The organism is Methylosinus sp. PW1, assembly GCF_000745215.1.
GTDB lineage: Bacteria > Pseudomonadota > Alphaproteobacteria > Rhizobiales > Beijerinckiaceae > Methylosinus.
Genome location: NZ_JQNK01000009.1, coordinates 1,345,739 through 1,400,818, shown reverse-complemented (window position 1 = coordinate 1,400,818; position 55,080 = coordinate 1,345,739). Strand labels below are relative to the sequence as shown.

Here is a 55,080-nt window from a genome sequence, read left to right as displayed (position 1 = left end):
GCCGCGGCGTCCCGAACGACCTTGCATCACCCGCGACGCGGCGGGGCGCTTTCGCGCGCCCTGGATTCGCCCTGCGGCCGTCATGGCCGGGCTTGTCCCGGCCATCCACGCCGAGCAGCCGAGAAACCGAAGGAAAGCGCCCGCTATCGTCGGGGGGCGCGATGAGGATGCGCGCATTCGATAGCCCGCTTTGCGGGGCCGACTGCGGCGTCGCGCCACATCAATGCGCCTCGTCCCAATTCTGCGCGGCGCGGGCTTCCACTTCCAGCGGCACGGAGAGCGCCACCGCCGGATGCGGCGCCTCTTCCATCACGCGCTTGACGATGCGGATCGTCGCCTCGGCCTCGTCCTTCGGCGCCTCGAACACCAGCTCGTCATGCACTTGCAGAAGCATGCGCGCGTTCAGCCGCTCATGCGCGAGCGCTTCATCCATGCGCGCCATGGCGCGGCGGATGATGTCGGCGGCCGCGCCTTGGATCGGCGCATTGATCGCCGCGCGCTCGAAGAAAGCGCGCTCCGAGGCGTTGGAGGAGCCGATGCGCGGGAAATGGCATTTGCGGCCGAAAATAGTGGTGACGAGGCCGTTTTCCCGCACGGCCTTGCGCGTCTTGTCCATATAGGCGCGAATGCCGGGGAAGCGCTCGAAATAGCGCTTGATATAGGCGGCCGCCTCCTCGCGCGGAATGGAGAGCTGATTGGCGAGGCCGAAGGCGGAAATGCCATAGATGATGCCGAAATTGATCGCCTTGGCGCGGCGTCGCACCTCGGACGGCATTCCCTGCACCGGCACGCCGAACATCTCGCTCGCGGTCATCGCGTGAATGTCGATTCCATCCGCGAAAGCCTGCCGCAATTGCGGAATATCGGCGATATGCGCGAGTAGGCGCAATTCGATCTGCGAATAATCCGCCGAGATGAGCACATTGCCGGGCTCGGCGACGAAGGCCGTGCGAATCTTGCGCCCCGCCTCGTTGCGCACGGGGATGTTCTGCAGATTGGGGTCGGACGAGGAGAGCCGTCCCGTCGTCGTCGCGGCGAGCGCGTAAGATGTGTGGACGCGATGCGTCGTCTTGTTCACGAAGCCGGGCAGCGCATCCGTGTATGTGGATTTGAGCTTGGAGAGCTGCCGCCAATCCAATATGCGCGCGGCGAAAATATTGCCGCTCTCGGCCAATTCGTCGAGCACGCTGGCCGAGGTGGACCAGGCGCCGGTGGCGGTCTTCTTGGCGCCGGGCAGGCCCATCTTGCCGAAGAGAATATCGCCCAATTGCTTGGGCGAGCCGAGGTTGAAGCTCTCGCCGGCGAGCTCGTGAATCTCGGCCTCGAGCCGCGCCATATCCTGTGCGAATTCGCCGGAGAGGCGCGAGAGAATATTGCGGTCGATGGCGATTCCGCGTCGCTCCATCTTGGCGAGCACGCTCACCATGGGGCGCTCCAGCGTCTCATAGACGCTGGTCATATGCTCGGCGGAAAGGCGCGGCCTCAGCGCGCGCCACAGACGCAGAGCGACATCGGAATCTTCCGCCGCATATTCGGTCGCTTTGTCGAGCGGCACGCGCGCAAAGCCGATGAAGCTGCGGCCGGAGCCGGCGACGGCGGAGAAGGGAATGCATTCGTGGCCGAGATGCTTCTTCGAAAGCTCGTCGAGGCCGTGATTATTGCGGCCGGCGTCGAGCACGTAAGAGATCAGCATCGTGTCCTCGATCGGCGCGACATCGATGCCGCAGCAGGCCAGAACGAGGAGATCGTATTTCATATTATGCGCGATCTTCAGCACGCCGCGCGCTTCCAGCAGCGGCTTCAGATGCGCGAGCGCTTCCGCAAAGGGAATTTGCGCGGGCGGCGGATCGCCGCCGAGCAGATCGGCGCCGGTGGGCGCGACATGCTGCAGCGGAATATAGCAGGCGCGTCCGGGCGCCGTCGCCAGCGAGACGCCCACGAGATCGCAGGACATGGGATCGAGCGAGGTCGTCTCCGTATCCATCGCGACGATTCCGATGGCGAAGGCTTCCGCGATCCAGGCGTCGAGCCGCTCGAGCGTCGTCACCGTCTCATAGAGCGAGCGATCGATCTTGGTCGCGACGCCTTGCTCGCGCCGCGCCTCGGCGAGCGCGACCGGGCCGAGCGCGCCCTTCTCCGCCGCGGGAGCGGCGGGCGCAACCGCTTCCGGCGCGGGGAGGGCGGGCGCTTCGGCGACCTCGCCATTGCGGGCGCGCCATCCCGCCGGGCCGACGAAGGCGGGGTCCGGCTCTATCTCATTCGCCTCGACGCCATAGGTCTCCGCGGCGCGGCGCGTGAGCTGCGTGAACTCCATCGCTTGCAGAAAGCCGACCAGCGTCTTGCCGTCCGGCTGATGCAGGCCGAGATCGTCCAGCGGAATCTCCAGCGGCGCGTCGTCGACGAGCTTCACCAGTCTCTCCGACGTGCGGATCAGCGCGACGCTCGCAGGATCGGTCAGCGTCTCGCGGCGCTTTGGCTGCTTGATCTCGCCGGCGCGCGCCAGCAGCGTGTCGAGATCGCCGTACTCATTGATGAGCTGCGCCGCCGTCTTGACGCCAATGCCCTTGGCGCCCGGCACATTGTCGGTGGAATCGCCGGCGAGCGCCTGCACATCGACGACCTTCGCAGGCGGCACGCCGAAATAATCGACCACTTCGGCGACGCCGATGCGCCGCTCCTCGCGCGCGCCGGAAGCGGGATCATACATCGACACTTTATCGTCGATGAGCTGCATGAGGTCTTTGTCGGCGGAGACGATCAGCACATCGGCGCCGCGCGCGCGCGCTTGCTTAGCGTAAGTGGCGATGAGATCGTCCGCCTCATAGACGTCCTGCTCGATCGGCAGCAGGCCGAAGGCGCGCACAGCGGCGCGCATCAGCGGAAATTGCGGAATGAGATCGTCGGGCGGGTCCTGACGATGCGCCTTGTAGTCTGGGTAGATCTCCTTGCGGAAGGAGTTCTCCGATTTGTCGAAGATGATGGCGAGATGCGTCGGCGTGAGATCGGCCGCGCCCTCGCGGATGAATTGAAACAGCTTGGCGCAGAACAGCCGCACCGCGCCGGTCGGCAGGCGGTCCGTGCGGTAATTATATTTCGCGTCCTGCCGTATCGACTGGAAATAGGCGCGAAAGACGAAGGACGAGCCGTCGACGAGGAAGACGCGGCTGTCGGGACCGACGGGCTTATGTGTGAGAGTCATCGCGCGAGGAGCATGAACGCTAGGCCCTCGTAGAGAGGGCGGAAAGGGCGCGCGCAAGATAGCCCCGATCCCTCGGCATGGATACCCCCGGCTCGTCTCCCGGCGCGGCGCCGCGCAGGCAAAAAGGCCTCGCGCGGCCGAAGCCGGCGAGGCAGTGGGGATCGTCACACTTACGGCGCCGACGGTAACGTCTGCGCCGCGCCGTTGAACCGCCAATCGGCGAGCGGCGACGGGTCCAGCGCCGCGCGCAAAAAAAATCGCCCCGCTCGGGCGCGCGGGGCGAAGCGAAACGAGACGAATTCGGATGAATTGCGGCTCGCCGCGCGTTCCTCAATTGATCATGCGCGTGGTGGCGCCGGTGTCGCCCGTCACGCTCGCGCTTTTGGGCGAAATCCATTCTGGAACCTTCGTCAGCGCGACGGCGACGAAGGCGACGAGGCCGACCGCCCATATGACGATCTTGCCGTAATTCGTGCCGCCATGAACGTTCAACGCCATTGTTCCCTCCGTTGGTTTTTTTTCATTGGTCTCACGGCCGGATGGCTCGGCCATGCTGACGATGGCGAGACGACCGTGGCTTTGACACCGCCAATTTACGAAAGCGGAGGGGTCCAGCGCGCGTCAGAGCAGGGATTCGGTCCAGCGAATGCGGCCGTGGACGCAGAGGCGCTCGGCGTCGCCGCGCTCCAGCCGCTCGGGCTCGTAGCAGGCGCGATTGTCGGAGATCAGCGTGATCGCGCCATCCACATTGCGGCGCACGCGACGGATCAGCGGGCCATCGTCGAGCGAGACGAGATAGACGGCGTCGCCGATAATGTCGCGCTGCGAGCGGTCGATCAGCACGATCGCGCCATCCTCTATCGTCGGCCGCATGGAATCGCCGCGCGCGCGCAAAAATTCGAGCGCGTCGATCTCGGTTCCGAGGCGTCGCAGCAGAGCGCGCGGAAAGGCGATCCGCTCGCCGGCGATTTCGCGCTCCGCCGCCTCGCCGATCCGCAGCGGCGGGATTTGCGCCATATCCGGGCCGAGCGGAATCGCCGGCGGCGCGCCGGCCTCGAATATGGGAGCGCCGCGATCGAGCACCAGCCAGTCGAGCGAGACGCCCGTCACCTCGGCGATGCGGCCGAGCTTCTCGGCCGAAGCCTCGGTCTCGCCATTGAGATAGCGGCTATAAGTGGAGGAAGTGACGCCCGCGTCCCGCAAGATTCTGGCTGGACCGCCCGCCGCATCGACCGCCTGGCCCAATCTCTGCGCGAGGCCTGTTCTATCGAATACGGGATTTTCCTTCGTTTCCGGCACGCACTCTCTCATATTTGCTTGACAGAGACGCGCGAATGCGGGACCTTCGGCGCGGAGTTGGTTTCCATTTACGGTTAACACGCCGGATGTGGCGTGTCACCGTGCGGCTTGTTGCGCCCATGATTTGTAGTTGGAGCGATTTCGTTCGACGCGACGGCCTGCGTGACGCGGATTGGTTGGGGCGTGGGGACCGTCGCCGTCCCACGGAAACGGGCCTCGCGCCGCTGTGCAATGACAATCAGGCGGGGGAGCTCCCGGGCGCGGCGCGGATGGGCGACGCCGGCGATCGCCAATTCGCCCTGGTTCTTTCGCTCGCGCGCATGTTGTTGGCGACGCGCGGGCAATTCGCGCTCGCTCTGCGTGATCTCTCCTTGGCGCGATCTGGATGCGAGTCGCCGAGTGGTTTCACGCTGCGGATAATCGAGCAAAAGACGGATGAGGCGATCCACGCCTTGGGGCGGGGCGGATCGGCGATGCTCGAGGAGACGCTACGGCGCGCGATCGACGAAATTGCGAAGGAGATCACAATGGAAAGGAATGGCGCGCCTCGCCTCGCCGATTAGGCGGCTGTCTCTGCGAGGGCCGCGCCGCCATCCTTCTCGGGACGACGGCAGGACTCTGGATGAGGCTCAGCCGAGCCGCTTGGCCGCGGCTGTCAGCTTTTCGATGCGCTCGCGCGTCTCCTCGAGGCGCTCGCGGTTTTCCTCCACCACCTCTTCCGGCGCGCGGGCGACGAAATCGGCGTTGCCGAGCTTGGCCTCGATCTTCTTCGCCTCGCCTTCCAGCTTGGCGGTCTCCTTGGCGAGACGCACCTTCTCCGCCGCGAAATCGATGACGCCTTCCAGCGGAATGGCGGCGAGCACGCCGCGCACGATCAATTGCGCGCTGCTCTTGGGCGCGGCGTCGACGAAGCCGATCTGCGAGAGGCGCGCGAGCTTGCGCAGCGTCTCGTCCCAGCGCGTCACGCGCGACTGCACATCCGCGTCCGCGCCGACGAGGACGAGAGGAACTTCCGCGCCGGCGGGGAGATTCATCTCCGAGCGCACCGAGCGCACTTCGGAGACGAGATCGACGATCCAGCCGATCTCCGCCTCCGCGGCGGCGTCCTCGAGGCCGGAAAGATCGGGCCATTGCGCCAGCGCCAGCGGCGTCTCCCGCGCCGGACCTTCAAAACCTTTGACGCCCCACAGCTCCTCGGTGATGAAGGGCATGAAGGGATGCAGCAGCGCGTAGGTCTGATCGAGCAGGAACGCCGTGGTGGCGCGCGTCTCGTCCTTGGCGGCGCCGTCCTCGCCTTGCAGCAGGGGCTTGGCGAGCTCCAGATACCAATCGCAGAACTGGTTCCAGACGAAGCGATAGGCCGCATTGGCGGCGTCGTTGAAGCGATAGGCCTCGATCGCCGCGGCGATCTCGGCGGAGGCGCGCGCCGCTTCGCTGACGATCCAGCGATTGAGCGTGATCCGGTTGTTCTTCGGATCGAAGCCGGCGACGCGCGCGCAGCCGTTGATCTCGGCGAAGCGCGAGGCGTTCCAAAGCTTGGTCGCGAAATTGCGATAGCCGACAACGCGCTGCGTCGAGAGCTTTATGTCGCGCCCCTGCGCCGCCATGGCCGCGAGGGTGAAGCGCAGCGCATCGGCGCCATATTCATTGATGAGATGAAGCGGGTCGATGACATTGCCCTTCGACTTCGACATTTTCGCGCCCTTCTCGTCGCGGACGAGGGCGTGAATATAGACGTCGTGGAAGGGGACCTCCTTTTTGAAATAGAGGCCCATCATCATCATGCGGGCGACCCAGAAGAAGATGATGTCGAAGCCCGTCACCAGAACATTGGTGGGGTAATAGCGATCGAGCTCCTTCGTCTCGTCGGGCCAGCCGAGCGTCGAGAAGGGCCAGAGCGCCGAAGAGAACCAAGTGTCGAGCACATCCTCGTCGCGCGTCAGCGCAACGTCGCGTCCGTGCTTCGCGCGCGCGGCGGCGAGGGCGGCCTCCTCGCTGTCCTCGACGAAGACATTGCCGTCCTCGTCATACCAGGCTGGTATGCGATGGCCCCACCACAGCTGGCGCGACACGCACCAGGGCTGGATGTTCTCGAGCCAATCGAAATAGGTCTTCTCCCAATTCTTCGGCACGAAATTGGTGCGGCCCTCGCGCACGGCGGCGAGCGCCGGCTGCGCCAGAGTCTTGGCGTCGACATACCATTGGTCGGTGAGGCGCGGCTCCAGCACGGCGCCGGAGCGGTCGCCATGCGGCACCATATGCTTATGGTCCGACACTTCGGCGAGCAGCTCATGCTCCTCCATCATCGCGACGACGCGCGCGCGGGCGGCGTTGCGGTCGAGGCCGTGCAGAGCGGCGACCGTCATGTCCAGCTCGGGAGAGGGCGCGACATGCTCGAAGAAATCCGCATTGTCCTTCAGTGTCACCGCGCCTTCGGCGTCGAGCACATTGATGAGGCGCAGACCGTGGCGGCGGCCGACCTCGAAATCGTTGAAGTCATGCGCGGGGGTGATCTTCACCGCGCCCGTGCCCTTCTCGGGATCGGAATATTCATCCGCCACTATGGGGATGAGGCGCCCGACCAGAGGCAGGCGCACATTCTTGCCGACGAGCTTCTTATAGCGCTCATCCTCGGGATGCACGGCCACCGCCGTGTCGCCGAGCATGGTCTCGGGGCGCGTCGTCGCCACGGTGATGAATTCGCCGGTCGGCTGGCCGTCGTGATAGACCACAGGATATTTGAAGTGCCACAAATGGCCCTTCACCTCGATCTGCTGCACCTCGAGATCGGAGATGGCGGTCAGCAGCTTCGGGTCCCAATTGACGAGGCGTTTGTCCTTATAGATGAGCCCGTCGCGATAGAGCTGCACGAAGACTTTCACCACGGCGCGGGAGAGCCCTTCGTCCAGCGTGAAGCGCTCGCGCGACCAGTCGCAGGAGGCGCCGAGCCGCTTCAGCTGCTCGACGATGACGCCGCCCGACTCCGCCTTCCAGGCCCACACCTCTTCCAGGAACTTCGCACGGCCCAATTCGCGGCGATGCTGCTGGCGCTCCATGAGCTTGCGCTCGACCACCATTTGCGTCGCTATGCCGGCGTGATCCGTGCCCGGCTGCCACAGCACATCGTCGCCGCGCATGCGATGATAGCGCGCGAGAATATCCTGCAGCGTATTGTTGAGCGCATGGCCCATATGCAGCGAGCCGGTGACGTTCGGCGGCGGAATGACGATGGAAAAGGGCTTCGCGCCGGCGCGCTCCGGCCGGCCGGCGCGAAAGGCGCCCGCCTCCTCCCAGAGCTCGCGCATCCGCGCTTCGATGGTCGAGGGGTCGAAGGTCTTTTCCATGGGCATGGGGGAGAGCCGAATATCCGTGTCGAAGGCCCCCTCCCCAACCCTCCCCCGCTTTGCGGGAGAGGGAGCAGATTCGGGCCTTCATCCAAAGTTCGCGCAACGTCGCCGAATTCCCTCTCCCGCGTGAGCGGGGGAGGGTGCGGGAGGGGCCTTACACCAGCGCCTTCAGCGCGCTGCGGCCGGCGTAGATGGCCGCCGGTCCCAGCTCCTCCTCGATGCGTATGAGCTGATTGTATTTCGCGACTCTGTCCGAGCGCGCCAGCGAGCCGGTCTTGATCTGCCCGCTATTGGTGGCCACGGCGATGTCGGCGATGGTCGAATCTTCGGTCTCGCCAGAGCGATGCGAGATCACCGTCGTATAGGCGGCGCGATGCGCCATCTCCACGGCGGCGAGCGTCTCGGTCAGCGTGCCGATCTGATTGACCTTCACCAGCAGCGAATTGGCGACGTCCTCGTCGATGCCGCGCGCCAGACGCTCGACATTGGTGACGAACACATCGTCGCCGACGAGCTGGATCTTGTCGCCGAGCGTGTCGGTGAGGAGGCGCCAGCCCTCCCAATCATCCTCGGCCATGCCGTCCTCTATGGTGACGATCGGATAGGCCTCGGCGAGCTTGGCGAGATAGGCGACCTGCTCCTCTATGGAGCGCGTGACCTTCTCGCCCTCATAGACATATTTGCCGTTCTTGAAGAACTCGGTCGAGGCGACGTCGGCGCCGAGATAAATGTCCTCGCCCGGCACGAAGCCGGCGGTCACGATCGCCTCGACGATCACGTCCAGAGCCGCCTCTGCGGAGGGGAGGTTGGGGGCGAAGCCCCCTTCGTCGCCGACGGAGGTGGAGAGGCCGGCCTTCTTCAGCGCCGCCTTCAGCGTGTGGAACACTTCCGCGCCCCAGCGGATCGCCTCGCGCACGGTGGGCGCGCCCACCGGCAGGATCATGAATTCCTGAAAGTCGATCGGATTGTCGGCGTGGACGCCGCCATTGATGATGTTCATCATCGGCACCGGCAGCACGCGCGCCTGCACGCCGCCGATATAGCGGTAAAGCGGCAGCGAGGAGGCGTCGGCGGCGGCCTTGGCGACGGCCAGCGACACGCCCAGAATGGCGTTGGCGCCGAGGCGCGACTTGTTCGGCGTATCGTCGAGCTCGATCAGCGCCTCGTCGACCGCCACTTGATCCTCGGCCTCGAAGCCGACGAGCTCGCCCGCTATGTCCTCATTGACGCTCTGCACGGCGTCCAGCACGCCCTTGCCGAGATAGCGGGTCTTGTCGCCGTCGCGCTTCTCCACCGCCTCATGGGCGCCGGTGGAGGCGCCGGACGGCACGGCGGCGCGGCCGAAGGAGCCGTCCTCCAGCACGACCTCGACCTCGACCGTGGGATTGCCGCGTGAATCGAGTATCTCGCGAGCGTGAATATCGATGATTTCGGTCATATCGGGGCCTCTTTGGAGCGTCTGGCTGCGCGGTTGCGCGCGTTGTAGACCGAACCGCGCCGGGACGAAAGCCTCCAAAACCGGCGAAAGGCCGGTTCCCTGTGGCGTTTCCGGCGCTATTTCGGCGGCGCGCCGGCCAAGCGCGCGAGATCGAAGGCCTCGACGTCGCGCAGCAGCTCGACGAAGGCGGTCGCCCAATAATCGGCCGCGGCCTCGCCCTTGGCGGCGCTGGCCGCCGCGGCGTCGCCGATCGCCCCTTCCTTGGAGAGGTCCTGCGTCTTCCAGCCGAAGCCGATCGGCCGGTCGGCGCGCAGCCAGGTGAAATCGCGCTCGAAATCGGCGTTGGCCGAGCGAAAATGCCGCGCCCGCGCCACATCGACGAAATCCGGCGCGAGCGCGAGCATCAGCGAGGTCTCGATCTCCCCGCCGTGTATGCCGAGGCGGATTTCCTCCTCGCCGAACAGCCCGTCGGGATAGCCGAAGCGATGCCAGGAGCAGGAAACGGCGAGCAGCTCGCGCCGAATGCGCAGCTCCAGCGCCGCCTGGGAGATGAGCGCCGAGTTGCCCCCATGCGAATTGAGGAGTACGAGCTTGCGGCAGCCGGCGCGGGCGACGCCTTCGCCGATCTCGCAGAGAAGGCGCAGCGCCGTCTCGTGCGAGAGGCTGAGCGTGCCGGGAAAATCGCCATGCTCGATGGAGACACCGATCGCCTGCAGAGGCAGGAACAGCGCGTCGAGATCGTCCGGCAGGCGGTCGACGACGCGCTCGATCATGCCGCGCATGATCTGCGAGTCGACGCCGACCGGCAGATGCGGCCCATGCTGCTCGACGGCGGCGATGGGCAGCACGGCGATGACGCGCTCCATCTCGAGGTCGCGGAATTCAGTGGTGGCGAGGTCGATCCAATAGCGGGATGGAAGCATGGCGGAGAGGGTAGACCTTTCGGACGGGGATCGCCATAGGGCGCACCCTTCTCCCGCGCGCGGGAGAAGGTGGCCTCGCGAAGCGAGGTCGGATGAGGGTCCCTCGGCGTTGGCGAGAAAAATTCGAAGATCATTGCGGTGGGTCGAGCCCTCATCCGACCCTGCTTTGCAAGGCCACCTTCTCCCACAGAGTGCACGGCTGTCCGGGGAAAATTTTGGCGCAACGCAAGCGAGTCTTTGGAGCCTGTTTCTCAACCAAAGATGGGTTCTCAGCGCTCGCTTTGCGGTGGCTGTCTCATGGAAAAACGGACCAAAGAGGCCGGAAGAGCGCTTCGAAGACAGATTTCGCAATCTGCGCGAGTCCTCAAACGCCCTGCTTACAACCGAAAAACTTTCCCCGGACAGCCGTGCACAGAGTGGGAGAAGGGAGAACCCGAAGATCGTTGAAAAAATCGAGGTGAGGCAATCGATGACGAAACGCTTCGCAGCACAGATCGCGGCTTTGGCATTCTTCTTCGCCGCCCTTCCGGCGCTGGCGCTGGACAAGGTCTCCTTCGCCACCAATTGGCGGGCGCAGGCCGAGCATGGCGGCTTTTATCAGGCCCTCGTCGACGGCACTTACGCCAAATACGGCCTGGACGTCACAATATTGCAGGGCGGCCCGCAGTCCAACGCGCGGCTGCTGCTCGCCGCCGGCCGCGTCGATTTCTGCATGGGCGCCAATCTCATCCAGACCTTCTCCGCCGTGCAGCAGAAGGCGCCCATCGTCGCCGTCGCCAGCATGTTCCAGAAGGATCCGATCATCTTCATGTCGCATCCGGGCGAGGGTTTCGATCGTTTCGAGGATCTGCCCAAGGCGACGGCTTTCGTCGGCAATGACAATCTCGTCTCGGTCTATCAATGGCTTCGCCAAGCCTATGGCTTCAAGGAAGAGAAGATCAAGCCCTACACCTTCAACTCGGCGCCCTTCCTCGCCGACAGGAAATCGATCCAGCAGGGCTATCTGACCTCCGAGCCTTTCGAGATCGCGCGTCAGGGCGGCTTCACGCCCAATGTGTTTCTGCTCGCCGATTACGGCTATGACAGCTATTCGACGACGATCGAAACGCGCAAGGAGACGATCGAGGCCAAGGCCGATCTCGTGCAGCGTTTCGTCGACGCGTCGATCATCGGCTGGTATCATTACATCTACGGCGACAATAGCGCCGCCAACGCCGCCATCCGCAAGGACAATCCCGAAATGTCCGAGGGCCAGCTCGCCTATTCCGTCGAGAAGCTGAAGGAGCGGGGCATTGTCGATTCCGGCGATTCGCTCGGCCTCGGCATTGGCGCGATGACCGACGCCCGCGTGCGCAGCTTCTTCGACAAAATGGCCAAGGCCGGCGTCTTCCCCGCCGATCTTCCCATCGCCCAGGGCTACACCACGCGCTTCGTGAACAAGAAGGTCGGGCTGGAGCTGCGGCCTTCGCATGCCGCGGGGGCGCAGTGACAATGGGCGCCGCGGAGCCTCTGGTCTCGCTGCGCGGGATCGGCAAGAGCTTCGCCAATGGCGTCGCGGCGCTGGAGAATTTCCATCTCGATCTTCGCGACGGCGAGTTTCTGACCTTGCTCGGCCCGTCGGGCTGCGGCAAATCCACGGCGCTGCGGCTCATCGCCGGCCTCGCGACGCCGAGCGCCGGCGCCGTCGATTGGCGTGACTCGGCCGCGGCGCACAACATCGGCTTCGTGTTTCAGGAGGCGACGCTGCTGCCCTGGGCCGATGTCTTCGCCAATGTCTATCTGCCGCTGCGCCTCGCCAGCAAGACGCGCGAGGCGGCCGCGCCGCTGGTGCGCGAGACGCTGGCGCTCGTCGGCCTCGCCGATTTCGAGACGGCGTTGCCGCGCCAGCTCTCCGGCGGCATGAAGATGCGCGTCGCCATAGCGCGCGGCCTGGTGACGCGGCCGAAATTGCTGCTGATGGACGAGCCCTTCGCCGCGCTCGACGAGGTGACGCGCTTTCGTCTCGGCGACGATCTCCTGGCGATGAAGCGAAGGCTCGACACCACGATCGTCTTCGTCACCCATTCCATCTATGAGAGCGTCTATCTCTCGACGCGCATTCTCGCGCTCTCTGCGCGCGGCGGCGCGATCGTCGATGCGATCGACATAGATGCGAATATCGCGCGCGACGATGAATTCCGCGCCAGCCCCGCATTCGCGCAATATTGCCGGCGCGCTTCCGCCGCTCTGCGCAGCGCCTATGGGGAGGAGCTGCGATGACGCAGCCGAGCCCGTTTCGCGAGACATTGGCGCCGCTGGCCGTGCTGGCCGCTGCGCTCGCCGCTTGGGAGGCGGCGGTGCGCTTCTGGGCCATTCCACCCTATGTGCTGCCCGCGCCGAGCCTCATCGCCGAGACTTTGGTGAAGGACAGGGATCTTCTCTTCGCCGCCCTCCTCGTCACGCTGACGACGGCGCTGGAGGCGCTGGCGCTGGCGACGATCGGCGGCGTCGCTCTGGCTCTGCTCATCTCGCGCTCGCGCTGGATGGAGCGCGCGCTGATGCCCTTCGCCATTGTGCTGCAGGTGACGCCCATCATCGCTATAGCGCCGCTGCTGCTGGTCTATCTCGCCCCCGCCGAGGCGGTGCTGGTCTGCGCCTTTCTCGTCGCCTTCTTCCCCATTCTCGCCAATACCTCGCTCGGCCTCGCCTCGGTCGATCGCTCATTGGTCGAGCTTTTCGATCTCTATCGCGCCTCGCCCTGGCGCAAGCTCGTTTATCTGCGCGCGCCGGCGGCGCTGCCGCAATTTTTCGCCGGGCTGCGCATCGGCGGCGGGCTCGCGCTCATCGGCGCGATAGCGGCGGAGCTCGCGGCCGGCGCGGCGGGGCAGGGGGCGGGCCTCGCCTTCCGCATTTCGGAGGCGGGCTACAGGCTCGACATTCCGCGCATGTTCGCGGCGCTGGCGTTGGTCTCGCTGGCGGGAATCGTCATTTATGCGGGGCTGACGGCGCTGTCGCGTCTCGCCCTCTCACGCTGGCACGAGAGCGCGCGGGGATTGGACGATTAGAGCATCCTTCTCCCGCTTGCGGGAGAAGGAGTCGCGCCTCACCGTCCGACGCCCACTTGCGCGCAGCGCGAATCGGCGGTCTTGAAATAGATCGGATCGCAGGGCGCGAAGTCCTCGGGGCACATCTTCTCGCAGAATTGCACCGGGACGACGACATAGGTCTGAGCCGGGTGCGGCTGGCGGGAAGGGCGCTCGCCGGCCTGCGCCGCACTGAGCGCGCCGAGCAGAGCCGCGACGAAAGCAATCGAAGCGCGCATCGCGATTCCTCCGAAGTCTGGAGCGAATTCAGCGATCTCCGCGCGCTTCGCCCACTGCGTCGACCCCATATATATCGTTGCGGAAATGGACCGTGCCATTCGCGGAAGCCCATCCGGTCATATACACCCATACGACCGGCACGGGCTTGGGCAGGTTCACGTCCTGGCGCTCGCCGCCGATCTTCGACATGATCGCGGCCTTGTCCCATTGTCCCGGCGCTCCCTCCAGCAGCCAGGCGGCGAGATCGTAGACGCCCTCGACGCGCACGCAGCCATGCGAGAGAAAGCGGTAGTCGCTGGCGAAGAGCCGCTTGCTCGGCGTGTCGTGCATATAGACGGCGTGCTTGTTGGGCATTGCGATGCGGATCGAGCCGAGCGAGTTCTGCGCGCCGCTGTCCTGGCGCAGCGTGTAATTGACGGCGCGCTCGCTGGCCCAATTGATGGATTTCGGCTCCACCTCGGTCCCGTGATTGTCGAAGACGCGAATGCGCGCCTTGGCGAGATAGGACGGGTCCTTCTGCATCTTGGGCATGATCTCGTTCTTGATGATCGAGACCGGGACTGTCCATGTGGGATTGAGATTGACCGCGCCGATCTTCGCCTCGACCTCGGGCGAGGGATGCTCGACATCGCCGACGATCGCCGTATAGCGCCGTGCGACATGGCCGTTCTCCACGGCGTCGACGGCGGCGGAGGGGATGTTGACGACAATATAGCGTGGGCCGAAGGGGAAATCATTGCCGGCGAGCCGCTGCGCCGAGGAGGCCAGCTGGCGGAAACGCACCGAGGCCGGAATGTCCAATTCGCGCAGCGTCGCGCCGGCGACGACGCCGGTCTGCCTCAGCCCCATGCGGAATTGAAAATGTCTCACCGCCTGGGTGAGCGCCGCGTCCCAGGCCTCGCCGCCGGCGGCTTCCGTCGGCAGATCGCCCTCGGCGGCAAGGCGCTTGCGCAGCGCCGCCACCGCCTTGCCGCGCGCTCCGGGCTGCAATGGCGCGCCCACCTTGGGCCAGCCGCCGGCGTCGGCGATGGCAGCATAGCGCTCGGAGGCGAGCGAGGTGGCGAAGAAGGTCTCAGGCTGCAGCGCAGGGGTCGGATCGTCGGAGAGCGCCATCTCGCGCGGCGGCGCGGGCTTGGGCTTCGGCTTTGGTTTCGGCTTGGGCGCGGCGGCCGTCTGCGGGGCCGCCGTCGGCGCTGCTCCGGGCTCGGCCGGGCCGGCGGGCGCAGAGGCAGGAGCAGGAGCCGGGGCTTGAGCCGCCGGGACCGGCGCCGGCGCGGCAGGAGCGGCCGGAGGAGCCGAAGGCTCTGCGGCCGTCTGCGCCAGCGCGGGAAAGAGCGGCGCGGCGAGCAATCCCGCCGCCGCGAATGTCGCTATCGCGCGACGAGCCTGTCCGATCCGTAACTTGTTTCGCATATCGTTCCGCGCCAGAATCGCGCCCGAAAAGTCGCCGACGCTGCTCTCGTCGGAGCTTTTCCGCCTTGCGGGGCTCGCGGTCAACCCGCGCGCCGGCGATGCGCCTTTCCGAGAAGGGAATTTTCGAAATGCGGTGTTTTCGTCTCGCACGTATCGCGCGATTTTTTTCGTTCGCCATCGCCTTTTTCTTCGTGGCCTGTCTCGGCGGCGCGGCCGAGCCGGCCGCCCTCTCGGAGAGCGATATCGCCGGGGTCGTCGATCCGCTCATGACGGAATGGGTCGACCATGGCGGCGCCGGCGCCGTTGTTGTTGTGGTCGGTCGCGACGGCCCGATCTTCGCCAAAGGCTATGGTCTCGCAGACAAGGAGGCGGGCCGTCCCTTCTCCGCGGATCGCACGCTGGCGCGTCCGGGCTCCATCTCCAAGCTTTTCACCGGCATAGCGGCGATGCAGCTCGTCGATCAGGGAAAGCTCGATCTCGATCGCGACGTCTCCGACTATGTCGGCTTCGCGATACCGACTCCGCCGGGCGGAAAGCCGGTGACGATGCGTCTTTTGCTCACCCATCGCGCCGGCTTCGAGGAGCATGGGAAGGATTTGTTCTTTGCCGGCGGAGAGCCCATGCCGCTCGCCGCCTGGGTCGAAAAATCGCTGCCGCCGCGGCTTTTTCCGCAGGGCGATGTTCCGGCCTATTCCAATTACGGATTCGCGCTCGCCGGCCTGGTCGTCGAGCGCGTCTCCGGCGAGAGCTATGCGGAATATGTCGAGCGCCACATTCTCGCGCCGCTGCGCATGGTGCGCAGCAGCTTCCGCCAGCCTCTGCCGGAAACGCTCGCGCCCCTGGCGGCGAAGGGCTACCGCGAACGCGGCAAGCCGCTCGGCTTTTTCGAGACCATCCACGCCGCTCCCGCCGGGGCGCTCTCCGCGACCGGCGAGGATATGGGCCGTTTCATGCGAGCGCTGCTGAATGACGGCGAGCTCGACGGCGCGCGCATCCTGCCGGCGGCGCGGCTGCGGGAGATGCTTACGCCGCATGAGCCGACGGCGGCGGGCTGGCTCGGCCTCGTCTTCTTCGGCCGTCGCCTCGGCGGCGCGGAGGCCGTGGGCCACGGCGGCGGCACCTTGGCCTTCATCAGCGATCTGGAGCTGTTCCGCGACCAGGGGCTCGGCGTGTTCGTCTCGCGCGACGGCTTCAGCGATCAGAAGGAGGCGCCGGACATTGCGCGGGCCATCGCCGAGCGCTTGCTGCCGCAGGCGAAGGCGCCGCAGCTCGCCGCCGGCCCGGCCGACCGGCGTCTCGAGGGCGTCTATCAGTCCACCCGACGCGCCGATTCGAGCTTCTTGCGGGCTTCGGCTCTGCTGTCGCAAATCGTCGTTCGCGTCGAGCCGGATGGCGGGCTCCGCATGTCCTCGGCCGCATGGCCGTTCGGCGAGAGCCGCGCGATGAAGCCGGCCGGCGACAATGTGTTCGAGGGGCCGGGCGGCATGCGGCTCGCGGCGGTCCTCGGCGAGCCGCCTTACTTCGACATGATCGCTATGCGCTGGCAGCGCGTTCCCTGGCGCCTCGACGCGCGCTGGATCGCGCCCGCTCTCCTGGCCAGCCTCGCCTTCGCCCTTCTCTCGCTCGCGGCCTGGCCCGCCGCCGCGCTGTGGCGGCGCTGGCGGAGGCGGCCCGCCCCATTGGCGGCGGGCGATCGCCGGCTCCTCGCCGCCGCGAGGCTCGCGCTTCTCGCCGATCTTCTGGTCGTCGCGGCTTTGATCGCGCTCTTTGCGAGAACAGAACCGAGCGTGATGAACGACGCGCTCGATCCGGCGCTGATCGCCATTTACGCTCTGGCTTGGCTCGGCGTGGCGGGGGCGGCGATCGCCCTCTACGCGGCCTCGGTCTCCTGGCGCCGGCGCGTCGGCGGGGCCTGGACGCGCCTCCATCAGAGCGCGCTGGCGGCGAGCGCCTTGATGATCGCCTATGTCTTCGTGACCTTCCACATCGCCGGAACGACGCTGAACTACTGAAGGAGGCGGGGGCGCGCTCGCGCGCCCCTGTTTTCGCGCGCCCCTTGCCTTTTGCGCCGGTCCCGCCCATACCGCGCCGCAGCGAGATTGCGCGAGGAAACGGGACGCCATGGGCTTCAAATGTGGAATCGTCGGCCTGCCGAATGTCGGCAAGTCGACCCTCTTCAACGCGCTGACGCAGACGGCGGCGGCGCAGGCGGCCAATTACCCCTTCTGCACGATCGAGCCCAATGTCGGCGACGTCGCCGTGCCCGATCCGCGGCTCGAAAAGCTCTGCGAGATCGCCGGCTCCAAGCAGATCATCCCGACGCGCCTCACCTTCGTGGACATAGCCGGGCTCGTGCGCGGCGCCTCCAAGGGCGAGGGGCTCGGCAATCAGTTCTTGGCCAATATTCGCGAATGCGACGCCATCGCCCATGTGGTGCGCTGCTTCGAGGACGGCGACATCACCCATGTCGAGGGCGACGTCGATCCGATCCGCGACATAGAGACGATCGAGACCGAGCTGATGCTCGCCGATCTCGAGAGCCTGGAAAAGCGCGTCCTCCCGCTCGAGAAGAAGGCCAAGGGCGGCGACAAGGACGCCAAGGAGCTGCTCGATCTGATGCGCCGCTGCCTCGATCTGGTGCGCGACGGCCGTCCCGCTCGCCTCGTTGTTATCGCGCCGGAGGAGCGCGGCGCGCTCGCGGGTCTCGGCCTCTTGTCGTCCAAGCCCGTTCTCTATGTCTGCAATGTCGAGGAAGGCGCCGCGGCGGAGGGCAATTCCTTCTCGCAGAAAGTCGCCGCGCGGGCGCGCGAGGAGGGCGCGGCGAGCGTCGTCGTCTCGGCCAAGATCGAGAGCGAGATCGCCGTGCTGCCGGCCGAGGAGCAGAAGGACTATCTCGAGGCGGTCGGGCTGGAGGAGCCGGGCCTCAACCGCGTCATCCGCGCCGGCTATACGCTGCTGCGGCTCGTGACCTATTTCACCGTTGGGCCCAAGGAGGCGCGCGCCTGGACGATCGAGCAGGGCACGCGCGCGCCGCAGGCGGCGGCGGTGATCCATACCGATTTCGAGAAGGGCTTCATCCGCGCCGAGACGATCGCCTATGAGGATTATGTCGCGCTGCGCGGCGAGGCGGGCGCGCGCGAGGCGGGCAAGTTCCGGCTCGAGGGCAAGGACTATGTCGTCGCCGACGGCGACGTGCTGCATTTCCGCTTCAACAACTGATTGGACGAAAGCGAGCCTTCGCGCTCGCTGTCTCCTATTCGGGGTCTCGCTATTTCGCCGGCGGCGTGCAGACCACCGAGCTCTCGTTCAAGACGAAGCAGATCGACATCTGTCCCGAGCGCAGATCGACGCGGAACACGCCGCCCTCGCCCGTATGGCGGGAGGCGATCAGCGCATATTCGCTGAACTGCCCGGCCTTGGCGCCCTCGCCCGGCGGATAGCAGAGCGTCACGCCGACGGCCGCGCCCTCCTTCAGCCCATATTGGCAGGCCCCCACCTCGCCGCTGGCGCGGTCCAGGCGAAAGACGCGGTTGAGATCGGTCTGCGGGGCGGCGAGAAACTCGTAATTGCCGGCGAGCGCCGCCGGCGCCGCCAGGGCGGCCCCGAGAGAGAGGAGACGAATGGCTGCGCGCAAGGTTACACTCCTTCGACGAATCACAGGGCGCAGTCTACACGCCGATGCGGCAATCGCGAGACGGCGCCGAATAGGGTAGGGGCAGCGAATGGTCGGCGCGCCGACTCTGGTCTTCGATCTCGACGGCACGCTGGCCGACACCGCCGGCGATCTCATCGCCACCTTGGGCGTGCTGCTGGAGCGCGACGGCCGCGCGCCCGTGCCGCTCTCCGCCGTGCGCACGCTGGCCGGGGCGGGCGCGCGGGCGATGATCGAGCGCGGCTTCGCGGCCACGGGCGCGCCGCTCCCGCCGGAGCGGGTCGAGGCGCTGTTTCCCGATTTCATCGCCCATTATCGTGAGCGAATCGCCGTCGAGACGCGGCTCTTCCCCGGCGCGGAGGCGGCGCTGGAGCGATTCGCCGAGGCCGGCTTCGCGCTCGCCGTCTGCACCAATAAATCCGAGGAGCTGGCCGTTCTGCTGCTCGAGCGCCTGGGCGTGGCGGGGCGATTCGCCGCCATTTGCGGCCGCGACACTTTTCCTGCGCACAAGCCCGACGCGCGCGCGCTGACGCTGACGATCGAGAGAGCCGGCGGCCATGCGGCGCGGGCGGTGATGGTGGGCGATTCGCAGACCGACATAGCGACGGCCAAAAACGCCGGCGTGCCCGTGGTCGCGGTGGATTTCGGCTATACCGAAACCCCGGTCTCGTCCTTCGGCCCCGACCGTGTGATCTCGCATTTCGACGAATTATGGGAGGCCGTGGCCTCGCTCGGCGCGCTGGAAGCCTCCGCATGCACTTGACGGGAGACGCCGTCGTCTCTTACAGAACAGTTCGGCCTCGGTGAGGCCCTCGGGCGGCTAGCTCAGCGGGAGAGCACTCCCTTCACACGGGAGGGGTCACAGGTTCAATCCCTGTGCCGCCCACCATTCGCTCCACTTCTCCCCTTTGGACGATTTTCCTCCTTCCGCTCGGCGGATAGGCGCGGCGAATGTCTTGCGCAGTCGCCATCACTGTGGCACAAGGCCGCCCGACGCTGCAGTAGCTCAGTGGTAGAGCACTCCCTTGGTAAGGGAGAGGTCGAGAGTTCAATCCTCTCTTGCAGCACCAGCCTAACGGCTTGATCCTCCTTAACTTGCTGGTATCGTGACGGGTTCCGGCGGCGCTGTGCTACACACGGTTGCCCCACAATGGTTCTCGCAATGGCCCGTCCGACTGCCCGCAAAGGCTCCCGCCACTATCAGTTCCGAAAACGCATCCCCGAGGATGTCCTGGACGCCTTGAGATCGACGCCGGGGTGGAAACGCCGCGGGTGGGGCCTCACGTCCGGCGAGATTACCGTTAGCCTTGAACGCGAACGTCAGCCCGGCGAAACCGACAAGGCTGCCCACGCGCGGCTCTCTGCGGAGGCGGAGGGGGTGTTCGCCGAGGTCCGAAGGGGCGTCCGTGCGCTGTCCGACACGGAGATTGCCGCCTTGGCGGGGGAAGCCTATGCGCTCGCCTCCGCGCCCGATGGCGTGAAGCAACTCGGCACCAGCGCCCGCCGCAAGACCTTCGACCTCCACGACTTCGCCCTGGAGCTGGTCGCGGGGAAGGGCATTCGCGCCGATGGAGCCTCCGTGTCCCGTCTCTTGGCGGCCTTGGCGGGAGAGCGTGGCGCGTTGGTCGCGGCCGTTGAGGTCGGGGAGGCGAGAGCGTGTAGATTTCCGTCGAGATTTGACCCGGGATTTCCATTGAGAAGTGACCCGGGTTGAAGATGGCTTGCGGCTCAGTCGGTCGTCAAGTTTTGGTCTTTTCCTTTGCAGGTTTGTCCGCCTTCGCCGAGCTGTCCTTGAACCGGAAGCTGTCGTTTCCAGTTTCGAGGATATGGCAGCGGTGAGTGAGGCGATCGAGCAGAGCCGTCGTCATCTTGGCGTCCCCGAAGACGGCGGCCCATTCGCCGAAGCTCAGATTCGTCGTGATGATGACGCTGGTTCGCTCGTAGAGCTTGCTCAGCAGATGGAACAGCAACGCCCCGCCGGAGCCGCTGAACGGCAGGTAGCCGAGCTCATCGAGGATGACGAGATCGGAATGAACGAGCCGCGCCGCGACTTGGCCCGACTTGCCTTGGTGCTTTTCGGCTTCGAGCGCGTTTACGAGCTCGACGGTGGAGAAGAACCGCACACGCTTTCTGTGATGCTCGATCGCCTGGACGCCGATCGCTGTCGCCAGATGCGTCTTGCCCGTGCCAGGTCCCCCGACCAGGACGGCGTTATGCGCATCCTCGAGGAACTCGCAGCGATGAAGCTGGCGCGCGAGCGCCTCGTTGACCTCACTGCTGGCGAAGTCGAAGCCGGCGAGATCGCGATAGTTCGGGAACCGCGCGGACTTGAGCTGGTAGGCGATCGATCTCACCTCCCGGTCGGCGGTTTCCGCCTTCAAGAGTTGCGACAGGATCGGCAGCGCGGCCTCGAAGGCCGGGGAGCCTTGCTCGGTCAGCTCGCTGACGGCTTGCGCCATGCCGTGCATTTTGAGACTGCGCAGCATGATGACGATGGCGCCGGCGGCGGGATTATGACGCATGGCGCGCCTCCCGACCCTTGCGCAGCGCGTCGTAACGCTCGACATTGGCCTGCGGCTCGGTGGTGAGCGTCAGCGCGTTGGGCGGTTTCACGGGCGGCGCGTCGACCGGCTTGCCGTCCACCAAGCGATGCAACAGGTTCAAGATGTGCGTCTTGGTCGGCGCGCCGGCCTCCAGCGCCAATTGGACGGCGGTCAGCACGGCCTGCTCGTCGTGCTGTAGGACCAGAGCCAAAATCTCGACCATCTCACGGTCGCCTCCCGGCTTCTCGAGCATGCGCTGTTGCAGCGTCCGTAAGGCGACCGGCAGTTCCGCGAAGGGCGCGCCATTGCGCAGCGCGCCCGGCTTGCGCTGGATGACGGAGAGATAATGCCGCCAGTCGTAGACCGTCACGCTCTTGTCGTCATGCGACCGGGCGAAGACGCGGGCGTGCTCGCACACGATCTGCCCCTCGGCGGCGACGACGACGCGCTCAGGGTAGACCCGCACGCTGACGGGGCGATTGGCGAATGAAGCCGGCACGCTGTAGCGATTGCGGTCCAGATGGATCAGGCACGTCGGCGTGACCCGCTTGGTGTGTTCGACGAAGCCGTCGAATGGCCGCGGAGGCTGCATCAGTTGCGGAACCTCCTCGCGCCAAGCCTCCGCGATCGTCCCCGGCTGCGCGCTGTGCGGAATCTCGGCCCACAGCTCGCGGCATCGCGCCTCCAGCCAGTCGTTGAGCGCCGCCAGCGACGGAAAGCTCGGGATTGGCTGCCAGAGGCGATGACGAGCATCCTGAACGTTCTTCTCGATTTGCCCCTTTTCCCAGCCGGAGGCCGGATTGCAGAATGCGGCCTCGAACAGGAAGTGGCTGACCATCGCGGCGAAGCGGGCGTTGACCTGGCGTTCTTTGCCACGCCCGATCTTGTCGATCGCGGTGCGCATGTTGTCGTAGACGCCTCGCCGGGGCACGCCGCCCAGCACGCGGAAGGCGTGGTTGTGGGCGTCGAAGAGCATCTCATGCGTCTGCTGCGGGTAGGCGCGAAGGAAGAACGCACGGCTGTAGGAGAGCTTGAACTGGGCGACCTGCAACTTCGTCCGCTCGCCCGCGATGATCGCCCAATCCTCCGACCAGTCGAACTGGAACGCCTCGCCGGGCAGAAACGTCAGCGGCACGAACGCGCCGCGCCCGCAGGTCTGCTGCTCCCGATGCCGCGCCGCCTTCCACTCGCGCGCGAACGCCGCCACGCGATTGTAGGAGCCGTCGTAGCCGAGGGCGACCAGATCCGCGTGCAACTGCTTGACCGTCCGCTTCTGCTTGCGCGATTTTGCGGCCTCCTGACGCAGCATGTGCGCCAGCTTGTCGGCGAACGGATCGAGCCGGCTCGGTCGATCGGGCGTGGCGAACCCCGGCTCCACGCTGTCCGAGCGCAGGTATTTGCGCACCGTATTGCGCGACAGCCCCGTGCGTCGCGCAATCTCCCGGATCGAAAACTCCTGCCGATATCGCCAGCGTCGGATGACGCTCAATAACTCCATGTCGATCACTCCAAGGTCCCCCACGACGGTCGAGGGGGAAAGGTTCGAACATGGGTCAGTTCTCGGTGGAAAAACTCGTGCTGCCTGGGTCAGCTCTCAGTGGAAATCAACAGACCACCACCGCCACCGGAATCAAGATCACCGACACAAAGGTCGGGACCGGCTCCGGCGCCGAGCCCGGACAGATGCTGAAGATGCATTACACCGGCTGGGTCTCGCAGAACGGCGCCAAGGGCAAGAAATTCGACAGCTCGCTGGACCGTGGCCAGCCCTTCGAGTTCCGCCTTTCGGCCGGCCAGGTGATCGCCGGCTGGGATCAGGGCATTCTCGGCATGAAGGTGGGCGGCAAGCGCACGCTGGTCATTCCGCCCGAGTTGGGCTATGGCGCGCGCGGCGCCGGCGGCGTTATTCCGCCCAACGCCACGCTCATCTTCGATGTCGAGCTAATCGAGATCAAAGGTCAGATCTGACGGCCGCGCGCCGCTTTTGCGAGCGAAGCGAAGCGATCCAGAGACGAGGGGCCGCCCTGGATCGCTTCGCAGCTCACGCCTCTCGAACAGAGAAGCGAACTCGCGTCACATCCGCACCAGATGGTCGAAGGCCGACAGCGCCGCCGTCGCGCCTTCGCCCATGGCGATGACGATCTGCTTATAGGGAACGGTGGTCGCGTCGCCGGCCGCGAACACGCCCGGCGCGGATGTGTGGCAGCGGCGGTCGATCTCGATTTCCTTATAGGGCGAGAGCGTCACCGCGCCATTCAGCCATTCCGTGTTGGGCAGCAGGCCGATTTGCACGAACACGCCTTCCAGCTCGACAGTGCGTGTCGCCTCGCTCTCGCGGTCGCGATAGACGAGCCCCGTCACCTTGGCGCCGTCGCCGAGAATCTCGGTCGTCTGCGCCGAGACGAGAATCGTCACATTGGGCAGCGAGCGCAGTTTCTCCTGCAAGATTCCGTCGGCGCGCAGCTTCGCGTCGAACTCGAGCAAGGTGACATGCGAGGCGAGGCCGGCGAGATCGATCGCCGCCTCCACGCCGGAATTGCCGCCGCCGATCACCGCCACGCGCTTGCCTTTGAACAGAGGCCCGTCGCAATGCGGGCAATAGGCGACGCCTTTCGTCATATATTCGGTCTCGCCCGGCACATTGATGCGCCGCCAGCGCGCGCCCGGCGCCAGAATGATCGTCTTCGATTTGAGCGTCGCGCCATTGGCGAGCTTCAGCTCCGCGAGACCGCCCGCCTCCGCCGCTGGAACCAGCGCCGAGGCGATCTGGCCGTTCATCACATCGACCGAATATTCTGCGACGTGACGCTCCAGCGCGGCGGCCATATGCGGGCCTTCCGTATGCGGAACCGAGATGAAATTCTCGATCCCCGCCGTGTCCTGCACCTGGCCGCCGAAACGCTCGGCGACAATGCCGGTGCGCACGCCCTTGCGCGCGGCGTAGATCGCCGCCGCCGCGCCGGCCGGGCCGCCGCCGACCACCAGCACGTCGAAGGGCTCCTTGGCGGAAATGGCGGCCGCTTTCTTCTCGCCGGCGCCGGCGTCGAGCTTGTCGAGAATCTGCTCCAGCGTCGCGCGGCCGTGCTGGAAGGGCTCGCCATTCAGATAGACGGCGGGCACGGCCATTATGCCGCGCTCCTCCACCTCCTTGGGGAAGAGGCCGCCGTCGATCGCGACATGGCGCACGCGCGGATTGAGCGCCGCCATCGTGTCGAGCGCCTGCACCACCTCGGGGCAGTTCTGGCAGGTGAGCGAGAAATAGGTCTCGAAGCGATATTCTCCGTCGAGCGCCTTTATGCGCGCGAGAGTCTCCTCGTCCTCCTTGGGCGGATGGCCGCCGACATGCAGCAGCGCCAGCACGAAGGAGTTGAACTCGTGACCGCCCGGAATGGCGGCGAAGCGCAGGCCGATATCGGCGCCCTGGCGCTCGATCGCGAAAGAGGGACGGCGCGAATCATCGTCGCTGCGCACATAGGAGATATTGTCCGAGATGCTCGCGACCTCCTGCAGCAGCTCGGCGAGCTCTGTGGATTTCTCGCTGTCGTCGAGCGAGGCGCGGAGCGTGGTGGGCGTGACGATGCGCGCGAAATAGGCCTGCAGCTGTGTTTTCAGAGCGGCGTCCAGCATCTTCGTCGACTCCCGTTTTCGAGAACAATCCCCTCACCCTGAGGAGCCTGCGCAGCAGGCGTCTCGAAGGGTGCGCCGCAGCGCGTTCTGGAGCATCCTTCGAGGCTTTTTGCGTTCCGCAAAAAGCCTCGAAGGATGAGGGACTGAAGCTGCGGGCCGAGGGGTGGATAGAGCGCCCCCGGCCGGCGCGCCGGCCGGAGGCGTCGTGCGGTATTAGATCTTGCCGACGAGGTCGAGCGAGGGAGCGAGGGTCTTCTGGCCCTCTTCCCACTTGGCCGGGCAGACCTCGCCCGGATGCGCCGCGACATACTGCGCCGCCTTGACCTTGCGCATCAGCTCGAGCGCGTTGCGGCCGACGCCGCCGGCGTTGATCTCGACGATCTGAATCTTGCCGTCGGGATCGATGACGAAAGTGCCGCGGTCGGCGAGGCCGGCCTCTTCGATCAGCACGTCGAAATTGCGGCTCAGCGTCAGCGTCGGATCGCCGACCAGCGGATATTCGATCTTGCCGATCGCCGGCGAGGTGTCGTGCCAGGCCTTATGCGCGAAATGCGTGTCGGTGGAGACGCCGTAGATCTCGACGCCGATCGCCTTGAAGGCGGCGTAGTTGGTGGCGAGGTCCTCGAGCTCGGTCGGGCAGACGAAGGTGAAGTCGGCCGGATAGAAGAAGAACACCGACCACTTGCCCTTGAGCGTGGCTTCGGTGACGTCGACGAACTTGCCGGCGTGGAAGGCGGTGGCCTTGAACGGCTTGATCTCGGAGCCGATGAGAGACATGCGATTTTCTCCTCGAGTAGTGAAGGCGCGCGGGAGGCGGGTGGGTCCCGCCGGCCTTCGGGGAAGACGCCGGGAAACTAGAGGGGTTTCACTATCGATAAAAGCGAAAAAAACAGGCTTCAATAATCGAATTTAACGATTATGCTGCGCGGATGGCGGTCTTGCCCACCCTCAGGCAGCTGCGTTTTCTGGTCGCCGTCGTGGACGAGCGGCATTTCGGCCGCGCGGCCGAGGTCTGCCTCGTCGGCCAATCGACGCTCAGCGCCGGAATATTGGAGCTCGAGCAATTGCTCGGCGTGCGCCTCTTCGAGCGCACCAAGCGCAAGGTCGCGCCGACGCCGGTCGGTCGCGAATTGGCCGAGCGCGCGCGCACGCTTCTCCGCGAGGCGCAGGATATCGTCGAGCTGGCGCGCGCCGCCCAGGCGCCCATGTCCGGGCCGCTGCGGCTCGGCGTCATTCCGACGATCGGACCATTTCTGTTTCCGCGCGTGCTGCCGCGGCTGCGCTCCGCCTTTCCAGAGCTGAAGCTCTATCTGCGCGAGGAGCAGAGCGAGCCTCTGCTGGCGCGTCTCGACGCCGGCGAATTGGACGCCGCCGTGCTGGCGTTGCCCTATCCCGCGCGCGGCATGGAGACGATCGATCTCGGCGAGGACGCTTTCGTCGTCGTCTGCCTGCCGGGCCACAGGCTCAGCCGTCTCGCCTCTGTCGGCCATGACGATATGGCGGCCGAGGATCTTCTGCTGCTCGAGGAGGGCCATTGCCTGCGCGATCATGCGCTCGCCGCCTGCGCGCTCGAGGGCGCGCGGCGCAATGTGGCCTTTCAGGGCACCAGCCTGCATACGCTGGCGCAAATGGTCGCCAATGGGCTCGGCGTGACGCTGCTGCCGCAAATGGCGCTGGACGCCGGAATATTGCGCGGGCTCGATCTCGTGGTGCGGCCGCTCTCGGGCGAGGCGCCCTTCCGCCGCATCGGCCTCGTCTTTCGCGCCTCCTCCGCGCGCAAGGAGACGTTCCGCCGACTCGCTCGCGCGCTCGAGGGATTTTTGGCGGAGGCCGCGCCAGTGGAGAAAGCGAAAGTCCCCGCAGCGCCCGTGCGCGGCGTGAGGAAGAGCGCCGCCGGCCCGCGTCGAGGTAAGTGAGGGCTGCGCCGCCCCCTCCCCAACCCTCCCCCGCTGCGCGGGAGAGGGGGCGGACTGCGCGCTTCATCGACTATTCGCGTAGCGATTGCCGCTTCCCTCTCCCGCGATAGCGGGGGAGGGTGAGGGAGGGGGCTCTTCGCTCAGCTCGAACGCTCGAGAATCGCCGCGAAATCCTTGAGATCGACATTGCCGCCGGACGCGACGACGACCACCGTCTTTCCCGCGAAGCGCTCGCGCTCGATCAGCGCGCAGGCGAGCGCCGCCGCGCCGCCGGGCTCCAGCACGATGCGGAAATGCTCGGCGGCGACGCGCATCGCGGCTTCCACTTGCGCATCGCTCGCCGCGAGCCCTCGCGCGCCGCAGGCGAGCAGAATGGGCAGCGTGTGGCGGCCGGGCGTCGGCGCCAGCAGCGCGTCGCAGATCGAGCCGGTGAGCGCGGCGTTGACCTGCGGCTCGCCGCTCTCGAGCGAGCGGCGCATATCGTCGAAGCCCGCCGGCTCCGCCGTGAACATTTGCGGCGCGCGCTCGAAGAGTGGCAGCGTCAGCGCAATGCCGGAGGCGAGCCCGCCGCCGCTGCAGGAGGCGATGATCGCATCCGGCGCAATGTCTTTCGCGCGCGTCTGCGCGAATATCTCGAGGCCGATGGTTCCCTGTCCGGCGATGGTGCGCGGATCATCGTAAGGGTGAATGAAGCGCAAGCCGTCCTGCTCGGCGAGGCGGCGCGTCATCGCATCGCGATCATTGCTCAGACGATCGTAGAATTCGACGCGCGCGCCCAGCGCCTTTGTGCGCTCGAGCTTCACACGCGGCGCGTCGCGCGGCATCACGATCGTCGCGGAAACGCCGAGGGCGCGCGCGGCGAAGGCGACGGCCTGCGCATGATTGCCGGAAGAAACCGCGATGACGCCGCGGCGCCGCTCCTCCTCCGTCAGCTGCAAGAGCTGATTGAAGGCGCCGCGCAGCTTGAAGGCGCCGATCGGCTGCAAATTCTCGGCCTTCACCAAAAGGCGAAAGCCGATCTCCTCATCGAGCAGCGGCGCCGTGAGCAATGGCGTCGCCTCCACATGCGGGGCGATGCGCGTCGCTGCGGCTTCCACATCGGCGAGGGTGAGCGGCGCGCTCATGTCATTTCCCTTTGAATTTCGGCTCGCGCTTCTCGAGAAACGCGGTGCGGCCTTCTGCATAATCGGCGCTGTCGAAGCAGGCCGCGGCGAGCCTCTCGCAATCTTCCGCCGAGAGCGCATGCGGCAATCCGGCGGCGCGTCTTATCGCCGCCTTTGCGGCGCGGAGAGTGAGCGGCGCATTGGCGGCGATCCCGCGCGCGATATTCATGATCGCCGCGTCGAATCCGTCCTTCGGCAGCACGCGCGAGACGAAGCCCGCGGCGCGCGCGTCCTCGGCGTTGATGCGCCGCGCGGTGAAGAAGAGATCCATGGCGTTCTGCGGCCCGACGGCGGCGACCACATAGCTCATCGCCTCCGGCGGATAGCCGACGCCGAGTCGTCCCGCCGGAATGCCGAACACGCAAGCCTCCGCCGCTATGCGCAGATCGCAAGCGGCCGCGAGCCCCATGCCGCCGCCCATGCAAAAGCCGGCGATCGCCGCAATGACCGGCTTGCTCGATTGCGACAGCGCGTCGAAGGCCTCGACATTGGCCTGCTCATAGGCGCGGCCGCCCTCGGCCGTCGCGCGCACGGTGGAGAATTCCGAAATATCGGCGCCGGAGCAGAAGGGCAGCGACGGCGCGCCGGTCAGCACGATGACGCGCACGGTCTCATCTGCGTCGAGCGCGGCGAGCAGCGCCGGCAAGGCGCGCCACATGGAGAAGTCGAAAGCGTTGCGGCGCTCGGCGTTGTCGATGAGGATGCGCGCGACGCCATCCTCGACGATGACGCGCAGCTTCGAAGTCGAGTCCGTCATGAGAAACTTGCTCCGCCGTTTCGCTTTGTATCGAGAGCGAGCCCGAAGGCTCGCGGTCCAGGGCGCGCATAGGACCGCGAGCCTTCAGGCTCGCATCGCGAGCAATCACGCCTCATCGGCGCTCCCTTGCGCTTCGCTTTTGGCCTTGGCGCGCCAGGCCAGAAACTCCGCGTGATCGCATGTGTTGCGCGCGGCGTAGAGCATGGCGAAGGACGCCATCGCATCGTCGAAGGCGCCGCTCTTGCCCATATAGCCGCAGATGATCGCAGGATCGGCGGAGCGCGCATGGGCGCGCGCCAGCACGCTGCCGCAGAGCGCGGCGTAATCGTCGAGCGCATGCTCCTCGAACAGCTCCGCCACCGAGCCGAGGCGACGATTCTTCAAATGGCGCACATAGAAATGCCGGCCCGTGGATTCGTCCTTGGCCCAGCCGAGGAAGAGATCGGTGGAGGCCTGCATCACGCGCTGGCCATGCACGACGCGCTTGCCCTCGGCGTCGTTCCATTGCGCGGCGGCCTCCGGCGCGAGCCGCGCCAGCACGGAGGGGCGCGCTTCCTTCAATTGCAGGAACAAGGGCTCGTTGTCGGCGGTGGCGAAGAGACCGATGGCGCAGAATGTGCCGACGCTGCCGATGCCGACGACCTTGAAAGCCGTATCGGTCAGCGCATAGCGGCGCAGCAGCGCGACCACTTCTGGATTGAGCGTCGCGCCGCAGCTCGCGAAGGTCGCGGGTATGTCGAAGCGCGTGGCGTCGCAGCCGCCATTGCCGATGTGATAGATGAGCGGCGGGCGCTCCTCTATGCGCAGGCCCAGCGGCGTCGAGTCGAGATGCGGGAAATTATCGTCCTCGCGATCGGGCCGCGTCGCCGCGACGAGGCCGCGCAATTTGCGCGCGAGCCGCTCGTCCAGCCCATCCGCGACATGGACGAGATCGATGCGGTCGCGCCAAGCCTTCAGCGGCGACAGATGCGAGAGGCCGCGCATATGCCGGCGATAGCCCCGCGCGGCGATTTCCGCCGCCTGGCGCGCGCGCTTTTCCGAGCGGCCGGCGTCCAGCGCCGCGACCGCGAAGCTCGCGCAGAGGCGCCGCAGATCGACGGTGAAATCGACATTGGGCAGCGTCTCGTCGAAATCGTTTATGTCGAAGAGCACATTGCCTTCCGACGACAAGAGCGCGCCGAAATTCATCAAATGGCAGTCGCCGCAAGATTGCGCGGCGAGGCCCGGCGTCGGCAGAGCGGCGAGATCCTCCGCCATTATGGAGGCGGCGCCGCGCAGAAAGCTGAACGGCGAATGCGCCATGCGCTCATAGCGAATGGGCAGCAGCGAGGCGACGCGGCCTTCGTCCGTGGCGGCGAGAATTGCGGTGGGGTCGCGCTCGACCGGCGAAAAATCCGCGAGGCTCTCGCGCGCGACGAAGCGCCGCCGCTCCTTGCCGGCGGCGTAGCGCTCGGCGAAAACGAGATGATGCGAAGCCGCGGCTCTATGATCCTGCATCGCAATTCTCCTTGGCGCCGAGCGGCGCGAAACCGAGATGAAGCGCCGAATCTGCTCACTCTCCCGCGTAGGCGGGGGAGGGGCCGCGCGCCGATCTAATCGATTGCCGCCTCAATGGCGCGCGCCAGCGCGCCGAGCCGCTGCTCGATCAGCGCGGGCGTCTCACAGACATAGGAGAGCGCGCGGCGCCGTTCGTCGAAGACGCGCAGATCCCATTGCAGCGCCTCGCTGGCGTCCTTGAGCTTTTGCGCGTCCTGCGTCGGCTTGTCCTGCTCGGCGCGCATGGCCTGCGTCTCCTCGCGCAGCCGCTCGGCGAGCAGCTTCTGCTTGGCGCCGTAGCGGTCGAGCCCGGAGAGCACTTCGCGACGCTCGGCCTCGAGCGTGTCATAGACGCCGGCGAAAAGGGCGGTCAGCCGCTCCTTGCGCTCGGCGCCGGCCGCTGCGGCGAAGTCGGAGACGAGCTTTTGCGCGGTCTCCAGCGGCGTGCGCCGCGCGCTGACGCGGGCGACGAGATCGGCGAGCGCGGACTCGTCGCGCCAAGCCTTCGCGCCGTCGAGCGAGGGGCCGGTCCAGACGCCGGCGACGGCGACGCTCTGCACCTTCACCTGACGGCAGGGCCAATCGCTCTGCCCCGCCGCCTGCGGCTGCGCATGCGCAGCGCCGGCGCAAGAAAGAGCGAGAGCGAGGGCGGCGGAAAGGTAAGTCTTCATGGGGGAACGATCTGCGGCTGTGAGCGACGGGCCTCGTTTACGCCTTTTCGCCGCGCGCCGCAAAGGCGCGCCGATGCGCCCGGGGCCTCGCGGGGGCGGGGGAGGAGGGGCGGCTCGGGACGCTCCGACCCCTTTCGGCCGCAGCGCGAAGAAGCATTCGTGGTTTCGGAGCGTCCCGAAACGCTCCATGGCGTCGGCCTCGAATGCGCGCCTCCTCACACGCTCGCACGACGGGCGCCTTCACGGACGCCCTGTGGCCGGAGCGCTTTGTCCCGCAAGGGGGCCGCGGGGCGCGGGCAGCGCGACCCTGGCCGCCCATCTCAGAAGTTATGCGATAAATCGAGCAATCGCTTTTCCATCAGGACGGAACGAGATCTGATCGTCTTCCCTTCAAATGGTTTCACTTCGCCTGTCGGGCTGAATCCCATCTTCCTCCAAAAACCGATGACCGGATTCGTTTCCACTACGGCCAATCTAAGCGTCGTCGCCTTCAGACCATGGAGGGCGATCCGTTCGCCTTCCCGAAAAATCGCTGCGCCAATGCCCAGGCCTTGCGCGTTTTCTCGAACGGCCAGAAGTCCGATGAACGCCGTCCCGTGCGAGGGATAACCGTTGACGATATCTAGAAGCCCGACAGCCGCCCCTCCACGCTTCGCCAAGAATGCATATTTGTGGCGCGGCTCGAACCCGGGCGGGAGCGTATTCAAAAATTCATGGGCCGCATTTCTGCGTCTCGAGACGCCATCGACGCATAGAGAGTAGTTGGTGAGATCATCGAATATATCGTCTATTTCGTTCAAATCGCTCGAAGTGGCTGGCGAAAGAGATATGGCGATATCGTCTTGCATCACGTCTCCCGCACTTTTGTCGCGAAACAGCTCCACTTGTTTCCGATTTTCGTAACGTCGCATAATAGAAAGTCTTGCGAGGACCGCAATGACCGCTCCCGGCGCCCCTCGGAATTTCAAATTGCGCCGCCGCCGTCGCGCGGGGGCGGCTTATCCCCTATAACGCGTCCCCATGCGGATCATCCCCGTCATCGACCTCAAAGGCGGCCATGTCGTGCGCGCCTTTCGGGGCGAGCGCGATTCCTATGCGCCGATCGTCACGCCGCTCGCCGTCGGCAGCGCGCCGGAGGCCATCGTCGCGGGATTTCTGCGGCTCTTTGCTTTCGACACGATCTATATCGCCGATCTCGACGCGATCGAGCGATGTGGCGATCATGGCGCGGCGATCGAGGCGCTGGCGCGGAGCTTTCCGCAAGTCGGCTTCTGGGTCGATAATGGCGCGGAAAGCGAGCCTGAGGGCTCGCGGTCCGTTGCGGCGCCTGGACCGCGAGCCTTCTGGCTCGCCAATCTCTTTCCCGTCATCGGCAGCGAGAGCCTCGCGCGGAATGTCGCGCCCGATCTTTCGCGCGAGGCGCGCGCTATTCTCTCGCTGGATTTTCGCGGCGATGAATTTCTCGGGCCGCGCGCGCTGCTCGACGATGCGGGGCTCTGGCCGCGGCGACTCATCGCAATGACTCTGGCGCGCGTCGGCGCCTTTGCGGGACCGGACCTCGCGCTTTTGTCCTCGCTGGCGCGCCGCGCGCCGGGCAGGGAAATCTACGCCGCCGGCGGCCTGCGCGACGCCCGCGATCTCGAGGCGTTGACGCGCATCGGCGTCGCTGGCGTTCTCGTCGCCTCGGCGCTGCATGATGGGCGGCTGTCGGCGCAGGAGCTGCGCCGCGCCATGTGATGTGCTCGTCTGATCGCTTCGCGCGGCGTCGCCGCTTCCTTCTCCCCGCGAGCGGGGAGAAAGTGAGGATGAGGGGCTCGGGGCGTTTTCCGTTTCTGGCTCACGTCCCGGCCCTCTCCCCGCGAGCGGCGCTCGCGGGGAGAGGGAGAGCGCGCCGCTGAAACAGAAAGAGGAGCCGCGGGCGGCGGCTCCTCTTTGATTTATCGCAATATCGTTCGCGCCTCAGTCGGCGGCGGCGAAGGGGTGCTTGGCGGTCACGCGCTCGGAGAGCACCTTGGAGGCGCTCGGATCGCCCTTCAGCGCGCGGGCGATGGCTTCCTTCGTGGCGCGATAGTTGAAGTCCTGGATCTTCTGGTCGTCATTGGCTTCCCAATGAATGAACACGCCGACCGAGATGAAGAGGTCGTCGGCCTGCTCGATCGGGATGATCCCTTCGGCGACGCTGTCGGCGACGGCCTTGGCGACGCCATATTGCGCCGGGCCGAACATCTGAACCGCCTGCTTGGCGTTCTTGATCGTCACCTTGTTGAAGAGGATCGTGTAGGGCTTGACCAGAAGGTTGGGCGCGACGACGGCGAGAAGCGTCGTGAAGCCGTCTTTGTTGTTGACGAGCGCATTGGCGAAAGCCGTCTCGGCCGAGCTGCCGCGCGGTCCGATCAGCAGGTCGATATGCGCGACCTCATTGCCCTCGCCGACGAGCGATTCGCCGACCAGCAGCTTGGGGGTCGAGGAGCTGGAGCCGGCCTTCGGAAAGAGGGCGCCCAGAATCTTATCCAGTATCGAAGCCATATTCGATTTCCTTTCGGTCTGTTCGTCACGCCTTGGCGGCGTTGTTCTCGGCCTGCGCGAGGCCCCCCAATCTCGCTGCAACTTCCGTCAGGAAGCCGACTGGTGACGCGCCGACCGCGGATCGATTCGCTTCAATTCGAGTCGACGAAGAGGAGCCGCGGACGGCTCCTCGAAAATCCGGCGACGGAGCGCCGCATCGCAGCGATGCGACGACGCGCGTGAGCGCGCCGACGCTCGCCGGCCGACCGAGCGATGAGCTCAGTTCGCGGCGAAAGGATGCTTGACGTCGTTGCGCTGGGCGACGACATCGGCGGCCTTCGGCTCGCCCTTGACGGCGCGCGCGATGGCTTCCTTGGTGGCCTGGTAGTTGTACTCCTGGATCTTCTTGTCGTCGTTGGCTTCCCAATGGATGAACACGCCGACGGAGATGAACAGGTCATCGGCCTCGGCGAGCGGGATCACGCCTTCGGCGACGGAGTCGGCGACGGCCTTGGCGACGCCGTGCTGCGCCGGTCCGAAGAGCTGAACGGCCTGCTTGGCGCCCTTGATGGTGACCTTGTTGAAGAGGATCGTGTTCGGCTTGGCCAGCAGATTCGGCGCAACGACGGCGAGCAGCGTGGTGAAGCCGTCCTTGTTGTTGACCAGCGCATTGGCGAAGGCGGTCTCGGCCGCGCTGCCACGCGGTCCGATCAGGAGGTCGATGTGGGCGACTTCATTGCCTTCGCCGACGAGCGACTCGCCGACCAGGAGCTTGTTGATCAGGGCCATGTTTCTTCCTTTCGATAAACTCGACTTGTCGCCCACGCGGCTGCCAGCGCGGGCGCCTCCCTCTGTCTCTCCGGCGTCAGGCCGAAATGCGGCCGAGCCGGACGAGCCGGTCGCGAGACCATCTCGCGCGGCGCGAACTCAACCATTTTTGTGGACGTTCGGCAAGATGGCGAGGAGAGAATCGACAAAAAGCGCGGCGACCGTCAGGTCCGCGCAGGCGCCCGGATTATAGCCGCTTTTTTTGAGAGAATGATCCAGCTTCAGCGCGATGCGGAACATGGAATCTCTATCGTGCGCGGCGTCTAGAAGAGAAGCCGCTTCTCGAAAGCGCGTCAAGGTCTCTAGAGCGACTTTTTCGCCGAATTTCCGCTGGATATGCGTGTCGGCAAAAAGTCGTGCGTAAGTCATGAAGAGAAGCAGCGTCACCGTCTCGCGGTCGTGGCCGCGCGCCCGCGCGCCGCGGATCGCCTCCTGGCCCAGCCCGAAAATATCGGCGAATCCATTCGCATATTGCCGTGCGACGAGGTCGCGGTCGGCGGCGAGCGCCATGGCCTCCGCGAGCGAGATTTGCGCCGGTTCGGCGACATCGTGCTGCGACGCCGAGCCGAGACCGGCGGGCGAGGCGCGCAATATGGCGCGAAAGGCGAGATCGGCGTCCGACGAATCGAGCGATTCCAATGTCGCTGCGAGCTTCTCTGCGAGCCCGCCCTCGCCCTCTCGCAATGCGGCGTGAGCGAGCGGCGCGCAGAGGAGAATAATGCCGAGATTGGTATTGCAGCCGACGCGCGCCCAGGTCGCCTCCACCGCTCCGAGGATGCGCGCGCCGACGCTGGCTTCCGCCGCGGCGAGATGCGGAGCCGCGGCGGCGGCGCTGGCGATGAAGTCCTGCGCCTCCATGCCATGGCCGGGCGCATATATATGGACATTGCCGGGCTTGGGCGCAGCGAGCTCGTCCTCGCAGGCGGCGATGAAGACGCGGGCGATTTGTTCCGAAAGAGACTCAGCCATTGGCGCGGCGCGCGGCGGCGCCGATCGCCGCCATTATGTCGCCGGCGATGCGCTCGGCGATCTGATAGGGGGTCACGCTCTGCAGCCCGCTCCAGCCCGGCATGCTGTTGACCTCCAGCACTATGGGCAGGCCGTCGGCGCCGCTGATGATGTCGACGCCGGCGAAATCGGCGCTGAGCGCTGCGACGGCGCGCAGCGCCAATTCGCGCTCGCGCGCGCTCGGCTCGCAGGGATTCGGCTTCGCGCCTTGGCGGATATTGGTGATCCAGCGTCGCGAGCGCCGCCGCATCGCGCCGATGATTTCGCCATGGGAGACGAGAATGCGCATATCCTCGTACCAGACGTCCCGCGGCGGGACGAAGCGCTGCAGATAGAAGACGCCGCGCGCCTCCTCCGTCGTCGGCAGATCCTCCTCGCGGCGGATGAGCTTCAAGCCCCAGCCCTGCGCGCCGAACAATGGCTTCAGCACCAGCGGCGCGAGCCCGCATTCGCTGCGGATGATGCGCAGCGCCTCGGCGCGCGAGCCGGTCACGAAGGTCGCGGGCGTCGGAATGCGCGCGGCGGCGAGCAGAAAGCTCGCGGCGGATTTGTCGGTGCAGCGCTCGATCGCGCGGGCGCTATTGACCAGCGGAACGCCGAGCGCGCCGAGCGCGTGCAGCACGCCGAGCCGCAGCGTGACGGTCTCCAGCGAGCCGTCGCCGATGGCGCGCACGACGGCGGCGTCCGGCAGCGCGCCGTGAAAGCCCGGAATGGCGATGAGCTGCGGCCGGGCCGTGTCGATCTTGCAGGCCGAAAGGCGCACGGGAACGGCCCGCGCGCCATGGCGCGCGAAGCCCTTGATGAGACGCTCGACATGCCAGTCGAGCTCGTCGGTGAAGATCGCGATGCGCGGCGCCCCCTCGCGGGGGCGCGCGGGCTCAGCCGAAAGAGGCTTCGAGCAGTTTTTCGTCGATGGCTCCGCCACGGAAAGTCTCGCCTGTCTCCACTGCCGTCACGATCGCCTCGGCGGGCGAGAACAGGCTGGGGTCGATCTTGTAGAAGTCGCCCTTATACGCTTTGAAAATTTCCGCGAAAGGCCGTCCATAGTCGCGCGAGGTCGAGCTCGGCAGCTTTTCGGCCAGCTCCTTGGCCGCCGCCGCCGATCCACGCACGAAGAGATGGGCGCGGCCGGAGTAGATGATCGCGTCATTGGTGCGGCCCATGGCCGTGACGAAATCCGGGTGAGGCGGCGAGAGCGGCGCCGTCGCTATGCCGTCGACGATATGCTCGAGCGGGAATTTCAGCTCATGCGCCTTGTGCAGCGCCACCTCGAGCACGCGGCCGACCACCTGCACGCTGCCGGCGAGGCTCTGCGTCGGCGCATAGACGAAGGCGAGCTTGTCGGGCGAGACGCCGCAATCATTGGCGACCTTGGCGACCACGGCCTCCGGCGGCGGCGCGCCGGCCTCGAGCACGATGGTCGAGCGATCGGCGGCGTCCTTGTAGGGAAGCTCCTGGAACAGCGCCTCCTTGCGCGCCAGCGAGCGGCCGGGGCCGGAGCCGAGCGCGAAGAATTTCTCATGGGAGAGGCTCCAGCCGGCATATTGGCTGGCGAGGCAGGCGACGACCGGATCATTGCTGGAGACGGTCAGCCAGAAGGGCCAGTTCTTCTGGCCCGGGGCCGGCGAGAGCGTGACCTTGCCGAGGCCGCCGAGGCAGATTTCCGTGAGCAGCAGGCCCGCGTCGATGCCCCCCGCCACCTTGGCGCCGGCGTCGATCAGCAGCTCTCCGAGGCTTCCGCGCGAAACGGCGAGGCGATAGCGCTCCGCGCCCGCGACGAGCCTGTCGACGATCTCGCCCGCCAGCGCATTGACGCTCGCCGTGGCGCGCCCGCTCGTATCCAATGTCCCTGTCACGTCTTTTGTCCTCGATTGGGAGACCGGCTCCCCGCGCCGGCCGAAATTGCGGCGCGACTTTACTAAGCTTTCGTCCCGGGCGAAAGCCGCGCCGGGCGAAAGGCAAGAGCAATCGGGCGAACGCCGAGAGTGGCGCGTCACCCTTCAGGGGCCATCGAATGCACACATGCTCCTCGCCCCCGCGGCGTTTTGCCCCCCCCCCCCCGCGGCGTCTTGGCCGGGCTCGTCCCGGCCACCCACGCCAGGACGCCGAGGGGTCTTGAAAGTTCGGCGTGACGCCGAAGCTCCGGTGGGCGCCCGCCGGGGGACGAATCCGTCGTCGGTGGGCGCTTTCCTATGGTTTCGCAGCTACTTGGCGTGGATGGCCGGGACAAGCCCGGCCAGGACGGCTGCTGCGTTTCGCAATGTGTGAATTCGATAGACCTCGAGGGGGGAGGTCGAGCGCCGAAGGCGCTCGGGAGAGGGTCACGCCCCGCTGTCATTCCCCCGTCAAGAGACTCACACGAGAGCATTACACGCGCCTGCTAGAAGAGGGCCGTGATGCGGCGTCCGAGGGCTTACTCTTCTCGAGGAGAAGCGCAAATGGCCGACAATATCGCGGAAAAGTCCGGCGAGGCCGGCAAGAAGGACAATAATACGGGCAAGCTGATCGCCGGCGGCATAGCGGCGGTCATCGGCGGAGTGGTGGGCTATGGCCTGTTGGGCGGCCCGGCCATCATCGCCAGCGCAGTGGTTTTCGGTCTCATCGGAGCGGCGCTGGGCTCCGTGTTCGATTGATCGCGTCGGTTGCGTGTGGCGTCGCGAGTCGCCGCCCTTCCGGCGGTCGTGCGGAATTCTAGGACGTAGTCATTTCCCCTTCAGGTCTCGGCCCCACGTTCGCCCGTGGGGCCGTTTTTTTGCTCAGGCGGCCTGCAGCGCGGCGATGTCGCGGCGAGCGGAGGCCAGCGCCTCCTCCTTCTGCGCCGGGCCGAGGCCGACGCCCTCGGCGCGCACGAAGGCGAAATCGGCGACGCCGAGATTGCCGAAGGTCGTGCGCAGATAGGCCTCTTGATGGTCCTGCGCGGAAAGCGTCTCATTCCCGGCATAGAGGCTGCCGCGCGTCGAGACGACGATGAGGCGCTTGCCGGTCACGAGGCCCTTGAGCCCGTCGGCCGTATAGGTGAAGGTCTTGCCCGGCACGACGAGATGGTCGATCCAGCCGCGCAATTGCGTGGGGATGGAGAAATTATACATGGGCGCGCCGATCACGACGATATCTGCGGCGAGAAACTCCTCCAGAATCGTGCGGGCGGTGGCAAGCTCGGCCCGCAGCGCCGCATCCTCCGGCTCCGCGCCGGCTCCGCGGGCGAAGAAGAGAGCGCTGGAGAGAATGGGCGGCGCCACGGCGGCGACGTCGCGATAGGCGACCTCGAGCCCGGGGATATCGCCGCGCAGCTTCTCCACCAGCTCGGCGGTGAGGCGGCGGCTGAGCGATTTCTCTCCCATAATGCTCGAGTCAATGTGCAAAAGGCGCGTCATGCGGCTCGCTCCTGGTATAAAGTGGTAACTTAGGCTAGCTTGCTTCCTATCGGCGCGGCGCGCAAGGAGGCACATTTTTGGAACGGGGTCACATTCATGTTCCCGCCCAATGCGGGCGCATTGCGGCCATTCTATCGCGGATCGGCGACAAATGGACCGTGCTGGTCGTCGAATCGCTCGGCGAGGGGCCTCTGCGCTTCAACGAGCTGCGGCGTCGCATCGGCGGCATATCGCAGCGCATGCTGACGTTGACGCTGCGCGCGGCCGAGCGTGACGGCTTCGTCACGCGCAGTGTCTATCCCACTATACCGCCCCGCGTCGATTACGAGCTGACGCCGCTCGGCCACTCTCTGCGCGAGCCGCTGCATCGGCTCGGCGATTGGGCGCTCGAGCATGTCGAGACGATCGAGGAGTCGCGCCGCCGTTTCGACGGGCAGGCGGAAAAGCAGGCCGCGGCGAGGCCGCAGCGCGCTGCCGGCGCGTGAGCGCGCCAGCGCGCCCTTCATCCTTTGCGCTTTTGCAAAATTCATGTGCAATGCAGCGCGAATGAGATTCGTCGGAGTGAGAACAGAGTGACCGAGCGTCCGCAGACCAATGTTTCCCATGGCGCCGCCGCGCTCGTCTTTCTGGCCGCTGCGGTGGTTCTCGCCTTTCCTTGGGCGTCCGGCCGCGTCACCGTCCCTTGGGACGCCAAGGCGCATTTCCAGCCGCAATTCGCCTTTCTCGCCCATGCGCTGCATTCCGGCCAATCGCCCTTCTGGACGCCCAATGTCTTCGCCGGCTCGCCGCAGCTCGCCGATCCGCAATCGCTGATCTTCTCGCCCTTCTTCCTCATCGCCGCCTGGCTCGTTCCCGAGCCCTCCTTCGCGCTCGAGGACGGCATCGTCTTCGCGATGCTGGCGATGGGCGGGCTCGCCTTCATCGCCTATTTCCGCGACCGCAAATTTTCGGCGGAAGGCGCGCTGCTCTGCGCGCTGGCTTTCGCCTTCGGCGGCTCGGCCGCCTGGCGCATTCAGCATACGGGGCAGGTGATGAGCCTCGCCTGGTTCCCGGTGACGCTCTTTCTGCTCGCCCGCGCGCTCGATCGCCGCTCGGCGCAATGGGGCGCCTATGCCGGCGTGGCGGCGGCCTTTCTCGTGCTCGGCCGCGATCAGGTCGCTTTTCTGGAAGTGCTCGTCCTCTCGGCCTACGCCGTCTTCCGCGTCTTCTCGGATGATGCGAAGATTTCCACCGCCGTCGCGCCGCTCGCGGCCGGCGCCGCCTGCGGAATCGCTATCATCATCGTTCCGCTGCTGCTGACGATGGAGCTGGCGTCGCAATCCAATCGGCCGGCCATCGATCTCGAAGGCGCCTTGCGCGGCTCGCTGCATCCAGCGGCGCTGCTCACTTTCGTCTCGGCCAATCTCTTCGGCACGGATGGTCCGCTCGCGAATTTCTGGGGACCGCCGGCGGCGGTCTTCGGCTCGCCGGATCTCTTTCTCGCGCGCAACATGTGCGATGTCTACATTGGCGCGCTGCCGCTGCTCTCGCTCATCGCGCTGACGCGCCACGGCCTGCCGTCCAATCGCGAGATCAGCTTTTTTTCCGCCGCGGCGCTGGCGCTGCTGCTCTATGCGCTCGGCCGCTTCACGCCGGCCTTCGCGCTGATGCTCCACATACCGGGCGTCGATCTCTTCCGCCGCCCGGCGGACGCGACCTTCCCGCTCTGCGCCGTGCTCGCCATTCTCGCCGGCTTCGGCCTCAATGTCGTCGCCAATGCGCCGAGCAAGCCGCCTTTGCGCTATCTCGCGGCGGCGCTGGGCGTTCTATTCGCGCTCGCCATTGCGCTCGCCTGGAGCAAGGATCATCTTTCCGCAGCGCTCCTGCCGCTCGCGCAGAGCGCCGGCTTCGTGGCGCTCGCCTTTCTCATCATCGCCTTCGCGCCGCAGCTCGCGACGCGCCGCTATGCGCTGCTCGCCGCCGTCGGCGCGACGATGACGCTCGATCTCGCCGTCAACAACGGCCCCAATGAATCGACGGCGCTGCCGCCGCAGAATTTCGACGTGCTGCGCGCCGATACGCAAAACGACACGATCGCTCTCCTGCGCGCGCGTCTCGCGGCGACGGCGGCGCCGGATCGGCGCGACCGCGCCGAGCTCGCGGGCATTGATTTCCACTGGCCCAACGCCTCGCTGGTGCATGGCTTCGATCAGGAGTTCGGCTACAATCCGGTGCGCCTGCGCCTGCTCGAGGATGCGACCGGCGTCGGCGATCATCTCGCGCTGCCCGACCAGCGCGTCTTCTCCAAGCTCTATCCCTCCTATCGCTCGACGCTCGCCGATCTCATCGGGCTGCGCTTCATCGCGACCGGCGTTCCGATCGAGCAGATCGACAAGAATTTGAAGCCGGGCGATCTCGAATTCATCGGGCGCACCAAGGACGCCTATGTCTATGAGAACAAGCGCGCGCTGCCGCGCGTGCTGCTCGCGACCTGCGCCACGCGCGTCGATTTCGCGCAGATGATCGAGGATGGCGTTTGGCCCGATCTCGATTACCGCGCCAGCGTTTTGCTGGAGGAGCCGCCCGTCTGCCGTCATTCGCGGCCGGAGGAGGGCGAGGCGAGCGGCGCGCGCATCCGCTCCTATGGCAATACGGAGGTGGTCATCGACGCCGACGTTCCGCGCGGCGGCGGCTATGTGGTGCTGAACGATATTTTCCATCCGTCCTGGACCGCGGAAATCGACGGCGAGCCGGCGGAGATTCTCCGCGCCAATGTGATGTTCCGCGCCGTCGCCGTGTCGCAGGGCAAGCATGAGGTGCGTTTCGTCTATCGTCCCTTCGACGAGCTGTGGCGGCGGCTGACGGGGCGGACGCAGTGATTTTATTCATTCATTTCACCGAGGCCATAGATGCGGAACAGGTTTCTTCTGCGCGCGTCCGCTCGTCTGCTCGCGCCCTATAAAAGGCAGGCTCTCGCCGCGGCGCTGACGGGCGGCGCGTCGAGCCTCGCGACGGTCGGCGTTCTCGCCATGATCGAGCGCGCCCTCGGCAATGGCCTCGCCGCCGCCGAGATCGCGATTTTCGCGGGGCTCTGCGCGACCATTCTCGCAGGCGAAATCGTCGCGAACCGCGCGAACAGCGAGGTCGTCCAGGGCGCCGTCGCCGATCTTCGCAAGGAGCTTGTCGACAAGATTCTCTGCGCGCCGGTCGCGGCGCTCGAGCGCTTGCAGCGGCATCGCATCGTCACCGCGCTCAATCACGACGTCGATGAAATCTGCCAGTTCGTGCGCGGACTTCCCTTTCTCTTCGTGTCCGTGCTCACCGCGCTCGGCTGCGCGGCCTATCTCGTCTTTTTGTCCTGGCGCCTCGCGCTGGTCGCCGTCGCCTTCGCCGGCCTGCCGATCTATCTCATGCGGCGCGCCCTTTCGACGGCCTTCGTGCTATTCGACGCCGAAAGACGCGCGCGCGACGAGCTGCAGAAGGATTATGACGCGCTGATCGAGGGCGCGAAGGAGTTGCGCCTCAATCGCGCGCGGCGCGCTGTTTTCCGCAATGATCGGCTGTTTGCGCGGATCGAGCGCATACGCGATCTGACCACCCGCAATTTCGTGATCTTCTCCACTGTCGAGGCGATCGACACGACCTCCATCTTCATCGTCATCGGCGGGCTGACCGCCGCGCAATCGGCGCTGGGGGAAGCGCCCGCCACGACAGGGACGTTCATTGTCGCGCTTCTCTATATGCGCGCGCCCATCAATGCGGTGATCGCCCATGTCGCGATGTTCGGCCGCGCCGCGACCTCGTTTCGCCGCGTCGTCGATCTCTCCGAGAGCTTCACGACGGCGGAGCCGCGGCTCGTCGAAAGCGCAGCGCAGCCGCCTTCGCCTTTCGTCGGCTCGGTGGAATTGCGCGGCGTGACCTTTCAATATTCGCAGGAGGAGAATGTCGCCGGCTTCACGCTCGGCCCGGCGGATTTTCACATTCGCCCCGGCGAGATCGTGTTCATCGTCGGCGAGAATGGGGGCGGCAAGACCACGCTGCTCAAGCTCATTCTCGGCGTCTATTCGCCGACGAGCGGCGAAATTCTCGTCGATGGCCGGCCAGTCTCCGACGACGAGCGCGACGATTATCGCCAGCTGTTCTCCGCCGTTTTCTTCGACTATTTTCTTTTCGATGATGTGAGCATCTCGCAGGAGTCGGCCGCCGCGGCGCAGGATTATCTCGCGCTCATGGAGATTTCGGAAAAGACCGCGATCGAGAATGGCGTCTATACGACAACGGCGCTCTCCGCCGGCCAGCGCAAGCGTCTCGCGCTCGTGTCCGCTTTCGCCGAGGGACGGCCGGTGATGGTATTCGACGAATGGGCGGCGGAGCAGGACCCGGCGTTTCGCCGCGCTTTCTATCGCGAGATTCTTCCCGATCTGAAACGGCGCGGCAAGACGCTCGTCGTCATCTCGCATGACGACCGCTATTTCGACGCCGCCGACCGCATCGTCACGATCAGCGGCGGAAAGATTTCCGCAGAAGCCTGACGCCGCTCACGAGTCCAGCCAGCCGGCGAGCTCCCGCCGCGCGATCGTCTCCAGCGCGCGCAATCCATCGTCGCTGTCGTTGAGGCAATCGAGCCGCGCGAATTTTTCGCCGCCGGCTGTCAAATAAGAATGGCGCAGCTCGACGCCGATCTCCTCGAGCGTCTCCAGACAATCGGAGACGAAGCCCGGCGTCAGCACGGCGACGCGTTTTACGCCGCTCTGCGCCAGCTCCTGCAGCACATTGGCCGTATAGGGGCCGATCCATTGCGCGCGGCCGAAGCGCGATTGAAAGGCGAGGCGCAAATGCTGCGTCGACATGCCGAGCGCGGCGCGCAGACGATCGTATGTCGCCTCGCAATGGCGGCGATAGGGATCGCCGCGGTCGATCTGCGCTTGCGGCAGGCCGTGGAAGGAGGCGATCAGAACATCCGGCGTAAACTCCAGCGCAGCGAGCTGCGCGCGCGTCGAGGCGGCGAGCGCTTCTATATAGGCGGAATCGTCATAGAAGGGCGGGACGATGCGCAATGTCGGCTGCTCGCGCAACAGAGCCAGCGCGCGCGCCGCATCGTCGAAGACGGAGGCCGTCGTCGAGGCGGCATATTGCGGATAGAGCGGAAACAGCAAGATACGCTCGCAGCCCTCGGCGCGCAGCGCGTCGATCTTCTCGCCGATGGACGGCCCGGCGTAGCGCATGGCGAAATCGACGACGACATTCTGCTCCGCGAAGCGGGGGGCGAGCTTTTCCGCCTGCGCGCGCGTGATCGTCTTCAGCGGGCCTTCGTCGCGCTCATTGTTCCAGACGGAGCGATAGGCGCGCGCCGAGCGGCGCGGCCGAAAGGTGAGCACGAAGCTCTCGAGAATGGGGCGCCACAGCAGCGGCGGCAGATCGACGACGCGGCGATCCGACAGAAACTCGCGCAAATAGCGCCGCACCGACCAATAATCGGCGCCCTGCGGCGTGCCGAGATTGACGAGCAGAAGTCCGATGCGAGACGCGCTCATGCGATGATCTTTTCCAATGCCGCCAGCTCCGCCGCCTCCATGGAGAAGCCATTCTCCTCGGCCGGAAAGCGCCCCTCGCGAACGTCCTGCGCATAAGCGGCGACCGCCGCGCGCAGCGCCGCGCCCAGCTCGACATAGCGGCGATTATGCTTGAAGTCGCGCGTTCCCAGCGCCGCGAGATCATGCACGACCAGCACTTGCGCGTCGCAATCGGCGCCCGCGCCTATGCCGATCGTCGGCGCGCGCAGACGCTCTGTGATCTTCGCCGCGAGCTCGCGCGGGATCAGCTCGAGAACGAGGAAATCGGCGCCCGCCGCATCCAGCGCCAGCGCGTCGGCGAGCAGCTTGGCCGCCGCTTCCGCCGTCTTGCCCTGGCGGCGCTTGCCCTCCTGATGCTGCGACTCGAGCCCGATGTGGCAGCACACCTCATAGCCTTCGCGCTTCAGCGCGCGCACGATGCCAGGTCGCGCGCCTTCGAATTTCACGCAATCGGCGCCGGCCTGCGCGAGACGCGCGGCGCTGGCGAGCGCTTGCGCCTCGCTGTCATAGGTGGCGAAGGGGAGATCGCCGATGAGATAGACGCCCGGCGCGCCGCGGCGCACGGCGGCGATGTGATGCGCCATATCGTCCAGCGTCACCTCGCGCTCGCTGGCGTAGCCCAGCACATTTGTGCCGACGCTGTCGCCGATCATGACGATATCGACGCCGGCCTCCGCCTCGAGCCGCGCGGTCGGCGCGTCATAGGCGGTCAGCACGACGAATTTCTCGCCGCGCTTTTTTATCTCGACGAAACGGCCGGCCGCCATCTTCGCTCACCTTCCTCGATCCGCGTCAGGCGCTCTATAGAGCAAAGGCGGCCGCAGAAAAAGCGTTCAGCGCGCGCAGGCTTGCGGCGGCAGCGGCAGGCGTATGTCCTGCAGCTCGTGGGTGCATTTGTCGCAACCCGCGAGCAGCGCATAGGCGGCGACGAGACCGGCCAGAATGCAGAGCTTGCGCATGATCGTCTTCCTCGAGACTCCGCCGCCGTCGCCGCCACGATAGCGCCGTGCGGGTTAATAGCTCGAGAAGGGCGCCGCTGTCATTTCAGCACGACCACGCGGGTTCCGACCTTCACCCGATCATAGAGATCGGCGACGTCGCGATTGGTCATGCGGATGCAGCCGGAGGAGACCGCCTCGCCGATCGTGTCGCCCTCATTGGAGCCGTGGATGCGATATTCGCTGGAGCCGAGATAGAGCGCGCGCGCGCCGAGCGGATTGTCCTGGCCGCCCGCCATATAGCGGGGCAGGTCCGGCCGGCGCTTCAGCATGGCGGCGGGCGGGCGCCAATCGGGCCATTCCTTTTTGGCTGTGATCGTCTTCACGCCGGACCAGGTGAAGCCCTCGCGGCCGACGCCGACGCCATATTCGATCGCCCTTGTGGGGCCGAGCACATAATAGAGCCGCCGCTCCTTGGTGGAGACGACGATCGTGCCCTTCTTATATTGCGGATGGCTCCACACGACCTCCTGGCTCGGGATCGACTGCAGGCGGAAGTTGTTGACGAAATCCGCGACCGGGCCGCGATCGAAGGGATTGGCCGCCTGCGCGCTCTCCGAAAGGACGAGGCCGAATGCGATAGCTCCCGCGCAGCGCGCCCAGGTCGAGATCATGCCCATTGCTCTCCGTTCCGTTTACGTCCGCGTCGTTTCTCGGGAGCAAATGCGGCCGAAATGGGATGGCGCGGGGCGCGAAAGAATTTCATCGTTCCGATAAAGTGAGACTCGACGAGAAGCCGAAAGTCGTGATTTAATTTTGCACAGCCGTCGTCGAGGCTTCGAGGACGGAACGGCGCGTGAGAGGCCGCTCGCCGCAAGGCGAGACGTCTTCGCGGCGCGCATTTCAAGATTTCCTATCCGATCGAAGAGGCGAATACGCCCAGACTGCGAGGCGCGCCATGGATTTGAAGAAGATCGCGGCTTCCGCGGCGCCGGCGAAGCTCGGCGATTATCTCTCCGCCGAGACGGCGAAGGCGCCCGCCCATGTTCATAGCGGCCATGGCGGCGAGAGCGTGCGCGAGCAGCTCTACGACGGCCATAAGATCGTGATCCGCACGCATTACGAGATAGAGGTGGACGGCAAGCCGCTCGTCGCGCCGATCGGCGTCGACGATTCCGGCCAGGTGCATTGCCATTCGCTGCCGAATTACCAGACGCTGTCGGCGGTCGACATGGTGAAGGCGCTGATCGACAATTTCCCCGATGATTTTCCAAAGCGCGCCGCCCGCAAGCCGGCCGCCGCCAAATTCGCGGCAGCCAAAAAGCCGGCCGCGCCGAAAAAGCCCGCCGCGCCCAAGCATCAGCATTGATTTTTATTCCGCCGGGAGCGCCCGATGGCCGTCACGCGCAAGAATATCCTGACCGACCGCGCCATACGCGACAAATTCATCGACGGCGTGCTGGCTTTGAAGCTCGAGCCCTCCGGCCGCAGCACCGCCGATTTCGGCATTCCCGGCCGGGCGCAGCCGGTCAGCACCTATGATCTCTTTGTCGTCTGGCATCACACGGCGATGATGCGGCTGACGCCCGCCGGCAACGCCGCGGGGCGCAACGCCGCGCATAGGGGGCCGATCTTCGCGCCCTGGCACCGCGTCATGCTGCTGCTGCTCGAGCAGAATTTGCAGCGCGTGCTCGGCGATGCGAATTTCGGCCTGCCTTATTGGGATTGGGGCGCCGACGGCGATCTGCCGGCCGCGCGCCAGACCGCCGCGGATATTTGGAAGGCGGATTGCCTCGGCGGGCAGGGGAGCCCGGTCTCCACAGGCCGTTTCGCTTATGATCCCAATGACGCCAAATCCTTTCGCGTGCGCGTCGTCGCCAACGCCTCCGGCGCGCTCGGCTCGGTGAACCGGGGCCTGCGGCGCGTCTTCGCGGCCTCCGGCGCGCCGCAATTGCCGACCAGCGCCCATGTCGCCAATGCGCTCGCGCTCGGCTCTTTCGACGCGCCAAATTGGGACCCGTCCTCGGCGGGCTTTCGCAATCGGCTGGAGGGCTGGACGGCGGACCGCGGCGGGCAATCGCCCTGGCTGCACAATCGCGTCCATGTCTGGGTCGGCGGCGACATGTCGCCCTCCACCTCGCCCAATGACCCGGTGTTCTACCTCAATCATTGCAATGTGGACCGCATATGGGAGGCCTGGCTCGCCCGCTACGGCCGCAGCTATGTCCCATCGCAGACGGAGGGCGCGGCGCTCGCCGGCCATCGCATAGACGACCCCATCGCCTCCCCGCTGGGCAGAAGCATGACGCCGCGGCAGACGCTGGACGTCGGCGCCCTCTATGTCTACGACCGGCTGCCGCAGCCGGCCGGGACCGTGTGACGACGGCGCTTTGCGATGAGCCTTCGGCGCGTTCCGTCTCCCGTCCGAGGGATAGCGGCATCGACACCGCGTTGAAGCTTTGGCGGCTTCCTATCGATTGCCGTGCGTTGGGGTCGCTGGCGACCAGTCTGGGCAATAATTCGAACTGAGAAATTGCCCGGCGGCGAGAGCGGCTTGCATCCTGCGCCCACGCCGCTATAAAGCGCGCTTCGCGACGCTTCCGGCCGGGGGCTGAACGGAAGGCCTTTGGCTCCGCCACAGGCAGGGTTCGCCCGTCTTCCAGTGTCTCCGCCTTCGAACTTCCCGATCGAGCCTTTCCTTTGAAGGCTCGAAGGGCTCTGCGCCGAGAGCGGGCTCGCGACGATGAGGAAAGGCAAGAGAATGGCTCTCTACGAGCATATCTATCTTGCGCGCCAGGACGTTTCGCCCCAGCAGGTGGAAGCTCTGACGACGCAGTTCAAGGGCATCATCGCCTCGCTCGGCGGCAAGGTGACCAAGACCGAATATTGGGGCGTCAAGTCCCTCGCCTATCGGATCAAGAAGAACCGCAAGGCGCATTTCACCCTTCTCAACATCGACGCCCCGCCCGCGGCTCTCGCCGAGGTCGAGCGTCAGCAGGGCCTGAGCGAGGACGTTCTGCGCTTCCTCACCCTGCGCGTCGATGCGCTGGAGGAAGGCCCCTCCGCCCAGCTGCGCAAGCGTGACGACGACGACCGTGGCGACCGCCGCGGCCCCGGCGGCCCGCGCCCCGACCGTGGCGATAGAGGCGACCGTGGCGACCGCCGCCCGCGCCGTGACGAACCCCGCGCCGAAGGAGAGACTTTCTGATGAGCGCTGCAGCCCGCCGCCCCTTCTTCCGCCGCCGCAAGTCCTGCCCCTTCTCCGGCGCCAACGCCCCGAAGATCGACTATAAGGACACGCGCCTGCTCTCGCGCTACATCTCCGAGCGCGGAAAGATCGTGCCCTCGCGCATCACGGCCGTCTCGGCCAAGAAGCAGCGCGAATTGGCCCAGGCCATCAAGCGCGCCCGTTTCCTCGGCCTTCTGCCTTACGTGATCCGCTGAGATTTCGGGCCTTTCGGCCCCGCCCGCTGGAATTTCACGGCCGCGCGACGAGCGCGGCCGTTTTCGTTTCTATTCTGCATTTTTTGATGACGGGAACCTAGAGACGTATTTTTCTCTGAATTAAATCAAATTATAATTGAGCTTTGCTCTGCAAAGTCGAAGCTCATTCCGCCAATAGAAATGGCGTGTGCGAATTTCTTCTTTACCTCGGCGGGACCTCAGGCCAGTATCCGCAAAAGGGAGACTGTATCCGGCGAGACGAGAGCTCGGCAATGCAAGCGGAAAACCGCAATGCAGCCGGATATGACGATAGGAGGGAGAATGTCGGAGGCCGCGACGGCCGACGACTGGCGTCGACTTGTGTTCGATGAGACAGTCGCGGGGTTTCTGCTCGTCGACAAGTTCGGTAATGTCATCGGCGCCAACGCCTGGGCGCGCCGCATGTTCGGCGTCGCCGCCGAGGAGACGATCGTCGGTCAGCCCCTTTCCCGTCTGCTGCCGGAGGCTTCGACTGTCGCCGGCGGCTCGGGCCATGGCTTGCAGGGCGTTCGCCGCGACGGGACGCGTTTTTTGGTCGATGCGCATTTCTCCGCGATCACGCGCGACGGCGAGACGATCCTTCTCGCGACGCTCGTCGATCTTCGTGATGCGAGCGCCGAGGAGACAGCTCTCATCGCCCGCGCGCAGGAGCTGGAACGCGTCAATGAGCGGCTCGCGCGTTTCGCCTTCGTCGCCTCGCAGGATCTTCAGGAGCCGCTGCGCAAGATCGCCGTCTTCGGCGATCTGATGGAGGAGGCGATCCGGCGCGGCGACACCGGCGAGATCGCCCGCGCCAATGAGGTGATGCGTTTTTCCGCGCTGCGCGCGCGCGCGCTGGTGCAGGATCTGCTGTCCTTCTCGCGCATCGTGAACGACGAGCTGGAGCTCGCCTCGTTCGATCTGCGCGACGCCATCGCGCTTTCGCTGGCGGCCTTGTCGCCGACGATCGCCGAGACCGAGGCGCGAGTGGAGATCGATCTGCCTGAAGTCTCCATCACGGCCGACGTCACGCAATTTCAGCGGCTGGTGCAGAATATTCTCGCCAACGCCATCAAATACAGAAAGCCCGGCCGGCCGGCGTCGGTCGACATAAAGGGCTTTTGCGACGAGAGCTCGCTCCGCCTCGCCATCGCCGATGACGGCATAGGCTTCGAGGCGCAATATGCGCAGAAGATATTCGAGCCGCTGAAGCAATTGCACAGCAAGGTCGATTATCCGGGCTCGGGCGTCGGCCTCGCCATCTGCAAGGCGATCGCCGATCGCCATGGCTGGCGCCTCAGCGTCGAAGCGGAGCCCGGCGTCGGCGCGACCTTCTTCATCGTGCTGCCATTGCGCGGAACAGGTTAGATCAGCCGTCGAGCCGCTTGCCCAGCCGTCCGGCGAGGTCCTGCACATATTGCCAGGCCACGCGGCCGGAGCGCGCGCCGCGCGTGATCGACCATTCGAGCGCCTCGCGCTCGATCGTCTCCTGCGGCGCGTCGAGCCCGTGATGGCGCGCATAGCCGAAAACCATGGCGAGATATTCCGCCTGGCTGCAATTGTGGAAGCCGAGCCAGAGGCCGAAGCGGTCCGAGAGCGAGACCTTCTCCTCCACCGCCTCGCCGGGATTGATGGCGGAGGAGCGCTCATTCTCCATCATGTCGCGCGGCAGCAGATGGCGGCGGTTGGAGGTGGCGTAGAAGAGCGCATTGCGCGGCCGTCCCTCGACGCCGCCCTCGAGCGCGGACTTCAAGGATTTATAGCTCGTCTCCGCCGCGTCGAAGGAGAGATCGTCGCAAAACAGCAGAAAGCCGAACGGCTTTTCGCGCAAGGTGGAGAGCAGCATGGGCAGGCTCTCTATGTCCTCGCGATGAATCTCGATGAGCTTCAGCGGCCGCGCGCATTCCTTCTCGCGCGCGATCGTCGCATGCACGGCTTTGACGAGCGAGGATTTGCCCATGCCGCGCGCGCCCCATAGCAGCGCGTTGTTGGCCGGCAGCCCGCGCGCGAAGCGGCGCGTGTTGTCGATGAGCTGATCGCGCTGCCGCTCGACGCCCTCGAGCAGCGAGAGATCGACGCGATTGATCTCCGCGACGGGCGAGAATTCGCTGCGCGCGGCGCGCCAGACGAAGGCCTCGGCGCTGGAAAAATCCACCGCGCGCGGCGGCGGCGGGGCGAGCCGCTCGAGCGCTGTGGCGATGCGCTCGAGCAGAGCGAGCTTGGTTTCTTCCGACATGAGGGCTCCTCGCTACGGCGCGAATGGCGCAGGCGAGGGGCTTATAGCAGAAGCGGACGAAGGCGCCGAAATTCGTTCTGCTCCGCTCAGGCGCGGCGGGCGCGCTTCTTCTGCCGCCAGCGGATCACTACGGTGACGAAAAGCAGCGGACAAAGGAGCCCGCTCGCCAGCACCAGCAGCCGTCCTGTCATTCCGAAGGCCTGACCGGAATGCAGTGGCCATTGCCAGCGCAAAAAGGCGTCGCCGGCGGTTCCATGCGCATTGTCCTCGATCGCCGTCACAGCGGCCGAGAAGCGATCCACGATCAGCGAGCGGGAGTGGATGAACCAGCCGACGCCCGGCACATCGTCCTGATAGACGGTGAACGCGCCTCGCTCGCCGTCGGGAAAATCGACGCGCTCGATGCGCCCTTCCGGCGAAAGCGCCGCGGCCGCCGCTATGGCCTGCAAGTTGAACAGCGTCGATCCCTATGCCTGGATGAAGGCGACGCTCGAGGCGATCGCCGACGACCATCCGCAATCGCGCATCGACGAGCTTATTATAATGAGGAGCTCGGATCATGGCTGATGAACCCGAGATTACCACGAGTGCGTATTCCTTCACCCGAAGGACCCTGTTGGTTGCGAGCGTCAGCGCCGCCGCGCCGGCGTCTTTCGGAGGCGTCGCGCCCCTCGACACGTCCCGTATAGAAGCGGCCGACGCGGCAATGTCCATGTGGACACAATGGAGGGCTGCCCAGGACGCCGCCGACGTGCTCTGCCAGAAGCAGCAAAGCTTGGAAACTCAATTGATGCAGTTGATTCGCGAGTCCTGCTCAATCGACAATACTGATTGCGCCGAGGCGGACCGCGCCGCTCAGGAAGAGGATGAGCGCGCCCGCTGGGCGGCCGCCGATTTGGCTGTCGGCTACTCCGAAGAAAAAAAGAGGAGGAGCGAGCCGCGAAAGAACTCGCCGATGCATTGGCGGCCACGCCGGCGTCTTCCGTCGAAGGCGTGGCCGCCAAGCTCCACGCTGTGCTCCGCGAGGGTGAATGGTGCGAGAACTGCCCCGAATTTCCCTGGCCGCAGGGCCGCTCGGCGCTGCTCGACTTGATCCGGATCGGGCGTCTCGACTCGTTTCCCGAGTTTTGAAGCGGATTGCCTCAGTCACCAATTTTCGAGCGACTACTTACGCGGTTCGAAATTGCGAATGATGCGTTCCTATGCTGACAACATTCGGGTGATGGGTCAGTTTGAATTTCTGCTCGTGACCCGAAGCGGTCATTCACAGCGCTGCTCATGCGAAGCCGTTCCGTATATGCGCCGCCTAAAGTCCGAGCAATCGTTCTTCCTCACCATCGATGATGAGAACTTCACCGTCTCGCAACGGCCGATACGGAATGCGATTCTCTTGGAAAAATGCGATCTCTCTATCGACATCGCTCGACTCCGCGTGATCCGAACGGAAATGAACAGCGATCACGTAGGGCAATAAGCCGAGCCCCTCCCAAACGACCTCAGGGTCATAGCCCGCCGGGACCGCTGTCGCACGATCTACGATATCGAGCCCGGCTAAGCTGTCCCCGACGATAACGGCAGCAGCACTGAAACCTGCATACACAATCTCGTCGCGCCCCAGCGCCGCTCTGATTTGCTTGTCGAACCCGCTTTGCTTCATCGCTCGACGAAGAATGAAAGCGTTGCCTCCATTGATCCAAACCACATCGATGCCTCTCAGAGATTCCTCTAGCTCCGAAGGCTTTCCGAAGAAATCACGCAAGTCGAGTTCCCTTGCTGTGAAGCCCAGGTCACGCAGTTTTTCCGTCTGAGCATTCAACCACTTCATTCTCGCCTCGGGGAGATTGTCCAGGGCATTGACGACAACTACCGCCTCCTTTGCGCCCCGGGCGAGCGCGACCAACTCTTCTGGGCAATTTCCGAGATCGAACGAAGACAAATATAAGCGCATCGTGGAATCTCCGGTATTACACGCGCATATATAGACTGACTGCGGTCTATAAAGCTAAAGCCTAAAAATCGAACAACTTCCGATCACGGAGGTGTCCGCTTCTGGCGCGAGTTCCCCCTTCCCGACGGCGAAGGAGTAACTGTGACCCATCGCTGCCATTCGCGGGGGTGGGGTTGCTTCGTACCGATGAATCGCTCGGGCCTCGCGAGTATCATTGGCGCGATTCTATTGTTGGAAATCGAAGAATGCGCAGGCTTGTATACTCTGTAATCCGTAACCCTCTCCCCTCTGACGCACGGCTGTCCGGGGAATGAGTCGATAGGTCGCGGGCGCATGCCCGGCTTTCCCGAGAGTTTCGGGGTACTTTCTGGTTGTCGAGACTCAGAAAGAAAGAGCCGGACATGCGCCTCGAGAATAGCGTCTTCGTCGAGCTTCTCAAACCGATCGATCGTCGCAGCTTCCAGAAGATCGTGGATCGTCACGGCGGCGACGCCTACGACAAATCCTTCAGGAGCTGGAGCCATCTGGTGGCGCTGATCTTCGCGCAGCTGGGCGCGGTCGTCAGCCTGCGCGCCCTCGTCGCCGCCTTCAACGCCGAGGCCAATGGGCATTATCACCTGGGCGTCGGGCGTTTCGCGCGCTCGACGCTCGCCGAAGCCAGCGCCCGCCGGCCCGTCGCCGTCTTCGCCGATCTCTTCGCTCTGCTCGCCGCGACGCTCGACCGCAAGACGCGGCGCGAGGGAGCCGAGATGCTCCGCCTCATCGACTCGACCCCCATCCCTTTGAGCAAGTTCCATGCGTTCGCCCGCTCCAACGGCCGCATCCACGGGCTCAAAATGCATGTCGCCTATGATCGCGGGGCCGACCGTCCCTATCGCGTCGAGGTGACGCTCGCCAATGTCAATGATGTCACCATCGGCAAGAAGACGCCGATCGAGGCGGGCGCCACCTATGTCTTCGACAAGGGCTATTATGATTTCAAATGGTGGAAGGGCATTCACGACGCCGGGGCGCTCTTCGTCACGCGGCCAAAGACCAACACGCGCTTGAAGGTCGTCGCCGAACGGCCGCTCGATAAGACCCGCGGCGACGGCTTCACCGTGCTCGCGGACAGCGAGGTCGCGCTGGCCAGCAAGGGCGATTCCAAGCTGCGGATGCGCCTGCGCCGCATCCGCATCGAGCGCGACGCGGCGAGCCGGACGAAATCGCCGATCATCGAGGTGATCACCAACGACATGACCCGCGATGCGGTGGAGATCGCCGCGCTCTACAAGGCGCGCTGGGCGATCGAGCTGCTGTTCCGCTGGCTGAAGCAGCATCTCTCGATCCGCAAGTTCTTGGGCAAGAACGAGAACGCCATCAAGCTTCAGCTGCTGGCGGCGATGATCGCCTTCCTGCTGCTGCGCATCGCCGCGCACAGCCACGGCGTCACTCTGCCGCCGCTGCGCTTCGCCGAGCTGGCTGGCCGCTTCCTGTTCGCGCGCCGGCCCGTCGCATCGATCGACGAGCCGCCGCCCAAATATCGCGTGCCGAGCCGGTGGAAGTCCGACTGCCAGATCGAGATGATCTATGCCTGAGTTTCCCCGGACAGCCGTGCCTCTGACGGGGAGAGGGAATAATGCGCCGAATCTATTTTCGTGAGGGGCGTCTGGTGGCGACGACCCTCGTGAACCCAAGCGTCCGCCCCGCATCGAGCCGAAGCATTTCGCTCTCCTTCGTCAGGTCGAAGCCAGCGCCAACTTCGGCGCAGACCTCGTTCCATTCGAGCCAGTGTCGCCAGCCGTCGGGGAGCAGGTCGGCCAGTTCCACTTCGACGAGCCCGGTCTTCTCCCAGTGTCGCCGCCACCACGCCGGGCTGTGAAAGGTGCAAAACTCCCACTCCCAATAGGGGCGCAGGACCTCAGGCGGTCCGTCGGGCTGCTCTTCCTTTACGCCAGGCGAGACGAAGCAGAGGCGGCCGCCTGGACGCAGGAACTTCGCGACATAACCGAGGTAGAGATCGGCCGCGCCGAAGTAATGGTAGGCGTCGAAACTTACGATGACGTCGAAATAGTCGTGCGCGAAGGGCAGCGCATGCGCCTCGGCGTGGATCGGAAAGACCCGGTCCGCGACCCCGGCCGCCTCGATTCGCGGCCAGTTCTCGGAAGGCTTGATCCATAGATCCGCAGCCCAGACCGCGACGCCGAATTCCTTCGCCAGAAAGATCGAACTCACTGCCTTGCCGCAGCCGATGTCTAGAACGCGCATGCCTGGCCGCAAGGGAACCGCCTGGCTCATCCACTCGGCGAGCCAAAGCACGTTTGGGCCCATCCAGGATTCGAATTGCCATGCGGCGTCATAGTTCGCAGAGCGCGGGAACGCCGGCTTCACCAGGCGCGCACGCAGATCGTTTGAAATGTTCAACGCAGTTCTCCAGCTCAAGCGACCCCGCGCCGCCGGAGTC

Annotated in this window: 55 protein-coding genes and 2 tRNA genes; 25 read left to right on the top strand and 32 right to left on the bottom strand. The window is 65.7% G+C overall.

Annotation, left to right across the window (positions count from 1 at the left end; translation table 11 throughout):
• Nucleotides 1–220: 220 nt before the first annotated feature.
• From polA to K369_RS16295, 3 genes are all read right to left on the bottom strand, one after another.
• Nucleotides 221–3,199, bottom strand: coding sequence for a DNA polymerase I (polA, locus tag K369_RS16305; RefSeq protein WP_036292479.1), 2,979 nt, complete (start codon nt 3,197–3,199; stop codon nt 221–223).
• A gap of 330 nt (nt 3,200–3,529) precedes the next feature.
• Nucleotides 3,530–3,697: a hypothetical protein gene (locus K369_RS27245; protein ID WP_018267973.1), complete on the bottom strand. Its 168-nt coding sequence runs from the start codon at nt 3,695–3,697 to the stop codon at nt 3,530–3,532.
• A gap of 123 nt (nt 3,698–3,820) precedes the next feature.
• Nucleotides 3,821–4,498: a LexA family transcriptional regulator gene (locus K369_RS16295; protein WP_245278222.1), complete on the bottom strand. Its 678-nt coding sequence runs from the start codon at nt 4,496–4,498 to the stop codon at nt 3,821–3,823.
• Between the two features lie 269 nt (nt 4,499–4,767).
• Here K369_RS16295 and K369_RS16290 point away from each other — a divergent pair, with 269 nt between their 5' ends.
• Nucleotides 4,768–5,061 carry a hypothetical protein gene (locus K369_RS16290; RefSeq protein ID WP_156967950.1) on the top strand — a complete coding sequence of 98 codons (294 nt, stop codon included), beginning with the start codon at nt 4,768–4,770 and terminating at the stop codon, nt 5,059–5,061.
• Between the two features lie 66 nt (nt 5,062–5,127).
• Here K369_RS16290 and K369_RS16285 read toward each other — a convergent pair whose 3' ends face one another.
• From K369_RS16285 to K369_RS16275, 3 genes are all read right to left on the bottom strand, one after another.
• Nucleotides 5,128–7,842, bottom strand: coding sequence for a valine--tRNA ligase (locus tag K369_RS16285; RefSeq protein WP_036292471.1), 2,715 nt, complete (start codon nt 7,840–7,842; stop codon nt 5,128–5,130).
• Between the two features lie 157 nt (nt 7,843–7,999).
• Nucleotides 8,000–9,283 carry a phosphopyruvate hydratase gene (gene eno / locus K369_RS16280; protein ID WP_036295494.1) on the bottom strand — a complete coding sequence of 428 codons (1,284 nt, stop codon included), beginning with the start codon at nt 9,281–9,283 and terminating at the stop codon, nt 8,000–8,002.
• Nucleotides 9,284–9,399: 116 nt separating this feature from the next.
• Complete coding sequence (locus K369_RS16275) at nt 9,400–10,206, bottom strand: creatininase family protein (protein WP_036292469.1); 807 nt, start codon at nt 10,204–10,206, stop codon at nt 9,400–9,402.
• 469 nt (nt 10,207–10,675) lie between these two features.
• On the opposite strand from K369_RS16275, the gene K369_RS16270 reads away from it, so the two are divergent.
• From K369_RS16270 to K369_RS16260, 3 genes are read left to right on the top strand one after another with little or no spacing between them, the layout of a single operon-like run.
• Nucleotides 10,676–11,695: an ABC transporter substrate-binding protein gene (locus K369_RS16270; RefSeq protein ID WP_036292467.1), complete on the top strand. Its 1,020-nt coding sequence runs from the start codon at nt 10,676–10,678 to the stop codon at nt 11,693–11,695.
• Nucleotides 11,696–11,697: 2 nt separating this feature from the next.
• Nucleotides 11,698–12,465 (top strand): ABC transporter ATP-binding protein, encoded by a 768-nt coding sequence (locus K369_RS16265; protein ID WP_051949341.1) that lies wholly within the window; start codon nt 11,698–11,700, stop codon nt 12,463–12,465.
• A complete protein-coding gene (locus K369_RS16260; protein ID WP_036292463.1) occupies nt 12,462–13,250 on the top strand; it encodes an ABC transporter permease in 789 nt (262 codons plus the stop codon). Before K369_RS16265 ends, K369_RS16260 begins: the two co-directional genes overlap by 4 nt.
• A gap of 38 nt (nt 13,251–13,288) precedes the next feature.
• On the opposite strand, the gene K369_RS16255 is transcribed toward K369_RS16260, so the two are convergent.
• Together K369_RS16255 and K369_RS16250 are read right to left on the bottom strand one after the other, a co-directional pair.
• Nucleotides 13,289–13,507, bottom strand: coding sequence for a hypothetical protein (locus tag K369_RS16255; RefSeq protein ID WP_156967949.1), 219 nt, complete (start codon nt 13,505–13,507; stop codon nt 13,289–13,291).
• 28 nt (nt 13,508–13,535) lie between these two features.
• Nucleotides 13,536–14,921, bottom strand: coding sequence for a murein L,D-transpeptidase (locus tag K369_RS16250; RefSeq protein ID WP_245278221.1), 1,386 nt, complete (start codon nt 14,919–14,921; stop codon nt 13,536–13,538).
• Nucleotides 14,922–15,049: 128 nt separating this feature from the next.
• Here K369_RS16250 and K369_RS24845 point away from each other — a divergent pair, with 128 nt between their 5' ends.
• Nucleotides 15,050–16,933 carry a serine hydrolase gene (locus tag K369_RS24845; RefSeq protein ID WP_198033140.1) on the top strand — a complete coding sequence of 628 codons (1,884 nt, stop codon included), beginning with the start codon at nt 15,050–15,052 and terminating at the stop codon, nt 16,931–16,933.
• 109 nt (nt 16,934–17,042) lie between these two features.
• Nucleotides 17,043–18,140: a redox-regulated ATPase YchF gene (gene ychF / locus K369_RS16240; RefSeq protein WP_036292460.1), complete on the top strand. Its 1,098-nt coding sequence runs from the start codon at nt 17,043–17,045 to the stop codon at nt 18,138–18,140.
• 49 nt (nt 18,141–18,189) lie between these two features.
• Here the strand turns inward: ychF and K369_RS16235 are convergent, their stop codons facing one another.
• Nucleotides 18,190–18,555, bottom strand: a complete 366-nt coding sequence (locus K369_RS16235) for a hypothetical protein (protein WP_018266706.1) — start codon at nt 18,553–18,555, stop codon at nt 18,190–18,192.
• Nucleotides 18,556–18,643: 88 nt separating this feature from the next.
• Between K369_RS16235 and K369_RS16230 the strand changes: the two genes are divergently transcribed.
• The 4 genes from K369_RS16230 to K369_RS16215 all read left to right on the top strand — a co-directional run bounded on the left by K369_RS16230 (nt 18,644) and on the right by K369_RS16215 (nt 20,287).
• A complete protein-coding gene (locus K369_RS16230; RefSeq protein ID WP_036292458.1) occupies nt 18,644–19,336 on the top strand; it encodes an HAD-IA family hydrolase in 693 nt (230 codons plus the stop codon).
• A gap of 51 nt (nt 19,337–19,387) precedes the next feature.
• Nucleotides 19,388–19,462, top strand: a tRNA-Val gene (locus K369_RS16225).
• 106 nt (nt 19,463–19,568) lie between these two features.
• Nucleotides 19,569–19,643: transfer RNA gene (locus K369_RS16220), tRNA-Thr, on the top strand.
• Between the two features lie 80 nt (nt 19,644–19,723).
• Nucleotides 19,724–20,287, top strand: a complete 564-nt coding sequence (locus K369_RS16215) for a hypothetical protein (protein ID WP_210165055.1) — start codon at nt 19,724–19,726, stop codon at nt 20,285–20,287.
• A gap of 25 nt (nt 20,288–20,312) precedes the next feature.
• Here K369_RS16215 and istB read toward each other — a convergent pair whose 3' ends face one another.
• Both istB and istA read right to left on the bottom strand, forming a co-directional pair.
• Entirely contained in the window at nt 20,313–21,095 is a 783-nt protein-coding gene (gene istB, locus K369_RS16210; protein WP_036286363.1) for an IS21-like element helper ATPase IstB, read from the bottom strand.
• Complete coding sequence (gene istA / locus K369_RS16205) at nt 21,085–22,614, bottom strand: IS21 family transposase (protein ID WP_156967678.1); 1,530 nt, start codon at nt 22,612–22,614, stop codon at nt 21,085–21,087. The genes istB and istA overlap by 11 nt, the downstream gene beginning before the upstream one ends.
• 50 nt (nt 22,615–22,664) lie before the next feature.
• Here istA and K369_RS16200 point away from each other — a divergent pair, with 50 nt between their 5' ends.
• Complete coding sequence (locus tag K369_RS16200) at nt 22,665–23,084, top strand: FKBP-type peptidyl-prolyl cis-trans isomerase (RefSeq protein WP_036292455.1); 420 nt, start codon at nt 22,665–22,667, stop codon at nt 23,082–23,084.
• A gap of 105 nt (nt 23,085–23,189) precedes the next feature.
• Here the strand turns inward: K369_RS16200 and ahpF are convergent, their stop codons facing one another.
• Complete coding sequence (gene ahpF / locus K369_RS16195; RefSeq protein ID WP_036292453.1) at nt 23,190–24,743, bottom strand: alkyl hydroperoxide reductase subunit F; 1,554 nt, start codon at nt 24,741–24,743, stop codon at nt 23,190–23,192.
• 213 nt (nt 24,744–24,956) lie between these two features.
• On the bottom strand, nt 24,957–25,520 hold the full coding sequence (gene ahpC / locus K369_RS16190) for an alkyl hydroperoxide reductase subunit C (protein ID WP_036292451.1): 564 nt from the start codon (nt 25,518–25,520) through the stop codon (nt 24,957–24,959).
• A 152-nt stretch (nt 25,521–25,672) separates the two neighbouring features.
• Between ahpC and K369_RS16185 the strand changes: the two genes are divergently transcribed.
• Nucleotides 25,673–26,659, top strand: a complete 987-nt coding sequence (locus K369_RS16185; protein WP_036292449.1) for a hydrogen peroxide-inducible genes activator — start codon at nt 25,673–25,675, stop codon at nt 26,657–26,659.
• A gap of 140 nt (nt 26,660–26,799) precedes the next feature.
• On the opposite strand, the gene K369_RS16180 is transcribed toward K369_RS16185, so the two are convergent.
• The 5 genes from K369_RS16180 to K369_RS24840 form a co-directional block, all read right to left on the bottom strand.
• Complete coding sequence (locus tag K369_RS16180) at nt 26,800–27,783, bottom strand: threonine/serine dehydratase (RefSeq protein ID WP_036292447.1); 984 nt, start codon at nt 27,781–27,783, stop codon at nt 26,800–26,802.
• A 1-nt stretch (nt 27,784) separates the two neighbouring features.
• Nucleotides 27,785–28,579 (bottom strand): enoyl-CoA hydratase, encoded by a 795-nt coding sequence (locus K369_RS16175; RefSeq protein ID WP_036292445.1) that lies wholly within the window; start codon nt 28,577–28,579, stop codon nt 27,785–27,787.
• A 105-nt stretch (nt 28,580–28,684) separates the two neighbouring features.
• Nucleotides 28,685–30,076, bottom strand: coding sequence for a DUF2252 domain-containing protein (locus tag K369_RS16170; protein ID WP_036292443.1), 1,392 nt, complete (start codon nt 30,074–30,076; stop codon nt 28,685–28,687).
• Between the two features lie 95 nt (nt 30,077–30,171).
• Nucleotides 30,172–30,786: a hypothetical protein gene (locus K369_RS16165; RefSeq protein WP_036292442.1), complete on the bottom strand. Its 615-nt coding sequence runs from the start codon at nt 30,784–30,786 to the stop codon at nt 30,172–30,174.
• Nucleotides 30,787–31,106: 320 nt separating this feature from the next.
• Nucleotides 31,107–31,634 carry a GNAT family N-acetyltransferase gene (locus tag K369_RS24840; protein WP_051949339.1) on the bottom strand — a complete coding sequence of 176 codons (528 nt, stop codon included), beginning with the start codon at nt 31,632–31,634 and terminating at the stop codon, nt 31,107–31,109.
• Between the two features lie 172 nt (nt 31,635–31,806).
• On the opposite strand from K369_RS24840, the gene K369_RS16155 reads away from it, so the two are divergent.
• A complete protein-coding gene (locus tag K369_RS16155) occupies nt 31,807–32,523 on the top strand; it encodes a HisA/HisF-related TIM barrel protein (RefSeq protein WP_036292441.1) in 717 nt (238 codons plus the stop codon).
• Between the two features lie 222 nt (nt 32,524–32,745).
• Here K369_RS16155 and fae (K369_RS16150) read toward each other — a convergent pair whose 3' ends face one another.
• From fae (K369_RS16150) to mch, 5 genes are all read right to left on the bottom strand, one after another.
• Nucleotides 32,746–33,312: a formaldehyde-activating enzyme gene (gene fae, locus K369_RS16150; protein WP_036292440.1), complete on the bottom strand. Its 567-nt coding sequence runs from the start codon at nt 33,310–33,312 to the stop codon at nt 32,746–32,748.
• A 258-nt stretch (nt 33,313–33,570) separates the two neighbouring features.
• Nucleotides 33,571–34,080 (bottom strand): formaldehyde-activating enzyme, encoded by a 510-nt coding sequence (fae, locus tag K369_RS16145; protein ID WP_036292439.1) that lies wholly within the window; start codon nt 34,078–34,080, stop codon nt 33,571–33,573.
• Between the two features lie 138 nt (nt 34,081–34,218).
• Nucleotides 34,219–35,088: a triphosphoribosyl-dephospho-CoA synthase gene (locus K369_RS16140; protein WP_036292438.1), complete on the bottom strand. Its 870-nt coding sequence runs from the start codon at nt 35,086–35,088 to the stop codon at nt 34,219–34,221.
• Complete coding sequence (locus K369_RS16135) at nt 35,081–36,052, bottom strand: RimK family alpha-L-glutamate ligase (RefSeq protein ID WP_051949338.1); 972 nt, start codon at nt 36,050–36,052, stop codon at nt 35,081–35,083. The genes K369_RS16140 and K369_RS16135 overlap by 8 nt, the downstream gene beginning before the upstream one ends.
• On the bottom strand, nt 36,006–36,983 hold the full coding sequence (mch, locus tag K369_RS16130; RefSeq protein ID WP_036292437.1) for a methenyltetrahydromethanopterin cyclohydrolase: 978 nt from the start codon (nt 36,981–36,983) through the stop codon (nt 36,006–36,008). The genes K369_RS16135 and mch overlap by 47 nt, the downstream gene beginning before the upstream one ends.
• A 582-nt stretch (nt 36,984–37,565) precedes the next feature.
• On the opposite strand from mch, the gene K369_RS16125 reads away from it, so the two are divergent.
• Nucleotides 37,566–37,760, top strand: a complete 195-nt coding sequence (locus K369_RS16125) for a hypothetical protein (protein ID WP_036292436.1) — start codon at nt 37,566–37,568, stop codon at nt 37,758–37,760.
• Nucleotides 37,761–37,883: 123 nt separating this feature from the next.
• On the opposite strand, the gene K369_RS16120 is transcribed toward K369_RS16125, so the two are convergent.
• Complete coding sequence (locus K369_RS16120) at nt 37,884–38,501, bottom strand: FMN-dependent NADH-azoreductase (protein ID WP_036292435.1); 618 nt, start codon at nt 38,499–38,501, stop codon at nt 37,884–37,886.
• 77 nt (nt 38,502–38,578) lie between these two features.
• Here K369_RS16120 and K369_RS16115 point away from each other — a divergent pair, with 77 nt between their 5' ends.
• The 3 genes from K369_RS16115 to K369_RS16105 all read left to right on the top strand — a co-directional run bounded on the left by K369_RS16115 (nt 38,579) and on the right by K369_RS16105 (nt 43,012).
• On the top strand, nt 38,579–38,986 hold the full coding sequence (locus K369_RS16115) for a helix-turn-helix domain-containing protein (protein WP_036292434.1): 408 nt from the start codon (nt 38,579–38,581) through the stop codon (nt 38,984–38,986).
• Between the two features lie 87 nt (nt 38,987–39,073).
• Nucleotides 39,074–41,359 (top strand): membrane protein, encoded by a 2,286-nt coding sequence (locus tag K369_RS16110; protein ID WP_036295479.1) that lies wholly within the window; start codon nt 39,074–39,076, stop codon nt 41,357–41,359.
• Between the two features lie 30 nt (nt 41,360–41,389).
• Nucleotides 41,390–43,012 carry a cyclic peptide export ABC transporter gene (locus K369_RS16105; RefSeq protein ID WP_036292433.1) on the top strand — a complete coding sequence of 541 codons (1,623 nt, stop codon included), beginning with the start codon at nt 41,390–41,392 and terminating at the stop codon, nt 43,010–43,012.
• Nucleotides 43,013–43,018: 6 nt separating this feature from the next.
• Here the strand turns inward: K369_RS16105 and hemH are convergent, their stop codons facing one another.
• The 4 genes from hemH to K369_RS16090 all read right to left on the bottom strand — a co-directional run bounded on the left by hemH (nt 43,019) and on the right by K369_RS16090 (nt 45,671).
• Entirely contained in the window at nt 43,019–44,014 is a 996-nt protein-coding gene (gene hemH / locus K369_RS16100) for a ferrochelatase (protein WP_036292432.1), read from the bottom strand.
• On the bottom strand, nt 44,011–44,820 hold the full coding sequence (gene panB / locus K369_RS16095; RefSeq protein ID WP_036292431.1) for a 3-methyl-2-oxobutanoate hydroxymethyltransferase: 810 nt from the start codon (nt 44,818–44,820) through the stop codon (nt 44,011–44,013). The genes hemH and panB overlap by 4 nt, the downstream gene beginning before the upstream one ends.
• Nucleotides 44,821–44,886: 66 nt before the next feature.
• A complete protein-coding gene (locus K369_RS27995) occupies nt 44,887–45,012 on the bottom strand; it encodes a hypothetical protein (RefSeq protein ID WP_018266681.1) in 126 nt (41 codons plus the stop codon).
• An 80-nt stretch (nt 45,013–45,092) separates the two neighbouring features.
• Nucleotides 45,093–45,671 carry a L,D-transpeptidase gene (locus K369_RS16090; protein ID WP_156967948.1) on the bottom strand — a complete coding sequence of 193 codons (579 nt, stop codon included), beginning with the start codon at nt 45,669–45,671 and terminating at the stop codon, nt 45,093–45,095.
• Between the two features lie 278 nt (nt 45,672–45,949).
• On the opposite strand from K369_RS16090, the gene K369_RS27240 reads away from it, so the two are divergent.
• The 5 genes from K369_RS27240 (at nt 45,950) to K369_RS16065 (ending at nt 49,821) form a co-directional block, all read left to right on the top strand.
• Nucleotides 45,950–46,360, top strand: a complete 411-nt coding sequence (locus K369_RS27240; protein ID WP_036292430.1) for a hypothetical protein — start codon at nt 45,950–45,952, stop codon at nt 46,358–46,360.
• Between the two features lie 24 nt (nt 46,361–46,384).
• Entirely contained in the window at nt 46,385–47,371 is a 987-nt protein-coding gene (locus K369_RS16080; RefSeq protein ID WP_036292429.1) for a tyrosinase family protein, read from the top strand.
• Between the two features lie 381 nt (nt 47,372–47,752).
• Nucleotides 47,753–48,199 carry a 30S ribosomal protein S6 gene (gene rpsF / locus K369_RS16075; RefSeq protein ID WP_024881051.1) on the top strand — a complete coding sequence of 149 codons (447 nt, stop codon included), beginning with the start codon at nt 47,753–47,755 and terminating at the stop codon, nt 48,197–48,199.
• Nucleotides 48,199–48,435, top strand: coding sequence for a 30S ribosomal protein S18 (gene rpsR, locus K369_RS16070; RefSeq protein ID WP_018266677.1), 237 nt, complete (start codon nt 48,199–48,201; stop codon nt 48,433–48,435). The genes rpsF and rpsR overlap by 1 nt, the downstream gene beginning before the upstream one ends.
• A 321-nt stretch (nt 48,436–48,756) precedes the next feature.
• Nucleotides 48,757–49,821 (top strand): ATP-binding protein, encoded by a 1,065-nt coding sequence (locus tag K369_RS16065; RefSeq protein ID WP_036292428.1) that lies wholly within the window; start codon nt 48,757–48,759, stop codon nt 49,819–49,821.
• Between the two features lies 1 nt (nt 49,822).
• Here K369_RS16065 and K369_RS16060 read toward each other — a convergent pair whose 3' ends face one another.
• Together K369_RS16060 and K369_RS16055 are read right to left on the bottom strand one after the other, a co-directional pair.
• The gene (locus tag K369_RS16060) at nt 49,823–50,689 is read right to left on the bottom strand and encodes an ATP-binding protein (protein ID WP_036292427.1); all 867 of its coding nucleotides are present in this window, start codon (nt 50,687–50,689) and stop codon (nt 49,823–49,825) included.
• 86 nt (nt 50,690–50,775) lie between these two features.
• The gene (locus K369_RS16055) at nt 50,776–51,138 is read right to left on the bottom strand and encodes a PepSY-associated TM helix domain-containing protein (protein ID WP_036292425.1); all 363 of its coding nucleotides are present in this window, start codon (nt 51,136–51,138) and stop codon (nt 50,776–50,778) included.
• 1 nt (nt 51,139) lies between these two features.
• On the opposite strand from K369_RS16055, the gene K369_RS25665 reads away from it, so the two are divergent.
• Together K369_RS25665 and K369_RS16050 are read left to right on the top strand one after the other, a co-directional pair.
• Nucleotides 51,140–51,256: a transposase domain-containing protein gene (locus K369_RS25665; RefSeq protein WP_245278220.1), complete on the top strand. Its 117-nt coding sequence runs from the start codon at nt 51,140–51,142 to the stop codon at nt 51,254–51,256.
• Entirely contained in the window at nt 51,249–51,782 is a 534-nt protein-coding gene (locus tag K369_RS16050) for a hypothetical protein (RefSeq protein WP_036292424.1), read from the top strand. The genes K369_RS25665 and K369_RS16050 overlap by 8 nt, the downstream gene beginning before the upstream one ends.
• Before the next feature lie 213 nt (nt 51,783–51,995).
• Here K369_RS16050 and K369_RS16045 read toward each other — a convergent pair whose 3' ends face one another.
• Nucleotides 51,996–52,637 (bottom strand): Type 1 glutamine amidotransferase-like domain-containing protein, encoded by a 642-nt coding sequence (locus K369_RS16045; RefSeq protein WP_036292423.1) that lies wholly within the window; start codon nt 52,635–52,637, stop codon nt 51,996–51,998.
• A 401-nt stretch (nt 52,638–53,038) separates the two neighbouring features.
• Here K369_RS16045 and K369_RS16040 point away from each other — a divergent pair, with 401 nt between their 5' ends.
• Nucleotides 53,039–54,214 carry an IS4 family transposase gene (locus K369_RS16040; RefSeq protein WP_036289774.1) on the top strand — a complete coding sequence of 392 codons (1,176 nt, stop codon included), beginning with the start codon at nt 53,039–53,041 and terminating at the stop codon, nt 54,212–54,214.
• Nucleotides 54,215–54,266: 52 nt separating this feature from the next.
• On the opposite strand, the gene K369_RS16035 is transcribed toward K369_RS16040, so the two are convergent.
• Nucleotides 54,267–55,040 carry a cyclopropane-fatty-acyl-phospholipid synthase family protein gene (locus K369_RS16035; RefSeq protein ID WP_051949337.1) on the bottom strand — a complete coding sequence of 258 codons (774 nt, stop codon included), beginning with the start codon at nt 55,038–55,040 and terminating at the stop codon, nt 54,267–54,269.
• Nucleotides 55,041–55,080 lie beyond the last annotated feature (40 nt).

Bases quoted from the DNA above. Each gene is read 5' to 3' on its own strand.
- polA (WP_036292479.1), bottom strand. From the start codon at position 3,199: ATGACTCTCACACATAAGCCCGTCGGTCCCGACAGCCGCGTCTTCCTC.
- K369_RS27245 (WP_018267973.1), bottom strand. From the start codon at position 3,697: ATGGCGTTGAACGTTCATGGCGGCACGAATTACGGCAAGATCGTCATA.
- K369_RS16290 (WP_156967950.1), top strand. From the start codon at position 4,768: ATGGGCGACGCCGGCGATCGCCAATTCGCCCTGGTTCTTTCGCTCGCG.
- K369_RS16285 (WP_036292471.1), bottom strand. From the start codon at position 7,842: ATGGAAAAGACCTTCGACCCCTCGACCATCGAAGCGCGGATGCGCGAG.
- eno (WP_036295494.1), bottom strand. From the start codon at position 9,283: ATGACCGAAATCATCGATATTCACGCTCGCGAGATACTCGATTCACGC.
- K369_RS16275 (WP_036292469.1), bottom strand. From the start codon at position 10,206: ATGCTTCCATCCCGCTATTGGATCGACCTCGCCACCACTGAATTCCGC.
- K369_RS16270 (WP_036292467.1), top strand. From the start codon at position 10,676: ATGACGAAACGCTTCGCAGCACAGATCGCGGCTTTGGCATTCTTCTTC.
- K369_RS16265 (WP_051949341.1), top strand. From the start codon at position 11,698: ATGGGCGCCGCGGAGCCTCTGGTCTCGCTGCGCGGGATCGGCAAGAGC.
- K369_RS16260 (WP_036292463.1), top strand. From the start codon at position 12,462: ATGACGCAGCCGAGCCCGTTTCGCGAGACATTGGCGCCGCTGGCCGTG.
- K369_RS16255 (WP_156967949.1), bottom strand. From the start codon at position 13,507: ATGCGCGCTTCGATTGCTTTCGTCGCGGCTCTGCTCGGCGCGCTCAGT.
- K369_RS16250 (WP_245278221.1), bottom strand. From the start codon at position 14,921: ATGCGAAACAAGTTACGGATCGGACAGGCTCGTCGCGCGATAGCGACA.
- K369_RS24845 (WP_198033140.1), top strand. From the start codon at position 15,050: ATGCGGTGTTTTCGTCTCGCACGTATCGCGCGATTTTTTTCGTTCGCC.
- ychF (WP_036292460.1), top strand. From the start codon at position 17,043: ATGGGCTTCAAATGTGGAATCGTCGGCCTGCCGAATGTCGGCAAGTCG.
- K369_RS16230 (WP_036292458.1), top strand. From the start codon at position 18,644: ATGGTCGGCGCGCCGACTCTGGTCTTCGATCTCGACGGCACGCTGGCC.
- K369_RS16215 (WP_210165055.1), top strand. From the start codon at position 19,724: ATGGTTCTCGCAATGGCCCGTCCGACTGCCCGCAAAGGCTCCCGCCAC.
- istB (WP_036286363.1), bottom strand. From the start codon at position 21,095: ATGCGTCATAATCCCGCCGCCGGCGCCATCGTCATCATGCTGCGCAGT.
- istA (WP_156967678.1), bottom strand. From the start codon at position 22,614: ATGGAGTTATTGAGCGTCATCCGACGCTGGCGATATCGGCAGGAGTTT.
- K369_RS16200 (WP_036292455.1), top strand. From the start codon at position 22,665: ATGGGTCAGTTCTCGGTGGAAAAACTCGTGCTGCCTGGGTCAGCTCTC.
- ahpF (WP_036292453.1), bottom strand. From the start codon at position 24,743: ATGCTGGACGCCGCTCTGAAAACACAGCTGCAGGCCTATTTCGCGCGC.
- ahpC (WP_036292451.1), bottom strand. From the start codon at position 25,520: ATGTCTCTCATCGGCTCCGAGATCAAGCCGTTCAAGGCCACCGCCTTC.
- K369_RS16185 (WP_036292449.1), top strand. From the start codon at position 25,673: ATGGCGGTCTTGCCCACCCTCAGGCAGCTGCGTTTTCTGGTCGCCGTC.
- K369_RS16180 (WP_036292447.1), bottom strand. From the start codon at position 27,783: ATGAGCGCGCCGCTCACCCTCGCCGATGTGGAAGCCGCAGCGACGCGC.
- K369_RS16175 (WP_036292445.1), bottom strand. From the start codon at position 28,579: ATGACGGACTCGACTTCGAAGCTGCGCGTCATCGTCGAGGATGGCGTC.
- K369_RS16170 (WP_036292443.1), bottom strand. From the start codon at position 30,076: ATGCAGGATCATAGAGCCGCGGCTTCGCATCATCTCGTTTTCGCCGAG.
- K369_RS16165 (WP_036292442.1), bottom strand. From the start codon at position 30,786: ATGAAGACTTACCTTTCCGCCGCCCTCGCTCTCGCTCTTTCTTGCGCC.
- K369_RS24840 (WP_051949339.1), bottom strand. From the start codon at position 31,634: ATGCAAGACGATATCGCCATATCTCTTTCGCCAGCCACTTCGAGCGAT.
- K369_RS16155 (WP_036292441.1), top strand. From the start codon at position 31,807: ATGCGGATCATCCCCGTCATCGACCTCAAAGGCGGCCATGTCGTGCGC.
- fae (WP_036292440.1), bottom strand. From the start codon at position 33,312: ATGGCTTCGATACTGGATAAGATTCTGGGCGCCCTCTTTCCGAAGGCC.
- fae (WP_036292439.1), bottom strand. From the start codon at position 34,080: ATGGCCCTGATCAACAAGCTCCTGGTCGGCGAGTCGCTCGTCGGCGAA.
- K369_RS16140 (WP_036292438.1), bottom strand. From the start codon at position 35,088: ATGGCTGAGTCTCTTTCGGAACAAATCGCCCGCGTCTTCATCGCCGCC.
- K369_RS16125 (WP_036292436.1), top strand. From the start codon at position 37,566: ATGGCCGACAATATCGCGGAAAAGTCCGGCGAGGCCGGCAAGAAGGAC.
- K369_RS16120 (WP_036292435.1), bottom strand. From the start codon at position 38,501: ATGACGCGCCTTTTGCACATTGACTCGAGCATTATGGGAGAGAAATCG.
- K369_RS16105 (WP_036292433.1), top strand. From the start codon at position 41,390: ATGCGGAACAGGTTTCTTCTGCGCGCGTCCGCTCGTCTGCTCGCGCCC.
- hemH (WP_036292432.1), bottom strand. From the start codon at position 44,014: ATGAGCGCGTCTCGCATCGGACTTCTGCTCGTCAATCTCGGCACGCCG.
- panB (WP_036292431.1), bottom strand. From the start codon at position 44,820: ATGGCGGCCGGCCGTTTCGTCGAGATAAAAAAGCGCGGCGAGAAATTC.
- K369_RS27995 (WP_018266681.1), bottom strand. From the start codon at position 45,012: ATGCGCAAGCTCTGCATTCTGGCCGGTCTCGTCGCCGCCTATGCGCTG.
- K369_RS16090 (WP_156967948.1), bottom strand. From the start codon at position 45,671: ATGGGCATGATCTCGACCTGGGCGCGCTGCGCGGGAGCTATCGCATTC.
- K369_RS27240 (WP_036292430.1), top strand. From the start codon at position 45,950: ATGGATTTGAAGAAGATCGCGGCTTCCGCGGCGCCGGCGAAGCTCGGC.
- K369_RS16080 (WP_036292429.1), top strand. From the start codon at position 46,385: ATGGCCGTCACGCGCAAGAATATCCTGACCGACCGCGCCATACGCGAC.
- rpsF (WP_024881051.1), top strand. From the start codon at position 47,753: ATGGCTCTCTACGAGCATATCTATCTTGCGCGCCAGGACGTTTCGCCC.
- rpsR (WP_018266677.1), top strand. From the start codon at position 48,199: ATGAGCGCTGCAGCCCGCCGCCCCTTCTTCCGCCGCCGCAAGTCCTGC.
- K369_RS16065 (WP_036292428.1), top strand. From the start codon at position 48,757: ATGTCGGAGGCCGCGACGGCCGACGACTGGCGTCGACTTGTGTTCGAT.
- K369_RS16060 (WP_036292427.1), bottom strand. From the start codon at position 50,689: ATGTCGGAAGAAACCAAGCTCGCTCTGCTCGAGCGCATCGCCACAGCG.
- K369_RS16050 (WP_036292424.1), top strand. From the start codon at position 51,249: ATGGCTGATGAACCCGAGATTACCACGAGTGCGTATTCCTTCACCCGA.
- K369_RS16045 (WP_036292423.1), bottom strand. From the start codon at position 52,637: ATGCGCTTATATTTGTCTTCGTTCGATCTCGGAAATTGCCCAGAAGAG.
- K369_RS16040 (WP_036289774.1), top strand. From the start codon at position 53,039: ATGCGCCTCGAGAATAGCGTCTTCGTCGAGCTTCTCAAACCGATCGAT.